Below are 57671 nucleotides of genomic sequence, written 5' to 3' on the forward strand. Positions count from 1 at the left end.
AGCAACTTTAATCATTGTTTTTTCCTCCTTATTGAGATAATTTTTAAATTTTTTGTAATAAAAAATCGCCCCAAATATATTTGGGACGATATTAATTCGCGGTTCCACCCAAGTTGGTGTATACAAATATATACAACCCTCTTGATGACTATAAGGTAGTCACCCGAGCACTTTCACAAATCGTGTAAAACAAATATTGCTAATAAGCTCAGCTCCAAGGTAGTTTTCAAATAGACCTATTACATGGGTTTTCAGCCATAGACCCAGATTCTCTGTGAATGGTTTCCACTCTACTCTTCCTCTTCAACACTATAATTTTTGATATATTTTCATTATAACAGATAGTCATACATCAATCAACATTAATGTAATATATTAATTACCCATTATTTTTCATCTCAATCAATTTTAAACTAATATTCTTATATTTTATATTAATTTAATCTTTTGATTTATAGTAATATTATAATATTTTCACTAATTTTAAATTTTTAAAGCATATCTACATGCATGATAGATATAACTAGATAAATATAGTCACTAATCCTTGAACTATACCTATTAAGAAACCTAATACAAGACCTAAGATTTCTATATGTTTTAATTCATTTTTAGCTATTCTTATGATTATTTCTTCTAGTTCATATAAATCTAGTTCATTAATCTTATCTTCGACCATTTTTTGTATATCTATACGCTCATTTGCTTTATTTATTATATTTTTGCTCAATTCATCTATGCTCTGTTTCACTTCAGATTCAATTATATCTCCTAAATAGTCCTGAATCATGTTCTTTATACTGCTTGGTATAAATGAAACTTTCTCATGTATGATAATTTTCACCCTTGCTTTTATGTATCTTACAACTTCTTCCTTATCTTCGTCAGTAATGATATTTGCAAGTATTTCGTCCATTGAAAGAAATTCGTTTTGAATTATTTCACCTACATTTGCTGCTATTTCTGCTCTTCTCTTTGGTATAAGACCTACTATCTCTATATTTAAAATAGGTATCTTAATAGGTACTATTGGTCTAAATATCAGTCTTATAGCAACTACATTTGTGACATAACCTATAAATCCACCAATAACAGCTAATATTAGTATCCTAATTAAATTATCCATTATAAAACTTCTCCTTATCAATTGTATATTTGTTAGCTATATTTTATCTTTAATAACTCTAGTTATATTATAGCTTTATATACAATTATAAGTCTTTCGTGTCGATTTAAAAAGAATTTTTTGATTTCTAATTTTTATTTTTATTATTTTAGTTGTATTTTACTATCTTTTAACTCTGATTCATCTGTAATTTGAGTATATTTTTATTTTTAACTATCTTTTCAAATCTTAAATTATATCTTTCAATTCTAATTTTCCATAATTATACTAACTTTATTTTCAAAAATTGCTTCTACTGTATCTATGATTTCCTTTGAGCAATTGTTATTTAATAAATCTAATATTTCTATCTTCTTAGGGCATAAAGTTAATAAGGTACTTATTAAAAAGTCCTCATAATTTAAATTTTCTCTTATGACCATATTTATAATTTCTTCATCATCTATACTGTCTATTTTATTTCCATTTTTATCGTATAAAATAAATGTATTATCTTCCATTATATGAACTTTAAGTAAATCTATCTTTTCTTCTTGAGTATCTATAAAATATTTTAAAACTCTTATAAACTCATCTTGGTCTCTTTTTATTAAATACTCTTCAACTGCAATATCACCTATAGCAGAAATATATTTCATAAATTCTCTCATTCTAAATCTAATAAAACCTTCGACATTTATAAAATCATTTTCCTCTATATAGTTCCTAACCCTTGTAAATACTGTTTCTCTCATAAAAATCTCTTTTTTAGCAAATATGTTTAGTGAATATATGTATATATTATTTTTATCTTCAGGATATGTACGCCCATAGCATTTTAGAATGTATTCTTTTAAAAGTTTCTCTTTCATTATACTTATTATCATACTAGTTATTTCTGTAGATATTTCATCAATATTTAGAGCTCTTTGTTCAGTTTTAGTACCATTAAGTATCTTCTTATTTAATACTTCTTGCTTTGCAGAATCAATTACGACTTCTACAATGTCATTTGTATATATTAATCTATCGTTTACATTATTATTCCTCAAAAATTTCATAGAAGAAATATTATCCTTCTCAACCAAAGTTATCGCTCCTTTCTCGTCATGAGAGGAACTATAGAACCTATATCGAGTAAATTTTCACTACTAAGTGTAACTATCTCCTTGTTTTTACTTTCTATAAAACTTTTTATACGTTCATAGTCAGGATGTTTTTTAACATCTCCACAAAAAGCTAGTTTATCCTTAGAAATTAACCCTGTACATCCACCTATAAATCCATAATTCATCTCAAATAAATTTATATGACCTTTTTCTATTAATAAACACTCTATTTCTGTATTCTTCATGCTTTTCCAAATACCTTTATCTGATGTTATTATAGATGTTCTATCTACTATACAGATTGAGCATTTAGAATAGCCCTGCTCTATATTTATCTTTTTAAGTTTATTATTTTCAATATAATCTAGTATCGCTCTGTCAGTGTACTTAAAATTGTGTATGGCATAATCACCAACTATAGCAATATTGTAAGGTATATCATAAGGATATTTATTTGATAAATTAGCTTCTCCCTTAATTATATTAAATTTATGTTTACTTAATAACTCTTTGTATTGATTATATACATTCGGCGCAACAATTATATCTCCTTTTCCTAAATTACAAATACATATATCTGGGTGATATTTTATACTTTCATATAATTCTTTACATTCTATTGTTTTTATTATTTCTATATTTCTTAATTTTAATTCATTTTCCATTAGATAACTAATTCTTTTGTCCACCAAAGCTAGACACAAATCGTCATCTAGTATAAATGGCTCTCTTGTAAATTCCATTTTTTACTCCTTTTTATTTTTTTTGATAAATTTTTTATTTGAATATAAATAAAGTGTGCAGTAGATTTTTTCTACTTACACACTTATTATTGGACTTTTATGTAATTAATCTAAATTAATTAATGTATTTTTTGATAAATTTTTATAAAAACTCTACTCTATCATCTAATTGATTTTAATTTAGCTATATCGTTCCAATTGCTTGCTGTTACTATTTCAATTTTATTTAAGTCTCTTTTTATCTCTTGTGTGTCTCCTTTAACAGCTACAACATGTTTTTCTGTATATTCTAATTCTACCTTTGTGTCTTTTAAATCTTTTTTAATTTCTACTAGATTATTTTCTATCTTATCTAATCTAGAGTCTATTCCATTAAATCTAACATCTACTTTATCTAGTCTTATGTCTACTTCATCAAATCTAGTACCCATCTTCTCTAGTCTTATGTCTACCTCATCAAATCTAGCATCCATTTTATCTAGTCTTATGTCTACTTCATCAAATGTAGCACCCATCTTCTCTAGTCTTATGTCTACCTCATCAAATCTAGCATCCATTTTATCTAGTCTTGTATCCACCTTATCTAATCTGTTTTCTAATTTATTAAATCTGTCGTTAATACTGTTTTGCATTTTGTCTAGAAATTGCAAAATTTTGTCTTCCATATGTATCAACTCCTCTATAGATAATTATAACATTCCACACAAATACTATACATATCTTCAGCAATAATTAGTATGTACTTTTCACCTTATTGTACTCTTTTTTTACATATTCCAAAACATCTGGTGGTATGTTTCTATTGCTATTTGGAGTAAGTCCAATTTCTCCATCTTTTATCTTAAACTCCATGACTTTACTTCCCTTAAAACCATCCTTTACAACATTCTGTATCAATTTATAAACAGGCTGTTCTACATCCTTTACAATCGAACTTATTACATTATCTGGAGCCATATCATATTGGTCTTTATTAATAGCTATAACTTTACCACCATTTTCTCTAGCTACCTGAATAGCTCTTTTTCCATCATCCTCTGTGGCTGAAAATACAACATCTCTATCAGAATCTCTCATTTCTTTTGCAATAGTTCTAGCTGACTCAGGATTTTCAAATACATTTGCATACTTTACCAATAAATCAGCATTTTTATTTGAAGTTTTAAGACCTTTTCTAAATCCAGATTCATATTTGTCTCTACTAGAGCCTTCAACCCCTCCTATAAATCCTACTTTACCAGTGTCAGTCATTTTTCCTGCAATAAGACCTGCCAAATATCCAGTGGAATTATCTTGAAATGATACAGAAATTACATTAGCTGGTTGAACCTTATAATTATAATCAACTATTGCAAATTGCTGTTTTGGATATTTTGTAGCAGCTTGTTTAATCGGTTCTGCAAATCTAGCTCCAACTGCTATTATCAAGTCTGGTTCATATTTATATAATTTTTCTATGCTATTTGCAAAGTCATTAAAAGTCTTTGGTCTTTCAATCTTCTCTCTAATATCAAAATCCTCATCAGCTCTTTTTAAAGCTGACAGTACATTATTATTATACGATTCATTACCTAAATTTTCAGTATCTAACAATACTCCAACAGTTTTTCTTACATAAGAATCATCTTCCAATTCATCCTCATCATTGCTACTTTCACTATTTGACTTATCTTTATCAGACAAAGTTGACACATTCTTAGATTCACTTTGTTTAGACTTATTATTATTTATATTAGAATTATTATTTACTCTATTAAATCCAAAATCAAAATTACAGATAAATAGTATAAAAACTGTAAAGAGCATGACAAAACAAAACATCAATATCCTTTTTATTTTCACAAAACTCACTCCCTGACATAGAACATGAAGTCTCTATAAATTATTTATTGTTCTTATTTACATATTCTAACACATCAGGAGGAATATTTTGAGAACTATTTTGAGCAAGTCCAGTACTTCCAGACTTCATTGTATTTTCTATAACTTTACCACCCTTATAATCTCCTTTTACAAAGCTTTGTATTAAGTCATAAGTAGGCTTTTCAAAGTCCTTTACAATAGAACTTATAACATTTTCTGGAGCCAACTCATGCTGATCTTTATTAATTGCTATCACTTTTTTATTCTTTGCTCTAACCATATTTATTACACTCTTTGAATCATCTTCAGTATTAGAAAAAATAATATCTACTCCACTATCCATCATTTTTTTAGCAACAGATTCAGCAGATTTACTATCTTTAAAAATATCTACATACTCAACTGAAATATCTTTTATATTGCTATTAGAAAATTTAACACCTTCTTTAAAGCCAGATTCAAATTTATTTCTACTAGAACCCTCTACTCCACCTATAAAACCAACCTTATCTGTTTCTGTCATCTTTCCAGCAACTAATCCAGCCAAATATCCAGTCTTATTATCCTCAAAAGAAATTGAAGTTATATTAGATGGTTGTTTGTCATACTCATAATCTACAATGGCAAACTGTTGCTTTGGGTATTTCTTGGCTATCTTTTCTAGAGGCTTTGCAAATCTAGAACCAACAGCTATAATCAAGTCAGTATTATCATTACATAAAATATCTATGCTATTAGAAAAAGTTGATGAATCCTCTGATTCCACTTTATTTGTATCTATGTTAAGATTTTTTTGTGCAGTATCTAACGCTAACAAAGCTGAATTATTCATGACTCCATTATTTGACCCTTCAATATCTAATATCATAGATACAGATTTTTTTGAATTTTCTTTGTTACTTAGCTTATTTTTATTATCTTGATTAGAACTAGAATTATTACTTGAATTACTGCTACATCCAACTAACATTCCAGCAGTCATTGCTACAGTTAACATTAATACCAACAATTTTTTTAAACGCATCAAAATCCACTCCTTATATTTTTGTGACATTTTTACATACTATTTACTTTTACATACTATTTACTTTTACATACTATTTACTTTTACATACTATTTACTTTTACATACTATTTACTGATTTGTTATACCTCATTTGCAAGTATTTATTTAATTTTTTCAATAAACTTACCATAAAAAAGTGTGTAATAGATTTCTATCTATTTACACACTTCCCTAAAAACTCAACTTAATATATCAACACTTAATTCTATCTAAAACAAATTATATCTAGTGTATCAATGTTTAACATATCTTATCATAAATTAATAAAAAAATAAATAATCCCAATATAAAAAATTGTTATTTATTTTTTAGACATATAATTCCAGTTACACCAGGACCAGCATGTGCACCTATACACACACCAATTTGGAAAAATTTAATTTCCTTAGGTCTCAATTCATCCTCTATAACTTTAGACAATTGTTCTTTTTCCTTAATGTCATCACTATATCCTATATATATAACTTGGTCTGATAAATCATCCCCACAATTCGATTTTATCAAGTCCATCATCTTAGAAATTACATTCTTCTTACCTCTTACTTGAGATAATTGTGAGACTAACCCTCCTTTTATTTCAAGAATAGGTTTTATATTTAATATACTTCCGATTGCCGCCTTAGTAGATGATATTCTTCCTCCCTTTTGTAAGTACTCCAATGTATCCACTGAAAATATAACAAAAGCTTTTTCTTTTAATTCATCTAAAACAGGTAATATTTCATTAATAGATTTTCCTTCACTTGCAAGCTCTCCTGCTTTTATTACAAGCAGACCAGTTCCCATACAAAGTAAGTTAGAATCATATGTATATATTTCACCTTCTACATCATTCTTCGCCATTACAGCACTTTGATATGTTCCTGTAGCTGTAGCAGAACCAGCTATATAAAGTATTGCTCTACCTTCACTCGTGTATTTTTCAAAAACTTCCTTAAATTGGGCATAAGTAGCTTGAGAAGTTTTTGGATATGCATTTTCTTCTCTAAGTTTTTTATAAAATTCATCTCCAGATATATCAATCCTATCCTTGTATTCTTTTTCTTCTAATATAACTGTTAATGAAACAATATCTATATCATATTTATCTAACAAATCTTTTGGCACGTCCGATAAACTGTCACAGATTATCTTTAGATTTTTCATTAAGTATGCTCCTTTCTAATTTAGGATTATTTAAACTACCTCATATTAGGGTATCCTATTTGTCTTAAAGCCTCATATACTACTATAGCTACTGAATTTGATAAATTTAATGACCTAGCTTTTTCAACATCTAACATAGGTACTCTAATACAAGTATCCATATTTGCTTTCAACAAAGACTCTGGTAATCCCTTTGTTTCTTTTCCAAATACTATAAAACAATTTTCTTCATATTTTACATCTGAATGCGATTGTTTAGCCTTTGTTGTAGAAAAAAAGTATCTACTGTTTGGATATTTTTCTTGTAATTCTTCAAAGCTATCGTAATATTGTATATCAGCTATATCCCAATAGTCAAGACCACATCTTTTTAAGTGCTTATCATCCAATGAAAAACCTAATGGTTTTACTAAATGCAAAGTTGAACCTGTTGCTGCACAAGTTCTTATTATATTTCCTGTATTTTGAGGTATTTCTGGTTCTACTAATACTATATTTAATGACATTTTTATCCTCCTAAATATCGTTCTTGTTTACTAAACTTTATTTTATAAACAGAATAACAATAATATTATACTATCATATATAATAATGTTAATAATAATTTTTATTTTATTATATATAATAGTTTTCTATCTAACATTTTCATAAGTATTATTATATCAGAAAATCACTCTTGTACAACTTACTTTAGAAAAGTTATTTCATTTCTTTAAGTTCTTGATAATAATTACAATCATCTTTTATTGGACAGTTTTCACACTCTGGATTTCTAGCTTTACACATTCTTCTTCCATGAAAAATTAATACATGATGTGAGTGTGACCATCTTTCTTTTGGTATGGCTTCCATAAGTGCAAATTCTGTTTTTTGAGGGTTTGGCTCATCTACTATTCCAATTCTATTACTGACTCTAAATACATGTGTATCTACTGCTATTGCTGGATGATTAAAGGCATTACTAAGAACAACGCCTGCTGTCTTTCTCCCAACACCAGGAAGTTTTACAAGCTTTTCTAAAGTATCTGGTACCTCACCATTATATAATTCACACAACTGTTCAGATGTAGCTTTTATTTTTTGAGCCTTACTTTTATAAAGACCACAACTTTTTATCTCTTTACTAATTTCTTCAATACTTAAATCTGCAAAATCTCTTGCTGTATTGTACTTCTTAAACAATTCCGCTGTAACTTTATTTACTCTTACGTCAGTACATTGAGCGGATAATATAGTTGCTATTAAAAGTTCAAAGGCTGTCCCATAATTTAGTTCACATGTAGCATCTGGATACAATTTTTCTAATTCATCTAAAATTTTATTTACATCTTTTTCGTTTGCAGATTCTTTCTTATCCACAGATTTACTTTTAGCTTTCTTATTACTCACTTTTTGTATATTTTTACTAGATTTATTATCTTTTAATTTACTATCTTTTTCACTTTTTTGAGCATCTTTTTTGCTAACTTTGACACTTTTTTTATTATCCTTAATATCTACAAAATTTTCTATATCTTTTTCATCAATTATTTCATCTACTTCTTTTTGAGTTTCAATTTTATTTACATCATTCTTACTTATATCTTTCTTATTTACACTTTTCATAGTTATCCCCCTTAAAATACCAATTTATAAAACATTATTTATATATAGTTTAATCATATCAACAAAAAATAAACATCAACATACAAAACAAAACTTACTCTACAGATATTTCACAAAAAAAGCAAAAACTTATTAAAGTTCCTGCTTTTTATTATACATATAAATACCCATTAAATTCTATTATAAACTTATTCTTTTGCCTCAATTTGTATCTTACTAAAAGATAGTAGTTTTTCTTTGACCAATTTTTTTATTTCTTCAAATTTGACATCTGTCAATATCTCTATAGCTTCTTCTACTCTTTCAACTGTATATATTTTAAATTTTCCATCTTTTATAGCATCATTAACTTCATCTGATAAAACAAGATTTCTCTGATTTTTTTTAGGAATTATTACACCCTGTTCATTGTTTAAGCCTTTAGTTTTACATATAGAATAAAATCCTTCTACTTTTTCACTTATTCCACCAACTACTTGTATATCTCCCTTTTGATTTATAGAGCCTGTAACTGCAATATTTTGCTTAATTGCTACACCACTAAGAGATGATAACAATACATATAACTCCGCAGAAGATGCACTATCCCCATCTATACCTCCATAATTTTGCTCAAAACAAATATATGCATTTAATGACATCAATAAATCCTGTGCAAAGTTTTCAGAAAGATATCCCCCTAATATAAGCACTCCTTTATTATGTATTGAGCCACTCATATTTACTTCTCTTTCTATATTTACTATACCATTGCTTCCTGGACTAGTAGTTGCTGTAATCCTTGAAGCCCTACCAAAAGAATATTCTCCTGTACTTAAAACTGATAGCCCATTTATTACTCCAACTTTTTTCCCTTCTGTTTCTATTAGAGTAAAACCATTTTCAATTGATTCATCCATGTGTGTCTCTACTCTATTAATACGCTTTTTCTTTTCACTTATTGCTTTTTTAATATCATCTCGCTCTGTATAATCGGAACTTCTAAATTCTGCATATGCACTTCCTTCTATTATAACTTCCATTATTTTATTAAACTTAGTTGATAGCTTCTCTAAATCACCAGACAATTTAGTGCTAAACTTAACAACTTCGTCAACTGCATCTTTTGTAAAATGTTTTAAGCCATTTTTATTGCATTGATATGCTATAAATCTAGCTATTCCATCTTCATTATTTTTATTCTTATCCATTTCGCTATCAAAATCTACAAATATTTTAAAATATTTTCCAAAATCTTCTTCATATCTATATAAAATATCATATATATAATGACTTCCTATCAATATCACTTTGACATCTAATGGCATATTTTCTGGTTTAATTGCTGTCTGTGTTTCCAAAATTACTTTTTTTGTTTGCAATGTCTTTTTAAGAATTTCCCAAGACATAGTATACTTTAATAACTGGTCTGCATAAAGCACCAAATATCCGCCATTAGCTCTATGAAATGCTCCTGATAATAATTTTGTAAAATCAGTCTTTATATTTCCGTTTGCATAATCATATTCTGCCTTTCCAAATAGGTTTGATGGGCTTGGATTTATCTCTACTATGACAGGTGCTGATTCCTTCTTTTTCGAACCTCCATTATCTACAAATAAATTAATTTTATACTTTATAAAGTGTTCTTTATCATACTTATCTTTCAATTCTTCTTCATCTAAGTAAAATAAATACATGTATTCTATGATATCTTTTTTTATATTTTCTAAGTAAAGTTGAATTTTTTCATAACATTCATATTTTTCGCACAACGTTTTAATATGAGGTTCTACTACAAGCTTAGCTATCTCTTCTTCAAGCTCTAACACAGCCTTTTCAGCTTTTTCTTCCAAGTTTCTAATTTTATATACAACTTGTATTGCCATGTTTTCGAGTTCTCTTTTAGCCTTATAAAACTCTTCATCTGATATATCACTTTCTTCTTCATCTTCCTTCAAAGGTATGAAAACTATTCCCATTTTACTTTGTTTTAGTTTAAATCCTTTTTCTTCTCCATATTTTTTAATCTGCTTTAGTAACATATCTTTTTCTATTTCATATTCATCCAAAAGTTTATTTTTCTCTATTTCAAAATCTTCACTTTCAAATGCATTTTTAAAATCTTCTAAAAGACTTTCCACTAACTTTTCCATATCTTTCTTAAGTTCTCTTCCAAACCCTTTTTCTAATTCAACTATCATAGGTTCTCTAGGGTTTTCAAAATTATATATATAGCACCAATCTTTATGTGTACTTTTTTTAGATGCATATTCATTTAAAACCTTTAAGGCATAAGTACTTTTACCTGTTCCAGATTCCCCAGCTAGGTATATGTTGTAGGCTGGATTATTTATCTTTAAACCTAACTCCATAGCTTCTACTGCTCTTTCTTGACCCAATATACTATCTAGTGGACTTATTTCAGATGTATTATTATATTTCAATATTCCCCCACCTCCTCATATTTAACTTTAATGATATAATATGACTTTTACACCATAAGTGTTAAAGTAAATACACATTAAAGTATATGAAATAGACTCTTATTATTAGTCATCATACTTATCTAAAATTATTTCCATATTTCTCTTTATTATATTTTTACCCCTCCAGCTAAAAGCTCTATCTCCATATCTCCTCTTAAATTCTTTATTTGATATATTTTGTATCTCATCATAATCCAAATAGTCTATTATATCTTCCTTAAATTCCAAGATGTGAGTTGTTGGTATTTCAATATTATGAGGACATACTTCTTGACAAATATCGCACCCAAATATCTTTTTACTTTTCTTTAAAACATACTTTTCTTCCTCTGACAAATCTCCCTTTTTTTGAGTTATATATGATAAGCATTTTTTAGGATTCATATCATAATTTCCCAATATAGCATTTCCCGGACAATATTTTACACACTTTCCACATTTAAAACAGCTTTTTTCTAGTGGTTTATCTTCTTCAAACTTATAATTATTTACTATATATCCAATAAATATATAAGAACCATATTCATCAGTTATAATATTATTATTTATTCCAAAATATCCAATACCTGATAAATAAGCTAAATATCTGTCAACTAATGGTCCATTATCAGCAAATATCTTATATTTAAAACCTTCTACATTTTTGGAAATATAATCACAAATTTGTTGTAAAAAATCTTTTACTACAATATGATAGTCCTTTCCATGACAATATTTTGATAAATTTGAATTTTTATTCTTTTCTTGTCTATTTATATGGTATGGAAAAGCACACACTATTATAGAATTAGCATCTTCCATTATATTTCTAGGATTAATTCTATTTTCAATTATGGGTTCTTCCATACCTGTTAAATAGTCTTTTTTCTGTCTATTTTCAAGTATCTCTCTCAGATTTTCATACTTGTCTACTCCAGCTATTCCTACACACTTTAATCCTATGAGGTTACAAAATTCTTTTAATCTGTTATTATCCATAAAATTATTCCTTTTCAACTTAAATTCTAAAATCACAATTATGCTACATATGTTTCTTTGTTTAGACATAACAACATTTATACAGCCTAAATATATATAGTCTAAATAGTCTAATTTTTAAAATTTACATGTTTATATAATTTATTTACTATATAATTTGACTTTTATATGCTGTTATCTTAGTATAATTTAACATCTATCTATTTTTAATTTTTAACTATTTTACTCTTATAACACTTACTTATTCTTAACTATCTATATTTTGTTATTCTACAATATTTGTATAGCTTAGCTTTCATCCATATTATATCTTTAGCTATTTTACTCTTATAACACTACTTATTTTTCACTATCTATATTTTTGTTGTTCTACAACATTATTATAATTTAACTTTCATATCTCTTCCCTCTATTGCTACCTTGTATTTCTTCTATAATATATCTTTCATATCTACAACAATCTAATATATATTACACTATTAAAATCATATCTTATCCAATTAGACTTTGTTATTCAGAAAGGTACAACAAATAAGAATTTGCTTTTAAATCATCCACAGATTATAATAAATACTGTATAAGGATGGTGAATAAATTGATTAAAATAACAATACCAGGTAGACCCATTAGTAAATCTAATTTTAAACTTCATAATATAAATGGTCAAGCATGGATGCCTTCAAAGGGAAAATATTCTAAGTATTTAGCATATGAGAACATGATTGCAGGTTTTATAAATCAACAGTATCAAGGAGAAACTGTTGAAGAAAATTTAATAACAGTGTTAAAATTATTCTTCCCTAACAAGAGAATGGGCGATTTACATAACTATCCAAAGAGCATTTGTGATGGTATTGAAAAAAGTGGAATAATAAAAAATGATAAGCAGCTTAAGCCAGTACTTTTATTTGATTTTATAGATAAGGACAATCCTAGAGTTGAAATTGAACTTTATCCAATATCTAAATATGATATATCTTATAATATTTTTGAAAAATAAAAATCTGTATATGCTATATAAATCTATATTGATGCAAAAACAATATTTATATAATAATTAATTGCATTGACATAACACTTAATACTTTCATAAACACAATCTTATCATAATAATTATACTTACATAAAAAAAGAAATCGGCGTAAATTTATTACACCGATTTCAATAAGTAAAATCTATCCTAGCTTTTCAACAACAGTCTTCAACATTTCTCTTATAGGAAGTTCATATGGACATCGACTTTCACAAAGACCACAGTCAATACATTCAGTAGGTTTAACATCCATAACCTCATATTTTTCCTTAGCCCACTCCTCTAATCCATATCTAGTGTAATATCCTTCGCATAAGAAGCTTAAAGGTATATTTATTCCAACAGCACAAGGCATACAATATTCACATCTTCTACAGAATTTTTTACCTAGAGAATTTCTTATTTCTTCAATTTTTTTCTCATCATCCTCATCTAATACAAGATTTTCAAGCACAGCGACATTTTGTCTAACTTGTTCAACACTATCCATTCCTGGTATAACCACATCTATATAATCCTTAGACAATATATACTTAATAGCCAATGTAGCATTATCTAAAGCTCCACCAGCTAAAGGTTTCATTACTATTATACCAATTCCTTTTTCATGAGCTTTTTTAAATACATCATCTGCTTGTCCTTCAACTATATTGTAAGGAAATTGTATAGTATCAAATTTGCCACTTTCTAAAGCTCTTTCTATAGTATTTAAGTTATGGCTAGTTATACCAATATGTTTTATCTTCCCTTGTTCTTTTGCTTCTAAAAGGGCACTATAAGCCATTTTATCTTTAAAAATATTGTCATACTCTTCTTCTTTAACATTGTGGAATTGATATAAATCTATAAAATCAGTTTTAAAGTTATTTAAACTTATTTCCACATCTCTCTTCATTGAATCATAATCCCTAGACATACTTTTAGTAGCTAGGAAAAATTTATCTCTTTTTCCTTCTATAGCAATTCCAATAGCTTCTTCACTTATTGTGTATCCCCTTGCGCTATCAATAAAGTTTATTCCTTGTTTCTCTAGCTCATTTATAACTAAATTAGTATCCTCTTGTGTAATTCTTTGTATTGGAATTCCCCCAAAACCGACTCTTTTTATCTTCATACTAGTTTTGCCTAAATTTCTCATAGCTTTCCCCACCTAACTTTTAATTAATTTTAAACATTATTAACATGTTACTTTTAATTATACAACAAATTATGAGAATTTTTGCAATCTATTTATATACTATTCAAAATATATACACATTTTATCAAGTTTATTTATATAGTTTATAATATACTCTTTTATATTACATCAAAATTTTATTTAATATGCTTCATAATATACCAATCTATATTTCACTAGCATATAATCTAAATTTAATCCAAATATAATCAAAATGCTACTTAAATAGCATCAAAATATTATTTACATCATATCAAAATACTATTTACTAGATAAAATTTCTTTAATCATCTTAATCTCTCTCTTATGACCTTCTTCATCAAAAGGTGTTTCTAAGAAGAATGGCAAATCTTTAATGCTTGGATGTTCCATAAAATCAGTTAAAGCTTTTAGCCCTATCTTACCTTCACCTATAGGAGCATGTCTATCTTTTTTATCCCCAAATGGCATCATACTATCATTTAAATGTATAGTTTTTAATCTATCTATACCTATAATCTTGTCAAATTCCCCTAAAACTCCATCCAAGTCATTAACTATATCATAACCAGCTGAAAAAATATGACATGTATCAAGACACACACCTATTCTTTCTTTATGTTCGACATTGTCTATTATGCTCTTTAACTGCTCAAAACTAAATCCTATTTCAGTCCCTTTTCCTGACATTGTTTCAAGGAGTATAGTTATATTTTCATCTCCTTTAATAGCATTGTTTAGCCCTTTTACTATCCTATCTATACCAAAGTCTACTCCACCACCTACATGACTTCCAGGGTGAAAACACATGTATTCTATACCTAGTGAATCCATTCTTCTTATATCTTCATCTATTACTCTTGTTGCGAATTCATAAACATCATCCTTCACTCCACCTAGATTCATAGTATATGGAGCATGTGCAAGTAATGGTGCAAAATTGTTTGCTTTTCTAATTTCTTGAAATTTAGCTATATCTTTCTCATCAAATTCTTTAGCATTTCCTCCTCTTGGGTTTCTACTAAAAAATTGAAATGTATTTGCATCAATATATACAGCTGTTTCGGCTGCCTTTGCAAATCCTTTTGCTATTGAAATATGTGTTCCTAATTTAATCATATTAATCTCCTTTTGGTTGTACATAATTTTAATTTATAAATTTTTGATACTTAAGTCTTAATTTTAGTATAACTATAATTAATTTCGTATATATTAATTCTAAATTTTAATATTTATAGTTTAATTATACCCATTTTGATAAATTTCAAAGAGTATATTTAGTCATTCAAATAACAAAAAAATAGAGATTAAAAATCATTATTTTACTCATGCTCAAAAGTATTTTTTGATTATTAAGTAAATTCTGATGTTCAATCTCTAATCTTATGTTTTATAACTAATACATAATTAATGATTCTAATTAGGACATTCTTCTTCAACTGTAGGAACTACAACCATAGCTATATCATACTTAGAACCTTCAACGCTGTCTTGTCTTTTATTTAAAATTTCATCTATCTTTGATTTCATAGTATCATTAAGTTCAACTAATTCATCATGAGTAAGAGAAATATCATGATAATCAACTATATTTTCATTTTCTAAAACATCTTCCTCTGCTGCTTTATAAAAAACTTCACTCATATTTTCAAATCTTGATATGTACAATTCTTCTTTTTCTTCCCCATTGTCTAAAGAAAAATTAAGTATCCTATTCCCTATAACCACATTTTTTGCACTTGGATAATAATATTTTTCCACAATCCCCGACTTTATTTTTTCCTCAACTAATTCTAAAATACCAACTTTGTATAACATTTTTATGTGGTAGTTTATTTTTGCATGAGGTTCTTCCAATAATTGAGATAATTGTTTTGCTGACAATGGCGATTTGTCAAATGCTTTTAGAATATCTATTCTACGTGGATGTGCAATAGCCTTTATGCACTCCAAATCTCGTAATACCAATACCTCTTTCATTGACCCCTCCTAAAAAATTTATTTAATTCATATTTCTTTACAATTTAATTATATATTAAATTATATGTTGTTGTCAAAAAAATCCTTTCTTAAAATTTTAAAAAATATTTAATCTGAGTTTATTTGACAACTCCTCTAAAACTTTAACTCCTGCGACGCTGTTACCTTTTTTGTCAAGTGCAGGTCCATAAACACCAATACCCATACGTCCTGGCACAGAAGCCATTATACCACCCCCAACTCCAGATTTTGCAGGAATTCCAACTTTAATAGCAAATTCCCCAGAAGCATCATACATTCCACAAGTCATCATAAATGTCTTGACAATTCTAGATACCATTTCACTCATTAAATGCTCTCCATTTTCTATGTCTACTCCATAATTAGCAAGATTTATACCAATTCTCGCTAAATCTATAGAATCCACCTCAATTGAGCATTGTTTAAAATAAAGGTCTAAAACATCTTCTACATTACCTCTGATAAATCCATCACTTTTTAACAGATAAGCCATAGCTCTATTTCTATCTCCAGTCATTTTTTCAGACTTATAGACATCATAATTTATTCCTATGTTATCATTTCTTGCCAATTTTCTAAAAAAGCTAAGCATTCTTTCTTCTTTTTCTTCCAAACAGCTCCCATTTATAAGAGAAGTGGTAACTATTGCTCCTGCATTTATCATTGGATTACAAGGCTTTTTAGTATCATTAATCTCAAGTTTCATTATAGAATTAAATGGGTCTCCACTTGGCTCCATTCCAACATTTGAAAAAACGTCTTCCCAGTCATTGTCCATAAGTGCCATGGCAAGCACAATTGGTTTTGAAATACTTTGTATTGTAAATTTTGTGCTACAATTTCCAGCACTATAAATGTTATTTTCACTATCTATAATACAAATTCCTAAATCATTTCTACGAGCATTTTTTAATTCTGGTATGTAACTAGCAACTTGTCCATAATTTGTATATTTTTTATTAGAACTTATAATTTCTTTTAATAATGTCTCATCTAACGTATTCATATGCACCTCATCATCTTATGTTATATACTCTATTTTAGCACAAGTTTATACTATAATAAAACAGTGTTAAAAGAAATTATACTTTAAAACTATTTTTTGCAGACTTAACTTTATTTTTCAAACATATTATAAAAAATATCATAATATTATAAAAGGAGTATTAAAGTTAAATAGTATTTATTATCTATACTAATTCTCACAAAACAAAGAATTTTTGATAACTAAATAGAATTTTCACTTTAATACTCCAGCAATATTACTTAAAATATAAACCATAGATTATTCAGTATCTCTAAAAAAATATTTAGTTCAATATGAGTACAATAAAATAATCAATAATACATGCTAATCAACTATTTTACTTCCTCCAATAAATTCCCTAAGGATTGAAGTTCCTGGTATATCAGAAATATCATCTAGTTCAACAAAATACTGTAAAAACTTTAATAATCTAGTAGCTTCAATATAAGCAGGATTATCTTCATCTATTTCCTCCAATAGAGGCTTAGCAAATCGCTTTAAAACCGCTAATTCATACACACAAGCGGAATTAAATATAGCATCTGCTTCATCTTGATAAGGGAATATATTTTTCTTTTCTCCTCTTCTAACTGATGCCCATTGCAAAATAGTATTATCAGCGCTATATCCTCTAAAATTATAATCTCTAACAATTCTTCTTATCATTCTCAAATCGGCAGTAGGAATTCTATTATGGTCATCTAAATTTATTTGAGTAAGGGCACTTATGTATATCTTAAATTTATCTTCATCTGGTATAGATGCTGTTAAAATAGGGTTTAGCCCATGTATACCTTCTAATATAATTGGTTGATTTGAGTCTATCTTTATCTTTTTACCAGTATATTCTCTTTCCCCAGCTTTAAAGTTAAACCTTATATCCTCAATTTCTTCACCTGCTAAAAGTTTATTTAAATCTAAGTTGAATCTCTCTAAATCTATAGCATAAATTGACTCAAAATCATAGTTTCCATATTCATCTAAAGGAGTATGTTTTCTATCTATAAAATAATCATCTAAAGATATTGAAATCGGATTTAAGTTATTTACTCTAAGATGTATTGATAGTCTATGAGCAAAGCTTGTTTTTCCAGATGATGATGGTGCTGCTATTAAAACTACTCTCTTATTGTTATCTTTTATCATATCTGCTATTTGAGATAGTTTCTTTTCATGTAATGCTTCAAATGTTCTTATTATATCTCCATATTCATTATTTTCTATTATTCTGTTAAGTGATACTACCTTATCAATTCCCATTAGTCTTGACCATTCTTCTGCTTCATAATATACGTTTGATAGCTTAGGTTGAGGTATAAATTTCATAGGTAGAGTCTTATCTTCTTCACTAGGCCCTAAAATTATAATACCTCCATTGTAAAGTATGATATCAAACGATTTTATATAACCAGTTGATGGCAACATATATCCATAAAAATGGTCTATATAGTTTCTACATTTATATACTTTAGCACTATCATATTCCTTGTATTTCAAAAGTTCTGCTTTTTCATACATCTCATTATTTTCAAATATAGAAATAGCTTCATCCCTCGTAACTTCTATTTTTTCTATAGTGTAGTCATTATTTATTATCTCTTTCATTTTATTTTTTATATTTTCAACATCAACTTCTTTAAGTTTTCTCTCTATATGAACTTCACAATATAGTCCACCAGATAGTGAATGTTCTATTGTAACTCTGCTGTCCCAAAATATCTCTCTACAAGCCATCACAAACACAAATGACATGACTCTAAAGTAAACTCTTTCTCCATCTTCATTTGTCGTATCCAAAAACTCTATCTCACAATCCTTTTTCACTCTATAATTTAACTCTTTCAATTTATTATCTACAACCGCAAGTGTTATATATCCTTTATGTTCATCACAAAACTCTTTTGCTATATCTCCTAGTCTAATTCCCAAAGAATTTTCGTCTAATGAATACTCCTTACTTCTTCCGTCTATTTTTAAATTTATTTTCTTCACTTCAACATCTCCTTCCTTTTGATGAATATACATTTTAATCAACGAGGCATATCAACAAGATAAAGAGAGGTATTTAACCCTCTCCTACAATATGATTCAATTTACTTATAGTATCTTCAATGTCTTCGTAATTTATTTCTAATACTAAATATTCTGCATCTAATTTTAAAACCTCTTTAACACTCTCTTCAGATAAAATACCTCTTCCTATACCAACATGTATATCATTGATACCATCATTATCACTTAAATGTATCAATTTTATCTTATCTTTCAAGTTATTTAAATAATCATCCTCATCAATTAAACAGTGTCCAGTATCGTAACAAAAACAAATCTTAGAATTTTTAATCCTCTTAAATATATATTCAAAATCATAGGATATATTTCCAATATTTGAAAAATCCCCACCTTTTGAATAAGTATTCTCTATACAAATATGTGAATCTGTATTTATTTTATTAAAAAAATCTACACTATTATCTAAATACTTGTCCCTATTATTTTTAAGTCTATTTGTCATAACATAACCCAAATGAAGATTAAAGTACCTTATATCAAATCCTTTTAGCTCTAATTCTATCTTCTCAATAAAACTTATCCATGAAGCTCGTATATATTCTATATTTTCACAAGTGTTTAATTCCATAGGTAAATGTATCCCTATAGACAACCCTAGTTTAGAAATTCTCTGCTTATATTTACATAACTCACTACATTCATATATATTATCAATACCAATTTCCAAATGAGTTATTTCCTTTGTACTTTCACAAAGTTTTAAAGCACCCTCAATATTAAACAACAAAGATGCCACACCAACTGCCATACAAATCACCTACTCAAAAATACCTATTTGTGTAAAAGGAAACACTCTTAAAATAACTTTTCCTTTAATATTTTGTTCATCCACTAATCCTACTTCTTTATACCTACTATCTAAACTTACTTCTCTATTATCTCCCATAGCAAATACTTTACCTTGAGGAATCACCATATCAATCTCGCCTTCAGTATAATTATCATGTATATATGAAACTTCATTTAATAACTTACCATTTATATAAACCTTAGAATCTTTAATTTTTAAATGGTCTCCTGGTACACCTATAACCCTTTTTACTAACTCTTTTTTTCTCCCATTATCTTGCAACAAGTCAGTCTTAAATATCATTATATCTCCACATTTTGGTTCTGATAATTTATATGTTATTCTATTTGCCACTAAGTAATCGTGTGGTTTAAGTGTTGGGTACATTGATTCTCCATTTACTAATGTTGGTTTTATAAAGCGAGTTATAATAAATGCCAAAAAAAGTGCAGTAATAATTATTTTTATCCACTCTACAATCTCTTCTTTAATAGTTTCATTCATTCACAAATTCTCCTTTATAGTTATATTATCTTTATTGATAATGCTACTTTTAAGCACTATCTTTTAGATAAGTCTACTAAATAAGGTGTTGTCTTTTTTATATAGACAACTATTGTGTATGGTCTGGTGATTTCAGTTAATCAGCGATTGCTCCAAATTTTATATTTATAATGTTTAGTCAATAGTTCCTATCTTAGAAAATGGATACAATCTGACTAGAACTTTTCCTAGAACGGTGTGCTCGTCGACCAATCCAACCTCATCGTATCTACTATCTAAACTTCTTTCTCTATTGTCTCCCATTGCAAATAATTTTCCTTCTGGAACTACTATATCAATATCTCCATCAGTACGATTATTATGTATATAGGAAACTTCATCTAACAATTTATCATTTACATATACCTTGGAGTCTTTTATCTTTACATGGTCACCAGGAACCCCGATAACTCTTTTTACTAAATCTTTTTTCTTTCCATTTTCTTCTGTTAAGTCGGTTTTGAATACTATTATATCTTTGTATTTTGGCTCTCCTACTTTGTACGCAATTCTATTGACTATCAAATAATCACGTTCTACAAGCGTAGGATACATTGATTCTCCTTTAACTATTGTTGGCACTATAAAACGCGTTATTGCAAATGCCAAAACAAGAGCTATGACAATCACTTTTATCCACTCTACAACTTCTTTTTTAACTGCTTCACCCACTAAAATCGTCTCCTCTGTGTTCAATATTAAGTCAATCTACAGCAAAACTAATCTACCATAAACTTACAATATAAATATTATACTTCTTTTTTCTAATAGTTTAAAATACTTTTCTAAGACCTTTAGGGTAATGATTCTTAATTGTACCAGCAGATTCTTTTCCCCAACCTAAAGGTATATCTTCAACTGATACCAAAACCCATCCTCTACTTTCATTAGAATTTATAACATCCCCTTTTAAATATTTAAGAATCGATTCGCTTTGTACACTAAAGTTTTCAACGTTTTTTACATCTTCAACTTTTAAGTAATGAGATAATGCATGAGAAGGCTCAAATCTATTCTTCTTTAAAACCCCTAAATGCAAACCGTATCTCAATACTTTTAGTTTTTTTGTATCTGGATATATTTCAGGAAGTAGGTACAAATTTTCTCCTCTTAAATAAAATTTATTTTTTTTATTACTATAAAAATCAGTCTTTAAAAATTTCTTTTCAAACTCCCTATAATCCTTTATTTCTTTATCTAAATTTTTTATTTTTAATTCTTTTACATTACTTTCTTCTTCTTCTAATTTTTTTATCTTAGCTACAAAATGACCTTCTCCCTTTATTTTATGAGGCCATAGCCTTTCCATCTCAACAAGTTCTGCATGTGGATATTCACTGATAAACTCATTTATAACATGTTCATTCTCCTCTTTTGAAAAAGTACATGTTGAGTAAATTAAAATACCATCTTTCTTTAACATTTTATATCCATCTCTTATAATCTCCTTTTGAATAGATTGGCATTCAATTACTTTTGCCTGACTCCAATCTAAGATGGCCACTTCATCTTTTCTAAACATCCCTTGCCCAGAACAAGGAGCATCTATAATCACCTTATCAAAATACCCATTAAATGTCTTTCTTAAGCTATTAGAATCAGTATTTGTTATTATACAATTTCTCGCTCCAAATCGTTCTAAGTTTTCTCCTAGAGCTTTAATTCTACTTGTATTAATCTCATTAGAAACCAATAAACCTGTGTTGTTTAATCTAGATAATATATATGTAGATTTGCCACCAGGTGCAGCACACATATCAAGTACTTTATCTCCTTCTTTAATATCTGCTTTTGGTATTACACTCATTGCAGAAGGCTCTTGTAAATAATATGCTCCAGCCTCATGTAATGGATTTCTACCAGGCCTATTAATTTTATCATCATAATAAAAACCTTCATCTGCCCACGGTATCTGATATAAATCAAATAAATTTAAATTCAATAGTTTTTCTTTATCAATTTTTAGTGTATTTATTCTAAGACCAGTAGTCTTTTCTTCATTATAACTTTTTATAAAATCATCATATTCATCTTCTAGTATTTCTCTAATATCTTCTAAAAATTCTTTTGGTAAATTTGCCAAATTTATAATCCCCCTTTTTATCTGCGTTACTTGTTCGTCATTTATTTTCTTTTCTTTTTCTTTAAGTTTCCAAAAAACACTTTTTTAGAGTTATTCATATATTTTTCAAGTTTATCAAGATTTATTTTCCACAAAATTATGACATAAACTATAAATAATATAATAGCCCATCTATATTCTATCATCAATATAAAATCAAAAACTCCATGTAATAAAATCGGAATTAATACAGCCATAAATAAGTATTCACGTTTTTTAATTTCATTCCCCTCAAACTTATACTTAGAAATATAATATCCCATAGTAATAGCAAACATTACATGAGCTGGAATGGAGATAACTGCTCTATTAATACCAACCTGTAGTGCTAAATTTCTACTTTCAGAGAAAATATAAACTATATTTTCAATTGTTGCAAATCCTAAAGATAAAAATACAGAATAAATAATACCATCTAATTTTTCAGTAAAGTGCTTTTCTTTAATCAATGAAGGAATTAGTATTAAAGCTTTTACACCTTCTTCCACAAGACCTGCAACTATAAATGATACATATAATAATTCTGAATATCCTTCAAATACATTAAACTTCATTAATAGATTTTCTAAAAGAATAATTATAACACTTAAAAAAGCACCTATCATAAAAAATTTAATTAAATGGATTAGTGGCTCTCTACAATATTTATCTTTAGATCTTATCCAAAACATACCTATTAATATAGGTACTACTGCTAATAAAAATAAATCCAGCTTCATAGGTAATTTTCCTTTCAAAGTTTTTAATTCATTCATGTTTTATAATTACTACTTATTTTTAGTTTATTTGTGTTTTAAATATACACTTACTTTTAATTTATTTTCTTTCAGCTTTTATTTTAAATTTTTCTACACTCAAATTTATATACTAAACTCTTTATCATTTGATAGGTTAAAAATACTTAAAAAAATTTAAATTTATATCTATATTATTTAACAAATCTCAAGCCATATTCATATCTTGAAATATAAGGGAACTAAATTCATTTAAAGAAAGGGTGATTTGATGCAAGATGGTTTCTTAACAGTAAGTATAATTGATGCTACTAACAATAGACCCATTCAAAATGCAACAGTAAACATATATTCAATGTCTAATGGTAGCCAAAGCTCATCAACTTTATACCAGAACCTAATAAGTAATGAATCTGGCCAAGTGACTGGATTAGTATTACCAGCACCAGATGTAGATTACTCTCTACAACCATCTGATGTTAGACCTTACAGCCAGTATATAGTAGAAGCTATAGCGGATGGATATGAGACAGTTGTCATAGAAGGGACACAGTTACTAGCTACAATTGAGGCGAGACAAGGAGTTCCTATGTTTCCTAGAACAAGAAGTAAGCGTTCCTTCTCAAGACAAAGTGAATTGATTTTTGATATAGGAGAACATACTTTATACGGTACTTATCCTCCTAAAATTCCAGAAAGTAACCTAAAACCATTACCACCACCTACTGGTTTTGTTGTATTAGATAACCCTGTAGTGCCTGAATTTATAGTAGTTCATGATGGTTTACCAGAAAATACATCAGCGGCAAATTATTGGATTCCATTTAAAGAGTACATTAAAAACATAGCCTCATCTGAAATATATTCAACTTGGCCTGAGCAGACAATCTACGCAAATGTAATAGCTATAATATCATTTACTTTAAATAGAGTCTTTACTGAATGGTACAGAAACAAAGGATATAACTTTACAATCACCTCATCAACAGCATATGACCATAAATTTATAAACAATAGAAACTTATTTGAACCAATTAACGTAGTTGTAGATGCTATATTTAATACATTTATAAAAAGACCTCCTACATCAAGACAGCCACTACTAGCTCAATATTGTGATGGTCAAAAATCTCAATGTCCTAATCAAATGACTCAATGGGGTAGTAAGGACCTAGGTGACCAAGGATACGATTATGAAAGAATACTAAGATATTTCTATGGAGACGAAATAGTGTTTGAAAAAGCTCCAGTAGTTAGTGGTGTACCAGTATCATTTCCTGGAACTACACTACAAGTTGGTTCTTCTGGACAATACGTTAGAACTATACAAAACCAGTTAAATGCTATATCTAATTCTTATCCAGCTATACCAAAAGTGAGGGAAGATGGAATCTATGGTACAGATACAGAAAATTCTGTAAAAATATTCCAAGGAATTTTTGGTTTACCTCAAACTGGAGTAGTTGACTTTAAGACATGGTATGAAATATCCAGGGTTTACGTAGCTACAACTAGAATAGCTTCTTTAAATCCTCTAATTTAGATTTTAACTAACTTATTCGCTTAACATAAAAAATGGCTGTTATAAACTACTATCTGTTATAAGTTTTTTAACCTATAATCATAATAGTCTTAGCAGCCATTTTTTGTAGTTATAACTTATTATTTTAGAACCTTAAAACTCTTAAATGGTGGATTTTAAGCTTCTTAAAAACAGCAATCAATAATTCTAACTTAATAACTCTAACTTTATTAATAATATTAATTTGTAGCTTTAGATTTATTGGCTAATGCTAAAATTAATCCTAGAGCTATAGATGCAAAAGCAGAGGCAATTACTCTATATTCAGCAGGGAACAAGAATACAATTGTATGACATGGTATCCAGAAAAATGGTATAGTTTTCAAAACACTAAAACCAAGATATGCATTCCAGTCTACAACATTTACTACATCTTTAAGAACTACCTTAACACCCTTTCCAACTTCGTATTTTTTATCTATAAAACAATCCATAACCTTATGGAATAAAAATACAGTTGGTGACATTAATATATTCATAGTTGCACTCTTAAATAGAGCATTTGCAAAAGCTATTCCTTCAAATGGAAGCATACCATCTACTTGTGCCTGCCCTACACCTGCTGAGTAAATTGACATAGCATATGTTGTAACTACACCTATAATTCCCCAAACTACAGCTCTGTAAAAGATTCCCACTGGTATTTTCCAGTTTTTATGCAAAATTCTAGCACCAAGTAAGTCTCCCATTGTTGCTAACACAGCAAACTTGAAAAAACCTCCAATATATGGATGTGCACCTGTTGCTTCCATAAATACCGCTCTACTACTTGGCATCACTAAAATAGCAATAAGACAAATAAGAACTCCACTCCATATAAAATCGCCTTTTTTCATATTATAAATACTATTTAATAATCTAAATAGTTCTCCTTCCTTTCAAGTATTTATTTTATTGTTATCTCTATATAAATATATTTATTAAATATTGCTTACTTAGGTATTCATTTTCCATGTTTAAATTGATAAAATTTCATTTTTAAATAACTATCTTAGTAAATAGCTATTGCATTAAATAACTATTACATATAGCTTTCTTTTGAAATTATTTTTTAACCCTTTATATATTATATTTTTAATTAATCTTTCCTAACCCTTTTTGTATTATATCTATAATTAATCTTTCCTAACCCTTTGTATATTATATATAATTATTTTTTCTGATTCTTTATATAGTTTTTTATCTGTAATTTTTATTTTCTAAATATTCATTCCTTCTCTTAAAGCTTTTATATTAATTTCTATAAACTTAGGTTTAACCTGTTGTGATACTATCTTTTCCCAATCTATATCATTTTCTAACTGTAAAGCCTTAATCAATGCTCCCAAAAGTACTACATTCATAACCTTCTCATTTCCAAAACCTCTGGCAATATCAACTGCCTTTATCACTGTTACATCCACTTTTTCTTTAATATCGTCTATTATATTTTCAGGATAATCCACTCTACCTGTTAAAATTGGTGCAGAAGGCATTTCATAATCATTTACTACTAATTTACCCTCAGGCTTAAGAAAATCAAGATATCTTAAAGCCTCCATAGTCTCAAATGAAACTAATACGTCAACATCTCCTTTTCCAAGTATAGGAGAGTGTACTTTTTCTCCATATCTAACTTGTGTTGTTACACTTCCACCCCTTTGAGCCATACCATGAACCTCTGACATCTTAACATCATATCCAGTATCTATAAGACCAGCAGAAAGTATTTTACTTGCTAAAACAGTACCCTGACCTCCTACTCCTGATAACAATACATTTTTAACCTTTTTCATTACTTTTCACCAACCTTTTTTATAGCATTTACTGGACATACTTGTGCACATACTGTACATCCTACACATTGAGCCTGATTTATACTTGATTTCTTTTTAGATTTATCAAATCTCAAAGCAGGGCATCCTGTTGTAAGGCATTTCTTACATCCAATACATTTCTCATCATCTACGCTACAAATTGATGGTGTAAGGTCGAATCTTTTTTTATCATCTTCTGTAAATTTTTTTAATGCACATGGCCATCTAGTGATTATTACTGAAGGTTCATCAATTGATAAAGCCCAATTTAATGCTTCTTTAACTTCATTCAACATGTTAGGATTAACTACCTTTACATTTTTACAACCCAAAGCTTTTACTATAGTCTCAATGTCCATCATTTCAGTAACATCACCTTGCAATGAAAATCCAGTTCCAGGATTTTCTTGATGACCAGTCATTCCAGTAATTCTATTATCAAGAATACATGTTACAGTATTACTTTTGTTGTAGATTATATCTATGAGACCATTTATTCCTGTATGAAAGAATGTTGAATCTCCTATTGTAGATATAGTCCTCATGTTAATATTATTTTTAGTAAATATCTTTTGTGCTCCATGAGCTACACCTGGCCCTCCTCCCATACATATACAAGTATCTTTAGCATTTAAAGGCTCTGCTCCTCCTAGACCATAACATCCTATATCTCCACTTATAAGTACATTTTTAACCTTTCCTAGCTCATAGAAAAATCCTCTGTGTGGACATCCTGCACATAAAGTTGGAGGTCTGCCAACTATTTTTTCTTGGCTATACTCTATTAGTTTTCTTTTTTCTCCCAAAATTGATTGAGCTATAATATCTGGATTTAACTCACCTATATTAGGTATCTTTTCTTTTCCAATACATGGTATGTTATTTTCTTTAAGATGTTCTTCTATATAAGGTTCTAATTCTTCGATTACATAAACAGTTTCTACTTGTTCTGCAAAACCTCTTATCTTCTTTGTTGGAAGAGGATATGTAAATCCTAATTTTAAATATGATACAGTATCTCCAAACACATCTTTAGCATACTCATAAGAAGCTCCTGAAGTTATCACGCCTATTTTCTTATCATTCCATTCTATAAAGTTTAAGTCAGTTTCATTAGAAAACTCTTCAAGCTTTTTTAATCTATCTTCAAGTTTAATTCTTAATCCTCTTGAAGTTGCTGGAATAGCATCAAACTTAGAAAGATTTCTTTCATATTTTTTTACAATTGTTTCTTCTTTTTCTCCTAACTCAACAAGTCCTTTACTATGACATATTCTAGTCACCATTCTAAATAAAACTGTTGTATCGTATTTTTCACTTATCTCAACCGCAGCCTTTAGCATATCCTTACATTCTTGGCTGTTGCTTGGTTCTATCATAGCTATCTTTGCAAATTTAGCATAATGTCTATTATCTTGTTCATTTTGTGATGAGTGCATCCCAGGGTCATCTCCAGATACAATAATCATCGCACCATTTACTCCCATATATGCATATGTAAATATTGGGTCTGCAGCAACATTTACTCCAACATGCTTCATAGCTGCAAGGGCTCTACCTCCTGCAATAGAAGCTCCTATTGCTGACTCTACTGCTACTTTCTCATTTGGTGCCCACTCTGCAATTATGTCATCTTTATATAGTGCTATATTTTCCAATATTTCAGTACTTGGTGTTCCTGGATAAGCAGCTGCATAAGATATGCCTGCTTCGTAAGCACCACGTGCTACTGCCTCATTTCCTGTAAGCAATTGTTTCATGCTTTCCCCCTCCTTAGAAATAATACCTCTTTGATAACTTAGTGTATTTGTTAGCGATACATTTTAGAAGCTATCAACTATATATTTATTATCAATACAATTTAAATATTGATAGCAAATAATAATATGAATCCATAAATTTATAATATTGTTCTTATTTTATTTACTAAGCAATTGCCATGCCAATAGCCTTAATTTTTTTAAAACTCACTTTTAAAATACCAAATTGCCATTTTTCTTTAAATTTTAATGACTCTAATAATTAAGAATTAATTTTCGTTAGAATTTTCATAATATTTTTAATATTATTTTAAATAAAAAAAAAGTAATGTTAACATTTCTTAACATACATTAAAAAATGTTAACATTACAAACTGAATTAGTACTCTTACTTTGGCTAGATTTACTTTTGTATCATTTAATTATTTAACGACCATAGAAACCTATCAATCCATTTCCATTGTCTATTCTAATAGGTTTCATAATCTTTAAACCTTCATTTTTTATCTTTTCTAAATCTTTTTCCATACTCTTAATTGTATTTTCAAGGTCTTGTGAACTTAAGTCTTTAACTTGTGTAGTGTCTTTAGCATACTCTTTTAATTCTTCAATACGCTTAGCATATTCTTCATAAGTGTAATACTCAACTCCATATTTTTCTAAGTCAGCAGGCTCAGTTATTCCTGATTTTATTAGAGAATCAAATTTATCTAACGTAATATTAGATACATCACTACTTCCATCTGCAAATACTGCTCCTGTTCCTCCTAATACTATAGCAGATGCCATCATTGTACTTATAAGGGATTTTTTTATTTTCATAACTCATATTCCTTTCTTAGAGATTTATTTGGGTAGTGTAGTTCACAATGACTATTGCAATAGTTATTAACTACACCTTTAGACTATCATAATAGTCATATTTATGTCAAGTATTTCTACAACGTTTTTTAGTAAAAATCCATATTTTGAATAAAAAAAGTAATGTTAACATTTCTTAATACATATAAAAAATGTTAACATTACAAACTGGGTTTAATACTTTTACTTTGACTAGATTTATTTTTATACTATTTAATTTGTTTATTTTTTACTTCTCTATCTTCATATAGACTTTAAGCCTTTTGTTATCGTTTATTTGTTACTTGTTTTATTCTTGTTTACTATGTTTAATTACGCTTATTTAGTTTTTTAAATACTTTTTCCACCTATATCTAAAAAATTTAATATTAATTATTCAGCTCTAGATAAAGAAACTGCCAATTGAGTTCCATCTTCATTATCTATTACGATAGGTTTCATTATCTTTAAGCCTTCAGTTTTTATCTTTTCTAAATCTTTTTCCATAATCTTAATTGTATCTTCAAGGTCTTTTGAACTTACATCTTTAACTGCTGAAGAGTCTTTAGCATATGCTTTTAACTCTTCAATCTGCTTAGCGTACTCTTCATAAGTATAATACTCAACTCCATGTTTTTCTAAGTCAGCAGCATCAGTTACACCTGATTCTACTAGAGATTTAAACTTAGATAACTCAATATTAGATACATCGTCATTTCCACTTGCAAATACTGCTCCTGTTCCTCCTAGTACCATAGCAGATACCATCATTGCACTTATAAGGGATTTTTTTATTTTCATAATTTATATTCCTTTCTTAGAGATTTATTTGGGTAGTGTAGTTCATTATGACTATTGCAATAGTTATTTACTACATCTTTAGACTATCATAATAGTCATAATTGTGTCAAGTATTTCTATAAAATTTTTTAATAAAAAATACTATCTCAAAATAAATTTAATTATTTTAAGATAGTATTCCTAATTCTCAACCCATCCTTATTTGTCATATATCTAGTTGCTTTCAGAATCTTTATACTGCAATTTATTATTTGTTAAAATCTTCATACTTTTTGTTACAGATATCTTCTTAGAAATATTATCAGTTGGTACAACTGAATACTTTGACATATTAGAATACACTTCTTCTACATCAACCTTTGAAGTAATTTTCTGCATTTTATATGTTTCTGATGTACTTAAATCAATGCTTTCATCACTTTTAGCTGATAATCCCACAGAAATATTTGTATTATTTATCTTAGATTCTATTTTTAATGGCTGACCTCCTATTGAAAAGTCGTTTTTATTACTTTGCTCAATTTCCATTAGATTAAAAGATTCAACTTCATCAATTTCTTTATTTCCAGTTGCAAAAACAACACTAGTCCCACAAATTAACACAGCTGAAACTAAAAAAGTAATATAGGTTGATTTTTTAAACTTCATAACATTAACTATTCTTTCTTCTATCTTTGTCTTTCCAAATCCGTTATAAAGTGTCATTGGAAATGTATTATGTTCCTCTGCTAAACTTATAAGCGTAGTTGCATAATCAGCTCTATATTCTTCACCAACTATACTCATTACCTTTTCATCACAACTAAATTCTATATCTTTATTCAATAAAAAAAGCATTACCCAAACTAAAGGATTGAACCAATGGACAGCAAGAGCTACAATCATAAACAACTTCAATATATTGTCAAACCTATTGATATGAACCAATTCATGAGTTAAGACAAAGTTTAGAGTTTGGTTATTGCTATAGTCCATTTGTTTTGGCAAAATAATATTCGGTTTTAAAATACCAGTTGTAAGAGGTGTTTTAGTAAATTCAGAAATACAAACAAAGAATTTTCTAAAACCTCTATTATCATATGCCCACTTTTTAATAAATTCATGATTTTTTATATGTATCGAAGTTTTAAAAAGATTAATCGTCCTGGTATACTTAAAGCATAAAAACATAATAAAAGTAATAGAAATTCCAAACGTTAAAATACTTGATATTTCCAATGCTGTAAAATTCTCAAGATTGAATAAAGCCTTAGAATCTCCAAAATTATTCTTACTGATAGAATTATTATTCTTCTTAATTGAATAATCCACAGCGGATGCATTTCCCAATTGAGCATCAAAATTTGACTCAATAATGCTATAAATACTAAAAGTAGAATTTAAACTTACTGGTACTAAAAGTTTAAACAAAACAACTAACCATAATAATACAAATACTTTTTTAGGCAATTTTTTAAACAAACATGCTCTTATAAAAATAACAATTAAAATTAAAACCCCAGAAGTAACACTCATTTCTAACAATTTAGTGAACATTAATCTTACCTCACTTTAATTTCTCAACAATTTGTTTAAGTTTTGTAATCTCATCACTTGAGAGATTTTCTTTATTAATAAAAGCTGAAAGAAATTTCTCTGAAGACCCTCCAAACATTTTATTAATTAAGCTTTCTGTTTCATGCTTCTGAACTTCTTCTTTGCTTATTAAAGGTCTACAAACAAAGTTTGGTTCAATTCTTTCTATTGCACCTTTTGATACTAATTTTTTTATAACTGTATACGTAGTGTTTCTATTCCACCCTGTTTCTTCCTTTAAAACTTTTACTAATTCCCCTGCTTTACTTTCTCCTATCTCCCATAGAACTTCCATCACCTTAAGTTCTGAATCAAATAATTTTATTTCCATATAAAATCGCTCCTCAAATATGGTTATCACAATAGTCAATATTATAATTTAAAACTATCACAGTAGTCTATGTGATGTCAACCATTTATTTTTTTAATAACAAAAACTGTCCTTTAAAGAAATAGTTCTTGTAAAAGACAGTCTTGTCATTTTTATACTTTAATATCTAAATAAAGCTTTATTTTATTTAACTATAAAACCATCTTAATACATAGAATAAGATTTTTCCTTATCTAATAATATATCTTCTACATCTGGATTATCTTTTAATAATTCTCTATAGAAATTACAATTAGTAACTCCTATATATGGAATTAACCATAACAAACCTATTCCTAAAGTAAATATAGTCAATATATACCATCCTATAAAGCTAAGATTTAATATAAATAGTTTAAGTACATTACCCTTCATCATATCTAAACTAGCACCCATTGCTTTAAATACACCAAGATTATCTTTATCTTCACATATTAAAAAAGCAGCTTGAGAAATGTATAATAACAATATATAAACTGGCAACATCAACACAATTACTATAATAACTAGAGTTATGGCAGTAGAAATTACAGTTCCTACTCCAACATTATTACTTGATAGATATTCAATTGCTCCACTAGTAATTAAAACTCCAAATGACAAAAATGCTCCGATAATTGTGATTATAAAAGAATAAATATAAACAGCAATTGATTCTAATATATAAAGTCCAAAACTTCTTAAATAAATTCTTCCATTTACGAAGATATCTCCCATCTTGACTTTTTTATCTTTAGTAATCTTTAAAAACATACATGTAAATCCTGCTGCAACTAAAAAACCTATTATCGCTACTATGATAGTAGTTAAGGGTTCAAAAGGCAATCCTATAAATGATATAGCTACTATCAACGCAATATATATTGCCATATTAATTGCACATGTTCCCCAGTTTCCAGATAACTGAGCTTTTGATACTCTTTTTAATTCTTGCCTTGATAACATAAAAAACACCCCTTTCATTTTATATAAAAAATCTCCCTAAAAGCATATAAATAAACTTTTATCATATAATATAATATTAATATATCATATTTTCGACTATATAACACACAATTATTCACCATGTTTTATCAAGATATAGCATAATTGTATTGAAAGTTTTATATAGTCAAAACTGCCAAGTATATCAAATAAATTTGAAAGGTAGTGTTCAATAAATAATAAAATAAACTATCTTTCAAACAGTTTATTATATGTTTAAAAGATAGTTTTAGTGTCTTTAAAATAAATTAAATTGTATATATTCCTTCACATAATTTTTGTATATTGCTAGGTGGTTGCCATTTACCATCTTTTTTTGTATATGTAATTGAAGTTGTAACATCTTTCGTTGGCTTTTTGTTATAAAGGTCTATAATCATTTTTGCCATATCATCTTGAACTTCTTTTTCTGCTTTATTGTAATTATTTTTATCAGTTACATATGATTTTACTAAATCGTTTGCCTCAGACATTACTTTACTAGTATCCAATGCTTTACTTACAACTTTTAAAGTTATCTTATCCTTACTAGAAGAATCTACTGTTACTGTCTTTTCAACACCTTGTATTAATTTAACAATTGTGTCATATATCTTTTCAGCATTCTCTTTTCCATAAAGAGGTGTTAATTGAGCAAGCATTGAAACTTTATCTGTGTTATTATAAGTTTGAATTTGTTTATATTCAGCTTCTGTTAAAGCATCAGAAATGCCTTTTTCATCGTATTTATACATTTCTAGTGCTGCTAAATTAGCTTCAAAATTCGACTTTACTTTTTCTTCTGCATTAGAACAGCCTATAGTTAGAACTAAAACTAAAGCCATAATAGAAGACAAGATTAATTTTTTTACCATTTTCATACAAATATCCTCCCTCAGTTAATTGAATAAAAAAATTTATTTATTAATATTATAGCATAATTTTGTCTAATTATAAGTTTATTTTGAAAATTTTACCATTCCCAATCTATTCCAATCCCTCTATCTTTTGCTTTATCATATATTCTTTTCGCTGTTACGACATCTTGTACACCTATTCCGACACTTTTAAACACAATTATTTCGTCATCATTTTCTCTTCCGGAAATAGTTCCATTTATAACATTTCCCAAATCACCACTAAAATCAGCTTTGCTTATTTTACCTTCTTCTAGAGGAATTAATATATCTCCTGATTCTGATAAAACTGCATCTGTTGATTCAAAAAATATCTTAGATGCTCTAGTTAAACAAGTTGGACACATCTCTTGCATATCTGGTAAGTATGAACCTACAGCACTCACTAATGCTCCCTTTTTAACCAAATTTCCATCAAATACTGGTTTTTTTGATGTTGTTGCTAAAACTATTACATCAGCATTATCTATGGCTTCATCAGATGACTCAGCTGCAACTATTTTAGTATTATATTTACTTAGCTTTAAGTTCATCTCTTTTGCAAATTTTTCTCTACTTTCTTTATTTCTACTGAAAACTCTTACTTCATCTAAATTTCTAGCTTCTAACATAGCTTCAAGTTGTGACTCACCTTGTCCTCCCAAGCCTATTAAAGCCCCTATCTTAGAATCCTTTTTAGCTAAAACATCTATAGCTGCACCAGATGCTGCACCAGTACGAACTTGAGTTATATAAGTACCATCTAAAGCAGCACATACTTCTCCAGTCTCCCCATCTAATAATAATACTGTTGCTGGAATTACTGGTTTGCCTTTTTGAGCATTTTTAGGGAATACAGATACAATTTTTATTCCTGCACACCCTAAGTCCTCTACATATCCTGGCATAAATAACATACTAGCATCCTGACTTGGAACTGGTATATTAGTTCTCAAAGGAGTTACACTTTTTCCTTCACAATAAATTCTAAAAGCCTCTTTATCAGCCTCAATTGCATCTCTCATAGTAAATACTTTTTTTATGTCGTCTTTTTTTAAAAGTAGCATTTTATATACCCCCAATTTTAATAAGTTTCTATGCTAGATATTATAACATAACATTTTAATACAAATTCTATTTCATATTAAATAAATATATTTCAAATTAAATAATCCTATTTCAAATTAAACAAATCTACATACTCCGATTTTAACATATAGCTTATTAGTTTTTTGTTTATTGAAAATTCTGGTATTCCTGCTGCATATGGAGTTATATCGTATAAATCAAAATATATAACTAAGTTATCATCTTGCAAATAAAAATTTTGATTTTCTTTTATCCCTTTAAAATTATATATTCCTACATTTTCTTTATCTTTCTTTTCTAAATCAGTTATTTGTTGTTTAATTTCCTCATCTATAACTTCTTTATATTTAGTATTATCTTTAAATAAGTCCATTAATTCTAAAAACTTCCCTGTTCTCATATCTACATTATAAGCTATATCTTGATAATAACCATGTGCTCCACCACTGTAAGTATAATATCTTACCTTTATACTAAGAGCAGAATCAGTATTCTTTTTAAGTTCAAAGTCTACATTTGCAACAAATTTATTTTCTTCATCAGGATTATCTTTAAGGTATTGTTTTGCCTCTTTATACGATTTGTTATAAAATTCAAATATATCATTTTTTATTCTATCATTTGTAGACCTTTCAACAATCTTATTTGAATTTGTTATTATAGGCATATTTATAGTACTTTCTATATATTCATCATTTTTCACTATTGTCTTACTTCCTATTGTACTTACTGATAAAGTTTGTTTACTATTTGTAGTATCTTTTGGCAATGATTGATTACTCATAACGCTTACAGCTTCTTTGTCTTTATTTAGATTAAGTAAAGCATCTTTCCCCAAATTATTATATCTATAGTCATGTTTAATTGCTAAAATAGCTATTATAGTCAAGGATAAAACAAACACATATCTTAAAACTCTAGCTTTCGTATTTACTTTAAAAAATTTCATCTTATTATTTTCCTCCTAAATATAAATCTCTCTTATTATATTTGGAGTTTCTAGGGTTTTTTATCCATATAATTTAATAAAAGATTAATTTTTATTTATAAAAATTAATCTTTTTCTTTTCAAATATTAAGATGACTTATCAGACAACTTGAAATTTTATCAAGTGGTAATTGGATTACAACAGAACCTCTATCAAATGCTACCATTGGCATTCCATATACAATGCAAGAATTTTTATCTTGCCCAATTGTAAATGAACCTTTCTCTCTCATTTTCAAAAGTCCAGTTGCTCCATCTGAACCCATTCCTGTAAGTATTATTCCTACTGAGTTTTTACCTGCTACTTGTGCTACTGAATCAAACAAAACATCTACAGATGGACAATGTCCACTTATTCTTTCACCTTCTTCACAAGTTACATAATACCCATCTTTATCTAAATGTAATTTCATTTGATATCCACCAGGTGCAATAAGTACATTTCCTTGCTCTACTCTATCATTATTTTTAGCTTCTCTTACATTCATAATACACTGCTTATCAAGTCGTTGTGCATACATCTCAGTAAATATAGCTGGCATATGTTGAGCTACAACAACCCCTGGTGTAGATTTTGGTAAGTCTTTTATAATCTCAAGTATTGCTTCTGTTCCACCTATAGATGCGCCTATAGCAATGACCCTGTTATTAATATTTTCCACATTACCGCCCCCACAAAATCATATATCTAAAATATTCTTCTATTTTTTATAAACAGCAGGTTTTACATAGTCGTATTCTGTATTTCTTCTATTTACTATCTCTGCATGACCTACAAATAAAAATCCATCTTTTTTAGTTACATCATAAAATTTATTTATAAGCTCTTCTTTTGTTTTTAAATCGAAATAAATCATAACATTTCTACAAAAAATCAAATCAAAAAGTTGATGTGAGAAATCTTCAATTAAATTGAATGGTTTAAAAAATACACTTTTTCTAATCTTATCACAAACTTTAAATGTACCATCTTTATTATCTATGAAATATTTTTTCTTCCATAATTTTGGAACATTATCAACATTTGCTTCTGTGTATACAGCTCTTTTAGCTTTTTCAAGTGAATTCATTGAAATATCTGTGGCTATAATTTTAATATTCCACAGGTCTTTCCTACTCCCAAAATAATCATCTAAAGTCATAGCTATTGAATATGCTTCTTCTCCACTAGAGCAACCTGCACTCCATATATTTAAGTTTCTGAGTTTATTATTTTCTTCCCAAAAAGGAAGTATATTATTATACATATACTCAAAATGCTGATGTTCTCTCATAAAAAATGTATGATTTGTGCTCAACCTATTTATTAAATTTATAGCTTCATTTCCTGTCTTATCTCTAAATAATAGGTTCATATATTGACTAAAAGAACTAAACTTTCTCTCTCGCATTGTATTATATAGTCGTCCTTCAATTAATACTCTTTTTTTGCTTAAATCAATTCCGTACTCTTTTTTTATATAGTTTACAAGAATTTTAAATTCTTCATCAGTGAGTTTTATCATACAAAAAACTTCCTCCTGCCAATTTATCAAAGCTAATTACATGCTGTCAATTAGAAACTTTCGAATATCTAAAATTAGTATAGACTTATCTCCAACTTTTACAATCTCTTTTATAACTTTATTTATATTTATGTTGTTAGAAATAGTTGTCTCTAGTAAGTTTAAGTCATCTATAAGAACGACATCAACAACTTTGTCTACAATAATTCCAACTTGATACTCATCAATTTTTATAATTATTATGCATGTTCTCTCATTATAATCAACTTCAGGAAGATTGTATCTAATATGCATATCAATAACTGGTATAATTCTTCCTCTCAAATTAATAACTCCATTTATATAATTTGGAAGACGTGGTACATATGTTATTGGTTGAAACCTTATAGTCTCAATTACATTTTCTAATTCTATTCCATAAATAACATCATTAACATAAAATGTTAATACTTGTTTTATAATATCATTTGTAGACATACTTTAAATCCCCTAATATATTTCCATAATGTTATCTGCATCTATAATCAGACTTATACTTCCATCACCAAGTATTGTGCATCCTGAAAAACCATTGTTTTTCATATTAAATCTGTTAAAATAAACTGGAAATGGCTTTACTACAACCTGTTGAGTTCCTATTATTTCATCCACAAAAATACATACTGCTTTATGCTCATTTTCTATGATTATCATATTTCCATTTACTAATTCAGTTATATCTGTATGAATATCATATATTTTATGTAATCTTATAATAGGAATACATGCTCCATATATTGTAATTAATTCTGTTCCACTACCATCTTTAATTACTTGGCTTAAATCTGCAAGTTTAAATGTACTTCTTATTGATGATATTGGCAAAGTAAACATAGATTTTCCAACTTTGAACTCCATACCTTCTACTATAGAAAGTGTCAGTGGTATTTTTATAGTAAATGTTGTTCCTTCATCTTTTGTACCTTTTACACCAATTGAACCACCAACTTTTTCAATACTTTTACGAACAATATCCATCCCTACTCCTCTACCAGAAAATTCAGTTATAGATTCCTTTGTAGAAAATCCTGGAGTCATAATTAAAGAGTTAATTTCATCATCAGTATATTCATTAATTTGATGTTTAAGAAGACCTTGTTCTTTAGCTTTTTCCAAAATCTTATCTTTCATGAGACCTCTGCCATCATCTGAAATACTTATGACAGCTTCTCCGCCTAAATTTTCAGCAGATAAAATTATAGTTCCTATTTCTTTTTTACCCTTAGATATGCGTTCATCAGCAGGCTCTATTGCATGGTCCATAGCATTTCTTATAAGATGCATAAATGGTTCTGCTAAATTATCCATTACATTTTTATCTACTTCTGTTTCATTTCCTATAGTTACTAGTTCAACATTTTTATCTAATTTTTTATTCATATCTCGTACAATTCTATGCATTTTTTGAAATACACCTGCAATTTTAACCATACGCATTGACATTACTATATCCTGCAATTCATCTGTAAGCTTATGTAATTGTCTGGTTGCTTTATTGAAATTATCTATATCAACACCTTTAGAATCTACACTATTTACAACCATTGATTCCATAATTACAATTTCTCCAACTATATTTTGAAGTAAATCTAGTTTTTCTAAATTTACAGTCATAATATTTTGTTTACTTATAGGAAGATGCTCATTTCCTTCAATTAAAACATCTTGCTCTAAGTCAATTTTCTCATTTAAGACACTTTCTTGTAATGCACTTTTTTCTTTTACAAAATTATTTTCATCTTTAGAATTTGTCTCCAAATTAGTTTTTGGGTTTTTCACCAACATATCATCCTGTTTTTCACTTGTATATATATCATCTTTATCAACATTTGAATACTCTTTTACATATAGATTATCTTTTATTGTTTTATAAATTATGTTTTTATCATCTTTAGCAATAAATTGTATATAAAATCCATATTTTTTAATATATTCTGCTGTACCTGTATTCTTTTCTACGTCTTCAGGATAAAATGCTAGAAATTCACAGTAATCTTGCAATTCAAATGTAAGCATAAAAGCTCTTACATTTTCCATCATACAATCTTGTTCAAAAACTATTTTGACTATGTCTGAACCTTCTCTATATGAAAAATTTAAATTAGTTATTTCTTTTTCGTATGTGTCTTCTAAGTTCAACTTATCTTGTAATTTTGTAGAACTTGATAGTTCTAGAGTACTTACATAATCTTCAATATCTTTTATAAAGCTAGAGCAATCAGAAGTTGTACAATCTCCTGATTGTAATTTACCAACATCATATTTTATAAAATCTAATGCTTGAAAAACTAAATCAAACAATAAATCATTATCTATAATCTCTATTTTTCTTTCACGTATAATATAAAATAGGTCTTCTACACTGTGTGCTAAAGCAGACATATTATCTAGACCCATCATAGAAGCTGAGCCTTTTATTGTATGCATAATTCTAAAAGTTTCATTAATATTACTGTCGCTAAATATTCTTTCTTTTTCTGTCTGAATCATAATTTCATCTAATTGCTCAAGTAATAGACTTGTCTCAAATATAAACATATCTAACATTGGTCTCATACTTGGTTCAATGTAATTCATATTTATCACCTACAGTCGACAAATAAATTTCTATTTTTTCTTATATATAATATTCTATAATCTAAATCCACGATGATTTTCTTATCTCACTTTCTTTTAGATGAAATTTTTCTACTAATTCTTTTAAAATTTGTGCTTGAGCAGACATTTCTTCTGAAGCTGCAGCACTTTCCTCTGCTGTTGCAGAGTTCATTTGAACTACTATTGAAATTTGCTCTATTCCAGATAAAATCTGTGTAATTGCTATCTCTTGACTATGCACAGATGAAGAAATTCCATTAATATAATCAGTAGTTTTTTCTACACCATTTACAACTAAGTCTAATGCTTTTGCAGTTTCTTTTGCAATTTTGACACCATTTTCCACTGTTTTAATAGCTTCTTCTATAAGAATTGCTGTGTTTTGAGCTGCTTTAGCACTTTTTCCAGCCAAAGACCTAACTTCATCTGCAACAACTGCAAATCCTCTACCATATTGGCCTGCTCTTGCTGCTTCAACGGCTGCGTTTAATGCAAGAATATTAGTTTGAAAAGCTATCTCATCTATGGTTTTGATTATCTTTGATATTTCATTTGATTTTTCACTTATTGCCTCCATTGATGTCATCATATCATCCATACATCTACTTCCAAAACCAACTTGTAGTGCTGATTGGTCAGATACTTCACATGCAAGACTAGCACTATCTGCACATTGCTTAATTCCATCAGATATTTCATTAATTGTAGAGGCTAATTCTTCTACTGAACTAGCTTGTTCAGTAGCACCCTGCGAAAGAGCTTGTGCTCCTGCTGCTACTTGTTCTGATGCACTTGCAACTTGCTCAGCTGACAGATTTATTTCATAGAAATCATCATTAAAAGAATTTATTATACTTTCTAATGATGTTTTGATTGATTTAAAATCTCCTATAAATTCTTGTTCTATGTCTATTCTTAAATCCCCTTTTGCAATGCTAGTTAATGTACTGTCTATAAGGTCTATATAATTTAATAACATATCTTGCATCTTTTTGACAGAACTTACTAACATTCCTATTTCAGATTTACTTTCTTCAACATCTATACTTGTTCTTAAATCACCCGATGCAATTCTTGAAAAATGTTTTTCTACTTTATTAATAGGAATTACTATCTTTAGTTTTATTACTGCATATTCTATTATTGTTAATATGATTAATAGTGAGAGTATAAATATCGTTCTTAGTATCAAACTTTGTAATTCTTTTTTAACTTCTACAATTTCAGAATTTGAACGAGTAACCACATCCTCTTGAAATTCATCTATTAAAGAATCCATTTTTTCTTGAGATTCTACATATTCGCTACTAAAAATTATACTTTGAGCTAAGCTCTTGTCATTACTTTCAACTGCATTTATAGCACTTTGTTCTTTTGGTACCAAAGAATCAGATATCTCCTTAGCTTCCAAAATTTTATTTGACTCAGTCTTTGTAAGACCAATTTTTTCAAGTTTATTTAAAGCAGATTCTCTTGTTTTTCCATATAGCTCTTTTTCATAGACATCTTTATCCTTTTTTTCACCTGTAAAAACGTACCTTCTTAACATGTCACAAACTTCTCTTGTTGTGTCTTTTATATACTGACTTTCATTTCTCAAATTGTTCATGTCATTGATACTTTTTTCCACTTTTTCAAATGCTTTATAAGATGAAATTGAAGAAAAAATGCCTGCCATAACAGCTAGTACTATAATAATTAGCAATACTATTGCCAATTTGGAAAGCTTTACTTCTCTTTTCATATCTATACTCCTTTATAAAGTAAGTTTATCAAGATATCAATCTATATCTTCTTTAGTCCATTCATTGTACTTACTACACTGCAATCTTTTCCTAGATTTTTTCCCTCGTACATTGCCTTATCTGCTAGGGATATATTTTCTTCTAATGATATGTTTGAGTTTACCTCTACTACTCCTAATGTAATAGTACACTTTATTTCATTTCCTTTATAGTTAAATTCAAATTCCTTTATTTCTTTGCGAATTCTCTCTGAAAGTATTTTTGCCCCTTCTATTGAAGTATTAGTGAGCATTATCAAAAATTCTTCTCCACCCCATCTTGATACAGTATCAATTTGTCTACAATTCTTTTTAATTATACTTGAGATTACTGTTAGCACAAAATCTCCTGCTTCATGACCATAAGTATCATTAATAACTTTAAAATCGTCAATATCTCCAAGAATAAGAGATACTGTTTCATGACTATATCTATTAATTTTTCTTTGTTCCATAAGCTGATTAATTATATGACGTCTATTGTAAAGACCTGTTAGATAATCCCTTACAACTAATCTATTTAATTTTTCAAGAGAAGATTCCAGTTCATTATTTATTTTTCTTAATTTATCTTGAGATTTTTTGACTTCAATATGAGCCATAACACGAGCTTTTAATTCTGTCATACTAAAAGGTTTTACCATATAGTCTATTGCTCCTACTCCAAAACCCTTTACTACATCTGTATCTGTATTTTTTGAAGTTATAAAAATTATAGGTATATCTTCTGTACGAATATTAGATTTGAGTTCTCTACACAATTCAAATCCAGAATTGTCTGGCAAAATTATATCAAGCAGAATAATGTCTGGTGTACACTCTTTAATACACTCTTTTGCCTCTATTGCATTAAATGCTTTTATGACTTTAAAATTATCTTTTGTAAGTGTTTTATCTATTAAATCGCACATTAGAACACTATCATCAACAACTAAAATTGTTCCTTGTTGCTTATTTTCCATATCCAAACCTCTCTTAAACATAATATATTCAAATTTTAATAATTTAAAATTCTTACACTTAATAATTATACCACTATAGTTCCAAATGTTCTCATTATAATATAATTACAATGTCACTAAATTATATATCTGTGTTACATGATAGTTTAATTGTATTTAAAAAGCAATTCATCTATCAAAAGTTCTTCTCCATCAGTCAAAAGCTTCTTCAAATCTAACAAGGTAATTATTTGATTGTCTATCTCTCCAATACCACTTACAAAATAATCTGAATATTCAAGAGTAACCCTTGGTGGAGGTGATATCTGATTTTCTTCTAAATCTATTATCTCCTCAACTTTATCAACCATAAATCCCACTACTAAATTTTCCAATCCGGCTATTACTATATATACATAATCAGTAGTATTTAAATTATTTTTCCTCAGTCTCAAATGCATATCTATTATCGGGATAATTTTTCCCCTCAAATTTATTATTCCTTTTGAATAGGTTGGAAGTTCTGGAATAAATATGATTTCCTGATTCCCAACAATTTCTATGACTTTTTCAAGTTCAATACCAAAGTTCTGTTCATCCATTTTAAATTTTAGGTACTTAATCCCCTCATCTACTAACTCATAACCTAAATATGGGTCATCTGGAAATCTCATTTAATACCTCCCCCTTAAATATCTTCTAAATAAAAATAATCTATATTTTCTTCTTTCCTTTATTTATTGAGTCTACAATTAAATCGCCTGTCTCAGTATAAAAGCGTATTGTTCTTCCATAATTCATTCCTGTATCTTCTGCTATTATTGGAATTTTTAAGCTTAAAAGAGTTTTTTTTACTGCTTCAACATTCCTATACCCTATGCTTGCAATTGATGAATTACTATTTCCTAAAAACATCTGGGCTCCTCCAGCTATTTTTGCTTTTATATATGTCCTATTTGCACCTATATGCTCCATAGACTTAATAAGTTCCTTTATTCCTGTGTCAGCAAATTTATATTTATTTTCAATGTGAATAGCATCTTTACTATATGGCAACATAACATGTAACATTCCACCAATTCCTGCTGTTTTATCTATTAAACATACTCCTACACAAGAACCAAGTGCATAAGTAACCAAAACATTTGGTTTATACACTATTTTCATGTCTGCAATATTTACTACTATCTCTCTACTCATACTGATAATCCCAATCTTACTAATATGTCTTTAAGCGAGTCCATTTCTGGAATCATCAATATGTGGCTAATAAAATAATTATCGCTATTTTTAAATTTATTTTCTATAAATAAAATTTTGTCCCCAACATCAGAAAATCTTATCATAGGAACATTCAACACAGCTCCGACCATATCAATACACATATCTGGAACCGAAATACTTATGTTCATGTTTAGCATAGATGCAATAGCATTTACATAAGAACTTGCCATAATATTTCCTATTTCTTTGATTGCAGAAATTTCAATACCTGTAATTTCGTCTAAGAAAGCTTCATCTTTATTAAAAAGAGAATTAAGCATAAGTTTAGTGATTGATTCATCCAACAAAAACATAAACATCCCATTAATATCGCCTTTCATATCAAGTAGAATACATACAACCTTGTTTTCTGGACCTCCAAGTAAATTTGTAGCTTCATTATATTCAAGTATCTTGACCATGGGTATTAATACTTCTATCTTACTATTTATCATGGATGCAAGTGCAGTAATTGCATTCCCAGAGCCTATATTACCAATTTCTCTAAGAGCATCTATATGAATATTATCAAGTTGTGAATAATTTATAATATAAACCCCTCCCTCTATTGTTACATTTATGTATTTTTACTATATAAAGGTGTATTTACAGCCTTTATTTTAAGGCATTATTTACAACTTTAAACAATGTTTCTGTTTTAAATGGTTTTACTATAAAATCTAGTGCTCCAAGCTTTATAGCTTCCACAATCATATTTTCTTGCCCTATTGCAGAACACATCACCACTTTAGCATTTGAATCCAACATTTTTATTTCCTTTAATACCTCTAGACCATCTTTTTTAGGCATTGTAATATCAAGTAATGTCAAATCAGGCATTTCATCTTTAAACATATTATAAGCTTCTTCTCCATCACTTGCTTCTACTAAATTCTCGTAGCCACTTTTACTCAGAGCTTCTTTAATCATCATTCTCATAAAAATAGCATCATCTACTATTAAAATTTTATTTTCCATAAAACTAACTCCTCCATACTTGTAACAATAAATGCTATTATTTTTCAGTCATTGTTTATACTTACTGACTATTTTCCCTACATAATAAATACATTTCATCTATAAATAAAAGTACATATTCATGCTATACTATATTCAACTTTATTAATACAGTTTATAAATTAAAAAACTTATATATCTATTGTAATATATGTTTTGCATTTTGACGAGTTATTAAAAACATAATCACATAAAAACGTAAAAAACACAAAAACGTAAAAAGTTGTCAAAAACCAATTATATAGATATATAATAAATTGAAAATATTTATATAATATACATCTATTATCGGCTGAACTATAATTAAATTTATATCCTATTATTAATTAATAAATTCTTACATATTGCTAAAGGAAGATTTAAATTATGAACAAAATATTGATTATAAACGATTATAGATAATTTTGTGAACTATTCAAAAATTGTATACTTAAAGAAATCACAATATTATCACTTTTAAAGATAAAATAAAAATTGGGAGTGTATAGTACACTCCCTCATGATTATCAACTTGTTTATTCCTATAATACTCCTGTTATAGTGAATTTTGCATATTTACCACCTGGTATAACTTTGCTTATAACAAACTCTCCACAAATATCTTTTTCATTAAATTCACTTAAGTTGTTGTCCTTATCATCTTCACTATTTACTTCACAACATGCTACAAAGTTATATGGATTTGTAAAATCACCTTGATAGTCTGTATATAAACCTATTGTTTTATCATTTTTTTTACCTTTTATAGCATTATAGATACCCTTCCCCATAAAGCTTTTCCATAATTCACCTATGTCTTTTACTGCTTGTCCGTTGTTATTTGTAGTTTCTTTTGATACACCCACAACTATTTTTTCACTTATATGTACTATTTCATAATCCATACTTTATACCTCACTTTAGCTTTATTGATTGCTTTTGATTATCTGTTTCTTTAATTTAATTATAATTTATAAAATACGACATCTATATGTCATATATTTTAATATAATTAAATTTAGTAATAGTAACTTATAAGGAATACATCTTAAGCATCTCTTTCAATCTATTTATAACATTATCTCTAATGAATTTAGGTTCAAGTACTTCAACACTATCTCCAAAAGATAAGATATATCCATAAATCCACTCTCCAATTGGGAATTCTGCAATTACATCATATGTATTATCTTCATTTTTAGTTATTAAATCATTGTTAAAATCATCAAAAACTCTATAGAGAATCTTTTCCTTAAATCTTAGCCTCAGAGTTACTGTATCTTCTTTAATTATTTTAGAGTCATCTAAGTATGCCTCTTCAATTATCTTTCTTGAAAATATGTCTTCTTTTACTACTAAGTTTTTCATTCTACTGATTCTAAATATTCTAAAATCGTCCTTTAATTTGCAAAACCCATACAAGTACCAAGTCTTACTTTTATACATTAGCTTCATCGGTTCAACAGTCCTATTTGTCTGACTTGAAAAACTATTTACATAATCAAAATTTATAGTATTGCGTCTTAAAATAGCATTTTTTATTTTTGTAAATTTATCATCCTCATTAAAATTACTTCCCCATTCAGTAAAATCTATTTCAATCCAGTTTGCAAAATTACTTTCTCCAAATATTGAGCCAATTTTATCTACTACTGAATTTATTTCTGGATACTTTGTTGCTTGTAATGTTTGAAGTGCTATTATTAAACTCTCCTTATCTTCCTTTGACAATATAGTTTTGTCTATAGAATATTCTTCTATTAAAGATATTCCTCCTCCTTTGCCTTTAGTCATATATACTGGTACTCCTGACATAGACAGAGTTTCTATATCTCTATATATAGTTCTTGTAGAAACTTCAAACCTCTCAGCCAATGCTTTAGCAGTAACTAATTTTTTATTTAATAGTATTACTATTATTTCTGTTAATCTATTTATTTTCATCTATTATCACCTACTAAGATTATTATATTTATCTTTATTTTCTATAATTATATTATTTATTTTAAAGCTTTTTATATTTTATTCATACAATATTTAAGTAAATTTTTAATAAATAAATTTATATGTTAATATTTTGAAGTTATGTAATATTTTACATATTTTTTCGTTGACAATGTTAAATTTTTGATTTATCCTTAATTAAGGACATATTATTGACAGTTCTTAAACTTATTTGAAAAACAATTTTACTATATAATTTTATGTAATTTAGGAAAACGTATTATATTCAAGAAAACGTATTTTCTATTTCAAATTCAAATAAGTACAATATTTATTTTTTTAGGGAGGCAATCATGGAAATTAATAAAAAACACTTTATTCAAGTCTTTTTAACTTGCTTAATCTTAGTAGTAGTATGTGAATTTATAGGACAAAGAACATTAGCTATTGGCTCAGCTTCTATAATACTATTTCCAATGCTTTATGCAGTTATAATCGGACTTATAATAACACCTGACTTATTAGGAAAAAAAATTAAAGCACTTAAAAAAGTTATTGGAGAAAAAGAAATCAATATTGCTGGTGAAGTTGTTGGAATTGCGCTAGTAATGCTTGGTATAAAATATGGGACTACAGTTGGCCCAAACATCGATAAGATAATTCAAGCTGGACCTGCATTTCTTGCTCAAGAATTTGGTCACATACTTGCACCAATAGTTGCATTACCTCTTGCATTAATATTTGGTATGAAAAGAGAAGCTGTTGGAGCTACTGCAAGTATAAGCCGTGAACCCTCTTTAGGAGTTATATCTGAAAAATATGGGATAAATTCTCCAGAAGGTAGTGGCGTGCTTGGTACATATTTAATGGGTACAGTTCTTGGTACTATATATTTTAGCGTATTAGGCTCAGTCTCAATTTATAGTGGCCTTCATCCATATGCTTTAGGAATGGCTTGTGGTGTTGGTAGTGGAAGTATGATGACTGCTGCCGCTGGCTCACTTTCTACCATGGTACCTCCAGAAATGGCAGATACAATACTTGCCTATGCAGCAACAAGTAATATGATGTCTAGTATAACAGGAATTATATTCTTGGTCTTTGTATCTTTACCATTTACTAATTTTATGTACAAAATTTTAGAACCTAAATTTTCAAGAAGTAAAAAAACTGACGAAACAAAAACTACAAAAGGAGAGTGCTAATAAATGTTTGCTAATTTAGATTTAAAGAAAAGTTCATATCAATTATTGGTTATGTCTATTATTGGAGTTATAATTCTTATAGGACAAAGAATTAGTGTTGGTACATCTATAGTAACAGCTTTTCCTGGAATGGTAATGTTAATATTAGCTGCTATGGCTGCTATGATTATAAAGGATTTATTTCCTAAATCAATATTTCCTGCTTTTGGATTTGCAACTATAATAGGTCTTTTACTTAGTATGCCATATAGCCCAACATCTGAAGTATTCTTAACTAACACTAATAATATTAATTTTATGGCTATAACAACTCCTCTATTAGCTTTTGCAGGAATTTCTGTTGGAAACAAAATAGAAGCTTTAAAGGAAATGTCATGGAAAATAGTTATAATATCACTTGTTGTCTTTACAACTATATTCTTTGCATGTGCAAGTATAGCTCATATAGTTTTAAGTATTCAAGGTAAAATATAGGAGGAACTTATTATGAATAAAGAACAATTAAAATCTCTAGTAATAAAGACTATCGATGAAAATAAAGAAAAAATATTAGAAATAGGTCATGGAATCTACAAAAACCCAGAATATGGATATAAAGAGTATAAAACTACAGAAGCTGTTTCAAACTTTTTTGAACAAGAACTAAACTTATCTGTCGAAAAAAATATAGCTGTTACAGGATGTAAGGCAGATGCAAATTCTAGTAAAGAAGGTCCTCATATATCTATACTTGGAGAATTAGATGGTATATCATGCAAAGAACACAAAGATTCTAATGAAATAGGTGCATCTCATACTTGTGGACATAACATACAAATAGCTGGAATGTTAGGTGCAGCTATTGGTTTAGTAAAAAGTGGGGTTTTAGAACATTTAGATGGTAAAATATCATTTATGGCTACTCCTGCTGAAGAATTTATTGAATTGGAATACAGGGAACAATTGAAAAAAGAAGGAAAAATAACTTACTTTGGTGGAAAACAAGAACTAATAAAAAGAGGTTACTTTGATGATATAGACATATCTATGATGTTTCACTCTTCAGATTTAGGAGAAGATAAGGCTCTAGTTGGTCCTGAAAGTAATGGCTTTGTCGGCAAAAAAGTTAAATTTATAGGAAAAGAATCTCATGCTGGTTCTGCTCCACATGATGGAATAAATGCTTTAAATGCAGCAATGCTTGCTATAAATAATGTAAATGCACTTAGAGAGACTTTTAAAGAATCTGAAAGAGTTAGATTCCATCCTATCATCACAAAAGGTGGAGATATAGTAAATGTTGTTCCTGCTGATGTTCATATGGAATCATATGTAAGAGCTAGAACTATAAACGGCATGATAGATGCTAATAAAAGAATAAATAAAGCATTGATGGCTGGTGGAATGGCGGTTGGAGCTGATGTTGAAATAACTGAAATTCCTGGGTATCTACCAATATTAAGATACAAAAACCTTGATAACTTATTTAAAAATAACCTTGAAGATTTAGGTTTAAAAGGAAAAATTATTGATGGTGGAGATTTCACTGGTTCATTTGATTTTGGAGATGTATCTCATATAATGCCTACCCTTCACCCTATGATTGGTGGTGTAAAAGGTGCTCTTCATACAAGAGATTTTGAAATAATTGATGAAGACTTAGCTTACATAGTACCTGCTAAGGCTATGGCACTTACAGTTATAGACCTTCTTTTTGATAATGCTAAAGAGACTAAAGGTATATTAGATGCCTTTACACCAGTTATGACTAAAGAAGAATACTTAACATTCTTAGAAAAACACGACAAAACTTTATAGGTCTATTAAGTATTCTTTTTATAATACAAAGGTGGTATATGCTTTAAAAGCTATACCATCTTTTCTTTTCCTTCGTAAAGTCCTCAATATTTATTTAGAAAAAATATAACAAATATATTCATCCTCATGTATAGTAATAGCATACATTAGTAGTTAGAGATAGCATTTACAAATACTGTATATTTCTTATAAAAAAATATTAGCTAACTCTCAATTATTAGGGTACGAAAGAAGGTGAGTTGAAATGATGACATTAAAACAAGTTTCTTCATTAACTGGTGTCAGTATACGTACTCTACAGTTTTATGACGAAGTTGGTTTATTTAAACCTACAAAAATAACTACTGATGGATTACGATTATACGATGATAACGCATTAGAAGTTCTACAAAAAGTTACATTTTTTAAAGAACTTGATTTCACATTAAAAGAAATTGAAGCAATCATGGAAAATCCTCAATTTGATTGTCTAACTGCATTTAAAAATCAAAGAGAACTAATCCAAATAAAGCGAGATAGATTAAATGCTCTATTAGAATTACTTAATAAACTTATAAAAGTAGATAAATGTGTGGATTTTAAAGATTTTAATATGAGTGAGTATTTTCATATTTTAACTGAGTTCAAAGAATCTCACACTGATGAGATTGTCGCACAAACTGAAAGCATTGAAGATTTTGATAAAATAACTTCAGAAATCAAATCATATGAAAATGAAATAGCAAATATGGCAATTAAGCAGTTTGGAAGTCTTGAAAAATACACAAAGGCTATGGAAAATAACTTTCAAAATTTTTTATCTAACAGTACTACTATTTCTCAATCAGAAGTACTTAACCTTATTAAAAAAGGTGATGATATTACAAGAAAACTTACAAAAAATCTAAGTAAAGATGTTGCATCTTTAGATGTCCAAGAATTAGTTAAAGAACTGATTTCTTTTACTAATAAAATTAATAATGGAATAGATATGGGAGATAATTATTGGCCTATTATGTCTGAAAATTATATATCAAACCCTGTATTTATTGAGGTTAACGATAATAAATATGGAGATGGAGCATCAAAATTTATTGGTCTTGCTTTAAAAGCATACCTTGAAAAATAAAAACTTGATATTACAGTTAGCACTTTATACTATAAATTTGCAAAAAATAGCATTGGTAAACATAATAGATATTTACTGATGCTACTTATTGTAATATTTACAAGGTTACCATTTTTGTAGAAAGCATACAATATTTAGAACGTTGAATTTGAACAGAGTGGCTTCCTGACTCTAGTTATAAATATGTAGAAAATATTTCAGATATAGAAGTTTACTTAAATTCATACCTACAAAATGCAGAACATGAAGTCTGGCTTCCAGTTACAAAAAAATCAGAAAAGAAAAATGGCAGTTTCAAAATTCCAGCTGAAACTACCGTTTTTCTTTTTAAAAATTATATATTACATATACATAAAAATCATGATAAAATATTAAATCAGTTTATTCGATAACACCCTTTTCCTGCTTCCTTTGCTGCATAAAGAGCTTCATCTGCCTTACTATATAAATCTTCAAAATTAGCAATGTTTTTATCACAAATTGAACATCCTAAACTAATATGAAATACATAATCATTTTGTGATAAATCTTCCATATTATCTAATGCATCAAATAATTTCTCAAAGCGTATTTTACAATTCTCCTCATTCTTTAAATCCTTAGCATAGATGGCAAATTCATCACCACCTAATCTTAAAACTACACTATCATAGAAAATATTCTTTATATTATCAGCTACAGCTTGTAAATAACGGTCACCTACAATATGACCATAGGAATCATTGATATATTTAAAATCATCTATATCGATAAGAATAAAAGCTCCATACTTTTTTTCGTCCATAAGATGTTCAATCATTTCAACGCCAGCACCTCGATTATATATACCTGTCAATAAATCAATTTCTGATTTAGTTCTATATTTAATGTAGTTTTCTACACTTTCGATACGGTCATTCAGAATAAAAAAGTTAACACCCACAGATAAAAAATAAAAAGTAACTAAATCAACTAAATCCGCCATAAACATATTTATATCCTTTGCTATAAAGCAACAAATACCATAGATTATAGCAGTTCCTGTTATGTAGAGAGTAATTCTCCACGGTTTATCCAATATGAATAGAGGAAGTACACATATAAAGACCATAATTGTGATTGATGGTTCTGTTTTATCTAGAAAAGTTCCCATCAAAATACCCATTATCATAACTGGAGTTAATGCCAAATAAAAGATAAGCGTTATATGCTGAAAGTGTTTTTTTAAGTAAAATTTAGAAATAATATAAAGAATAAAAAAGTATCCAAGTATAATAAAAAACTCTATATTAAAAGTAACAACTTCTGATAAAATCAATCCAAATACAAACACCATAGCTGAAATAGTGAGTCCTAATAATGACAAACCGCAGAAACATCTATAATTTCTCAATCTAATTTCAGATTTATACAAATTCATCTTCTTTGCTTTAAAATTCTTTAATATTATTTCTAACATCCTACCTCCCTTGTACATTCCACACTCTTGTTCATGAATTATTTTAATACTTCTATAGTTCAACTACTGTTGATACACTTATAAATGAACTCTCACATTATTTATTAATTTAAAGAGTGATTTAACTATCATATAGAGCTATTATTCATATTTTTTCATTTTTCTATTAAAATTAACCCAATGATTTCCAATTATATAAATTGATTATATTTCCAATATATTTTTTATAAAAATATAATAATATTACTATCTAGTTTACAAAAACATATAAATAACTTAATATTTTTAATTTTATTTTAATATTTCTTTACTTATTATTAGAATATATTATATCATTCTCATATACAAAAGTCATTAAAAAGAGCTCCTACATAGGTTATATCCATCATAATATAAACTTGTGTATTTTACTATTTCTCTACGATTCTTTCATCTTTTTATATTTTTCATATGACCTTATGACAATTTATCCTCTTACATATTATTTTTTAATTCTAACCTAAATACTCCACTTGAGTTGTTATTTAGTTGTTATAAAGTTTTGTATTTTATTAATTTATTCTTTTACTAACTTAATATTCCACTAGATTTTTATAAAGTTTTGTTTTAAAATTAATTTTAAAGTATATATATAATACAAATAACTTAGATATAATTCGTCATTAATCTACTTAAAGCATATTTAATTAACATCACTCATCCAGAAAATTCAGAAAATTACATTGACATAGGAAAAAGTTTATTTTATACTTTTTTTAGGACACATTGTGGACACGTCTTAAATTGACAGTCATAATTTATATTATAAATTTGACCACAATACTTATTTTCAATATTATATTTTAAAAACATAGGGAGGATATTATGAATGATAACGTAGTTAAAAAGAAGAACTTTTTTGACAGAACATTAAACAGAATAGAAATTGTTGGTAATAAGCTACCAGACCCAGTTACAATATTTCTAGGATTATGTGTACTTTTACTTATACTATCTAGCATAATCGGTTCTATGGGTATATCAGTAGTTCATCCTGGTACTGGTGAAACTATAACTGCTGTAAATTTATTAACTGTAGAACAACTTCAGATTTTATTAGGAAATATTGTTAGTAATTTTCAAGGCTTTGCACCTTTAGGACTAGTTTTAGTTACTATGATAGGCGCTGGTGTTTGTGATAAGACTGGACTTATGACAGCAACAATAAAGGCATCAGTAAGCAAAATTCCTGAAACAAAAGTAACTCTTGTTGTAATGACTATAGGTATGCTTGCAAATATTGCATCAGATGCAGGTACAATACTATTCCCACCATTGGCTGCACTTGTATATCTTGGTGTTGGAAGACATCCACTTATAGGTTTATTTTCTGGATATGCCGCAGTCTGTCTAGGATTTGCAGCAAACATCATGATAAGTGTTAACGATATACTTGCTGCAAGCTTTACAGTACCAGCAGCTCAGATGATTGATTCTGGATTTGAGGCTAATGCAACAATGAACTTATTTTTTATGATAGCATCAACTTTTGTATTAATATTGTTAGCAACTTGGGTAACAGAAAAAATTGTAGCTCCTAGATTTGGTAAATACGAAGGAAATGCAGAGTTAGATGTTGATGGTAGCCTTAGTGATGTAGAAAAAAAAGGGCTTAAAAAAGCTGGTATAAGTATATTAATATATGCAGCAATTATGATAGCACTTAGCGTAATTGGTCAAAAACCATTCTTAGCAGACCCAGAAACAGGAGATTTATTATCAAATAATGCTCCTCTTATGAAAGGTATGGTACCTATAATAGCTTTAGCCTTTTTTATACCTGGTGTTGTATATGGAAAAACTATAGGTAAAATAAAAAAGGATAAAGATGTTGTCTCTATAATGGCTGGTGCAATGAGTGATATGGGTGGATATATAATACTAGCATTTGCTGCTTCACAGTTTTTGCAATTATTTACAAATAGTAATTTAGGTTTGATACTCGCTGTAAAAGGTGGAGAGTTTTTGAAATCAGCAGGAATAAATGGTCCTTTATTATTGATAGGATTTATTATATTATCATGCTTTATAAATTTATTTATAGGAAGTGCATCTGCAAAGTGGGCTATACTTGCACCAATATTCGTACCAATGTTTATGATGGTCGGATACAATCCAGCACTTACACAAATGGCTTATCGTATAGGTGACTGTATAACAAATCCACTTAGCCCCTTATTCCCATACTTCCCTATTATACTAGCATTTACAAGAAAGTATGATAAGGATGCGGGTATGGGTACTGTAATAGCTAATATGCTACCATACTCTATATCATTCTTGATAGTATGGACCATACTATTGATACTATTTATGGTGTTTAATATTCCATTAGGGCCTGGAATATTCCCTTCTTATAGTATGTAATTTATTTAAATTTTTCTAAAAGGAGAAATGATTTATGTTAAGTAAAAATAGACTTATAGATAACTTTATGGATATGGTTAGGATTGACAGTCCATCTAATCAAGAATTAGAAATGTCCAAGTGGATAGTAAACTATCTAAAAGAAAGAAATATAGACGCTATTATAGATGATGCTGGTGAAAAATATGGTGGTAATACGGGAAATGTTATCGCATATATAAAAGGAGAAGAAGGAAGTAGACCTCTTTGTTTATGTGCTCATATGGACCAAGTTCAACCTTGTTTAGGTGTAAATCCAATACTAGATGGTAATGTAGTTAGAAGTGATGGAACTACTACACTTGGTGCAGATGACAAAGCTGGTATAGCTGCTATCCTAGAAGCTCTAGAACATGTTATTACAGAAAAAATACCACATAGAGATATATATCTATGTTTTACAATTTGTGAAGAAGCTGGTATGCATGGTGTTAAAAACTTTAACCCTGATAACTTACCTTGCAAGGATATGGTGATTTTAGATTCTGGTGGAGCTATTGGTTCTATAGCATATAAGGCTCCTGCACAAGAATCTATAAAAATATCTTTTGATGGTAAAAAAGCACATGCTGGTATAGAACCTGAAAAAGGTATAAATGCTATATTTGTTGCCTCTCATGCTATAAGTAATATGCATATAGGTAGAATAGATTCTCTGACAACTTCAAATATAGGTAAAATAGAAGGTGGTGGAGCTACAAATATAGTAACTGATAAGGTTACATTGACTGCTGAAATCAGGTCTCATGTCCCTGAAACTTTAGAATATGAACTTAATCATATGAAAAAATGTTGTTCAGATGCTGCATCTAAATTTAATACTACTTACACTTTTGAACATAATATGTCTTATCCAAGTTTTGAACTTAGTAGAGACAGTCATGTTTTTAAATTAAGTGAGGAAGCAATAAGACAAGTTGGTGTTGTTCCAAATCCAATGATAATTGGTGGTGGTAGTGATGCAAATATACTAGCTAATCTTGGATATAATTGTGCTATATTAAGTTTAGGGATGTATGACGTACACACAGTTAATGAATATGTAAATATAGATGAATTATATGATACTGCTAAAATAGTTTATCATATGATTAAGTTAAATGATGAATTGTAAAAAATTAATGATAAATTAGAGTACTATCACTAATATAAATACTTTTATACAATACTACTCTTTAACTCTCATAATTAAAAACCTATGTATTTTCAACTCTATAAGTACTATTTTAAAAAGTTGATTTACATAGGTTTTAGTATTTTATATGACACTTCATACAATCTTATATAATATTTTAAAACAATATCTCAGTAATATTCTTTGGTCTACCTCCACCAATACTAGTTTCTTTAGCACATATTCTCCCTAGATTTGCACTTACTATTTTATTCAGTATACGCCTTGCACTTCTTTCACTTACATTTAGATATTCTGCCAATTCTTTTGAATCGTAAATCTTGCTTTTTCTATTTTCACTTATAGCTATAATTTTTGCTACTGATTCGCAACTCATTCCAGTTTTTTTAGATATTTCTATTACTTTTTCATCAGACAATACTAAGGAGTAATTTAATTCATTTTCTGAGGCTAAAGGACCTCTTATATTTTCATCTTCATCTACTAAATATATACCAATTTCTTTTGAATCTATTGAATGTCTCAATGCTTTATGTGCATTATTTTCAGCTTGATATGCAGTTACTCCAGTCCCAATACCTATACTAAGAGAAAATCCCATGTCTTTTATATCTCTTTTTAACTTAAATAATTTATCATAATTGTACTCATTATCAGCTACACCTTTATGAACAAATACCACATAATCATTTCTTCCAAACGAAAATAAAGAACCTTGAATACTTCTTGCATAGTTTACTACAAGCTTATCCATATCTGATTTTTTTATCATATCAGAATAATAGTTTTCTATCTTCTCTTTATAATCTATTAGACTCAATATTTCTACTGCAATTTGAGAAAATCTAGCCTTACTTAGAGCATATTCACTCTTCACTTTCTCATAACTTTCTTTGATTAATTGTATAGTTGCTTGTAGCCGAAATACAGGATAACCTCTTTCCTTTAACTCATTGTACACTGCTCCAAAACCAGTTATCATTATCTCGGTCTTATTTTCTTCAAACAATTGTATATGCCACTTTGCAAGTTCAGATTCTCCTACTTCTAAAGAAAATGGCCTACAAAATATACTTGTAGCTTCAATATCAAACTCTTTAAGTGCATCTTCTACAACATATCTATCAACTACATCTATACTAAATTTATCTAGCTTTATATTTTCGCTCTTTATTGCCCAAAATGCTTTCATTATACTTGTCCCACTTCTTGGAACAAATGAATGTGGTTTACTTATTTCATGTTTAGATTT

Annotated in this window: 55 protein-coding genes, 1 pseudogene and 1 other annotated feature (2 of these 57 cut by a window edge); of the genes and pseudogenes, 8 read left to right on the forward strand and 48 right to left on the reverse strand. The window is 28.2% G+C overall.

The features are described 5' to 3' along the window. The 12 genes from thrS to queG form a co-directional block, all read right to left on the reverse strand. Positions 1–15, reverse strand: the beginning of a protein-coding gene (thrS, locus tag IC213_RS15885; RefSeq protein ID WP_227433596.1) for a threonine--tRNA ligase. It extends 1905 nt beyond the left edge of the window; the window shows 15 of its 1920 coding nt (coding positions 1–15); its start codon is at positions 13–15; its stop codon lies beyond the left edge, outside the window. Between the two features lie 63 nt (positions 16–78). Next, positions 79–316: a binding site (T-box leader), on the reverse strand. Positions 317–523: 207 nt separating this feature from the next. Beyond that, a complete protein-coding gene (locus IC213_RS15890) occupies positions 524–1126 on the reverse strand; it encodes a DUF445 domain-containing protein (RefSeq protein WP_227433597.1) in 603 nt (200 codons plus the stop codon). Between the two features lie 248 nt (positions 1127–1374). Beyond that, positions 1375–2166 carry a putative sporulation protein YtxC gene (locus IC213_RS15895; protein WP_227845491.1) on the reverse strand — a complete coding sequence of 264 codons (792 nt, stop codon included), beginning with the start codon at positions 2164–2166 and terminating at the stop codon, positions 1375–1377. Between the two features lie 29 nt (positions 2167–2195). After that, the gene (locus IC213_RS15900) at positions 2196–2957 is read right to left on the reverse strand and encodes a DUF6873 family GME fold protein (RefSeq protein ID WP_227433599.1); all 762 of its coding nucleotides are present in this window, start codon (positions 2955–2957) and stop codon (positions 2196–2198) included. A gap of 161 nt (positions 2958–3118) precedes the next feature. Continuing rightward, entirely contained in the window at positions 3119–3622 is a 504-nt protein-coding gene (locus IC213_RS15905) for a hypothetical protein (protein WP_227863267.1), read from the reverse strand. A gap of 67 nt (positions 3623–3689) precedes the next feature. Beyond that, positions 3690–4799, reverse strand: coding sequence for a BMP family ABC transporter substrate-binding protein (locus tag IC213_RS15910; protein ID WP_227863268.1), 1110 nt, complete (start codon positions 4797–4799; stop codon positions 3690–3692). A gap of 40 nt (positions 4800–4839) precedes the next feature. Then, positions 4840–5844, reverse strand: coding sequence for a BMP family ABC transporter substrate-binding protein (locus IC213_RS15915; RefSeq protein WP_227433602.1), 1005 nt, complete (start codon positions 5842–5844; stop codon positions 4840–4842). Between the two features lie 339 nt (positions 5845–6183). Beyond that, the gene (locus IC213_RS15920; protein ID WP_227433603.1) at positions 6184–7032 is read right to left on the reverse strand and encodes a DegV family protein; all 849 of its coding nucleotides are present in this window, start codon (positions 7030–7032) and stop codon (positions 6184–6186) included. 35 nt (positions 7033–7067) lie between these two features. Next, positions 7068–7538, reverse strand: coding sequence for a tRNA (uridine(34)/cytosine(34)/5-carboxymethylaminomethyluridine(34)-2'-O)-methyltransferase TrmL (gene trmL / locus IC213_RS15925; RefSeq protein WP_227433604.1), 471 nt, complete (start codon positions 7536–7538; stop codon positions 7068–7070). A gap of 193 nt (positions 7539–7731) precedes the next feature. Then, positions 7732–8637: an endonuclease III gene (gene nth, locus IC213_RS15930; RefSeq protein ID WP_227863269.1), complete on the reverse strand. Its 906-nt coding sequence runs from the start codon at positions 8635–8637 to the stop codon at positions 7732–7734. A gap of 188 nt (positions 8638–8825) precedes the next feature. Then, entirely contained in the window at positions 8826–11063 is a 2238-nt protein-coding gene (locus tag IC213_RS15935) for an ATP-binding protein (RefSeq protein WP_227483642.1), read from the reverse strand. A 105-nt stretch (positions 11064–11168) separates the two neighbouring features. Next, positions 11169–12083, reverse strand: coding sequence for a tRNA epoxyqueuosine(34) reductase QueG (queG, locus tag IC213_RS15940; protein WP_227483643.1), 915 nt, complete (start codon positions 12081–12083; stop codon positions 11169–11171). A 595-nt stretch (positions 12084–12678) separates the two neighbouring features. On the opposite strand from queG, the gene IC213_RS15945 reads away from it, so the two are divergent. Further along, positions 12679–13083 carry a RusA family crossover junction endodeoxyribonuclease gene (locus IC213_RS15945; RefSeq protein WP_227433607.1) on the forward strand — a complete coding sequence of 135 codons (405 nt, stop codon included), beginning with the start codon at positions 12679–12681 and terminating at the stop codon, positions 13081–13083. A gap of 175 nt (positions 13084–13258) precedes the next feature. Here the strand turns inward: IC213_RS15945 and IC213_RS15950 are convergent, their stop codons facing one another. From IC213_RS15950 to IC213_RS15995, 10 genes are all read right to left on the reverse strand, one after another. Then, entirely contained in the window at positions 13259–14254 is a 996-nt protein-coding gene (locus tag IC213_RS15950) for an aldo/keto reductase (protein WP_227863270.1), read from the reverse strand. Between the two features lie 300 nt (positions 14255–14554). Next, a complete protein-coding gene (locus tag IC213_RS15955; protein ID WP_227433609.1) occupies positions 14555–15391 on the reverse strand; it encodes a deoxyribonuclease IV in 837 nt (278 codons plus the stop codon). Between the two features lie 297 nt (positions 15392–15688). Then, positions 15689–16252 (reverse strand): ArsR/SmtB family transcription factor, encoded by a 564-nt coding sequence (locus tag IC213_RS15960; protein ID WP_227433610.1) that lies wholly within the window; start codon positions 16250–16252, stop codon positions 15689–15691. A 97-nt stretch (positions 16253–16349) separates the two neighbouring features. Further along, positions 16350–17279, reverse strand: coding sequence for a glutaminase A (gene glsA / locus IC213_RS15965; RefSeq protein WP_227483645.1), 930 nt, complete (start codon positions 17277–17279; stop codon positions 16350–16352). Between the two features lie 345 nt (positions 17280–17624). Continuing rightward, the gene (locus tag IC213_RS15970; RefSeq protein ID WP_227433612.1) at positions 17625–19292 is read right to left on the reverse strand and encodes a nucleoside kinase; all 1668 of its coding nucleotides are present in this window, start codon (positions 19290–19292) and stop codon (positions 17625–17627) included. A 73-nt stretch (positions 19293–19365) separates the two neighbouring features. Further along, the gene (locus tag IC213_RS15975; RefSeq protein WP_227433613.1) at positions 19366–20121 is read right to left on the reverse strand and encodes a sugar phosphate isomerase/epimerase family protein; all 756 of its coding nucleotides are present in this window, start codon (positions 20119–20121) and stop codon (positions 19366–19368) included. Between the two features lie 9 nt (positions 20122–20130). After that, positions 20131–20667, reverse strand: coding sequence for a signal peptidase I (gene lepB, locus IC213_RS15980; protein WP_227433614.1), 537 nt, complete (start codon positions 20665–20667; stop codon positions 20131–20133). Between the two features lie 174 nt (positions 20668–20841). After that, a complete protein-coding gene (lepB, locus tag IC213_RS15985) occupies positions 20842–21378 on the reverse strand; it encodes a signal peptidase I (protein WP_227433615.1) in 537 nt (178 codons plus the stop codon). 100 nt (positions 21379–21478) lie between these two features. Next, a complete protein-coding gene (locus IC213_RS15990; RefSeq protein ID WP_227433616.1) occupies positions 21479–22789 on the reverse strand; it encodes an RsmB/NOP family class I SAM-dependent RNA methyltransferase in 1311 nt (436 codons plus the stop codon). Positions 22790–22830: 41 nt separating this feature from the next. After that, a complete protein-coding gene (locus IC213_RS15995; protein WP_227483648.1) occupies positions 22831–23583 on the reverse strand; it encodes a PrsW family intramembrane metalloprotease in 753 nt (250 codons plus the stop codon). A gap of 250 nt (positions 23584–23833) precedes the next feature. Between IC213_RS15995 and sleC the strand changes: the two genes are divergently transcribed. Further along, positions 23834–25105, forward strand: a complete 1272-nt coding sequence (sleC, locus tag IC213_RS16000; RefSeq protein WP_227433618.1) for a spore cortex-lytic germination protein SleC — start codon at positions 23834–23836, stop codon at positions 25103–25105. 218 nt (positions 25106–25323) lie between these two features. Here the strand turns inward: sleC and IC213_RS16005 are convergent, their stop codons facing one another. The 24 genes and pseudogenes from IC213_RS16005 to IC213_RS16115 all read right to left on the reverse strand — a co-directional run bounded on the left by IC213_RS16005 (position 25324) and on the right by IC213_RS16115 (position 47291). Then, the gene (locus IC213_RS16005; protein ID WP_227863271.1) at positions 25324–25980 is read right to left on the reverse strand and encodes a hypothetical protein; all 657 of its coding nucleotides are present in this window, start codon (positions 25978–25980) and stop codon (positions 25324–25326) included. A 363-nt stretch (positions 25981–26343) separates the two neighbouring features. Next, the gene (locus tag IC213_RS16010; RefSeq protein WP_227863272.1) at positions 26344–26919 is read right to left on the reverse strand and encodes an indolepyruvate oxidoreductase subunit beta; all 576 of its coding nucleotides are present in this window, start codon (positions 26917–26919) and stop codon (positions 26344–26346) included. Further along, positions 26919–28700, reverse strand: a complete 1782-nt coding sequence (iorA, locus tag IC213_RS16015; RefSeq protein ID WP_227433621.1) for an indolepyruvate ferredoxin oxidoreductase subunit alpha — start codon at positions 28698–28700, stop codon at positions 26919–26921. Before iorA ends, IC213_RS16010 begins: the two co-directional genes overlap by 1 nt. Before the next feature lie 426 nt (positions 28701–29126). Then, complete coding sequence (locus IC213_RS16020; protein WP_227433622.1) at positions 29127–29522, reverse strand: hypothetical protein; 396 nt, start codon at positions 29520–29522, stop codon at positions 29127–29129. Positions 29523–29933: 411 nt separating this feature from the next. Then, positions 29934–30341: a hypothetical protein gene (locus tag IC213_RS16025; RefSeq protein WP_227433623.1), complete on the reverse strand. Its 408-nt coding sequence runs from the start codon at positions 30339–30341 to the stop codon at positions 29934–29936. 213 nt (positions 30342–30554) lie between these two features. Beyond that, positions 30555–31877 (reverse strand): M56 family metallopeptidase, encoded by a 1323-nt coding sequence (locus IC213_RS16030; protein ID WP_227863273.1) that lies wholly within the window; start codon positions 31875–31877, stop codon positions 30555–30557. 10 nt (positions 31878–31887) lie between these two features. After that, entirely contained in the window at positions 31888–32247 is a 360-nt protein-coding gene (locus IC213_RS16035) for a BlaI/MecI/CopY family transcriptional regulator (RefSeq protein WP_227433625.1), read from the reverse strand. Positions 32248–32451: 204 nt separating this feature from the next. Next, positions 32452–33231 carry a DUF975 family protein gene (locus IC213_RS16040; protein ID WP_227855832.1) on the reverse strand — a complete coding sequence of 260 codons (780 nt, stop codon included), beginning with the start codon at positions 33229–33231 and terminating at the stop codon, positions 32452–32454. 287 nt (positions 33232–33518) lie between these two features. Next, positions 33519–34130 carry a hypothetical protein gene (locus tag IC213_RS16045; RefSeq protein ID WP_227433627.1) on the reverse strand — a complete coding sequence of 204 codons (612 nt, stop codon included), beginning with the start codon at positions 34128–34130 and terminating at the stop codon, positions 33519–33521. A 92-nt stretch (positions 34131–34222) separates the two neighbouring features. Beyond that, complete coding sequence (locus tag IC213_RS16050; protein WP_227433628.1) at positions 34223–35212, reverse strand: ornithine cyclodeaminase family protein; 990 nt, start codon at positions 35210–35212, stop codon at positions 34223–34225. Positions 35213–35319: 107 nt separating this feature from the next. Next, on the reverse strand, positions 35320–36183 hold the full coding sequence (locus tag IC213_RS16055) for a DUF3298 and DUF4163 domain-containing protein (protein ID WP_227433629.1): 864 nt from the start codon (positions 36181–36183) through the stop codon (positions 35320–35322). A 119-nt stretch (positions 36184–36302) separates the two neighbouring features. After that, complete coding sequence (locus IC213_RS16060) at positions 36303–36884, reverse strand: CheB methylesterase domain-containing protein (protein ID WP_227483650.1); 582 nt, start codon at positions 36882–36884, stop codon at positions 36303–36305. Between the two features lie 39 nt (positions 36885–36923). Further along, positions 36924–37727, reverse strand: a complete 804-nt coding sequence (locus tag IC213_RS16065; RefSeq protein WP_227831371.1) for a CheR family methyltransferase — start codon at positions 37725–37727, stop codon at positions 36924–36926. A gap of 36 nt (positions 37728–37763) precedes the next feature. Then, positions 37764–38204, reverse strand: a complete 441-nt coding sequence (locus IC213_RS16070; protein WP_227433632.1) for a chemotaxis protein CheW — start codon at positions 38202–38204, stop codon at positions 37764–37766. Positions 38205–38216: 12 nt separating this feature from the next. Then, on the reverse strand, positions 38217–40343 hold the full coding sequence (locus IC213_RS16075; protein ID WP_227863274.1) for a chemotaxis protein CheA: 2127 nt from the start codon (positions 40341–40343) through the stop codon (positions 38217–38219). Between the two features lie 61 nt (positions 40344–40404). Then, positions 40405–42108 carry a methyl-accepting chemotaxis protein gene (locus tag IC213_RS16080; protein ID WP_227433634.1) on the reverse strand — a complete coding sequence of 568 codons (1704 nt, stop codon included), beginning with the start codon at positions 42106–42108 and terminating at the stop codon, positions 40405–40407. A 41-nt stretch (positions 42109–42149) separates the two neighbouring features. Beyond that, positions 42150–43109, reverse strand: a complete 960-nt coding sequence (locus IC213_RS16085) for a diguanylate cyclase (protein ID WP_227433635.1) — start codon at positions 43107–43109, stop codon at positions 42150–42152. Positions 43110–43255: 146 nt separating this feature from the next. Further along, positions 43256–43762, reverse strand: a complete 507-nt coding sequence (locus IC213_RS16090; RefSeq protein ID WP_227483652.1) for a chemotaxis protein CheW — start codon at positions 43760–43762, stop codon at positions 43256–43258. 40 nt (positions 43763–43802) lie between these two features. Next, a complete protein-coding gene (locus IC213_RS16095) occupies positions 43803–44288 on the reverse strand; it encodes a chemotaxis protein CheD (protein WP_227433637.1) in 486 nt (161 codons plus the stop codon). Next, positions 44285–44773: a chemotaxis protein CheC gene (locus IC213_RS16100; protein ID WP_255619091.1), complete on the reverse strand. Its 489-nt coding sequence runs from the start codon at positions 44771–44773 to the stop codon at positions 44285–44287. The genes IC213_RS16095 and IC213_RS16100 overlap by 4 nt, the downstream gene beginning before the upstream one ends. A gap of 51 nt (positions 44774–44824) precedes the next feature. Then, a pseudogene (locus IC213_RS21395) lies at positions 44825–44932 on the reverse strand (chemotaxis protein CheC); the annotation flags it as partial. Between the two features lie 34 nt (positions 44933–44966). Continuing rightward, the gene (locus tag IC213_RS16105) at positions 44967–45329 is read right to left on the reverse strand and encodes a response regulator (RefSeq protein WP_227863275.1); all 363 of its coding nucleotides are present in this window, start codon (positions 45327–45329) and stop codon (positions 44967–44969) included. 560 nt (positions 45330–45889) lie between these two features. Next, positions 45890–46252: a GyrI-like domain-containing protein gene (locus tag IC213_RS16110; protein WP_227863276.1), complete on the reverse strand. Its 363-nt coding sequence runs from the start codon at positions 46250–46252 to the stop codon at positions 45890–45892. Positions 46253–46379: 127 nt separating this feature from the next. Further along, the gene (locus tag IC213_RS16115; RefSeq protein WP_227834805.1) at positions 46380–47291 is read right to left on the reverse strand and encodes a helix-turn-helix transcriptional regulator; all 912 of its coding nucleotides are present in this window, start codon (positions 47289–47291) and stop codon (positions 46380–46382) included. 353 nt (positions 47292–47644) lie between these two features. On the opposite strand from IC213_RS16115, the gene IC213_RS16120 reads away from it, so the two are divergent. From IC213_RS16120 to IC213_RS16135, 4 genes are all read left to right on the forward strand, one after another. Then, the gene (locus IC213_RS16120) at positions 47645–48496 is read left to right on the forward strand and encodes a DUF3100 domain-containing protein (RefSeq protein WP_227863277.1); all 852 of its coding nucleotides are present in this window, start codon (positions 47645–47647) and stop codon (positions 48494–48496) included. Between the two features lie 3 nt (positions 48497–48499). After that, complete coding sequence (locus IC213_RS16125) at positions 48500–48970, forward strand: hypothetical protein (RefSeq protein WP_227433642.1); 471 nt, start codon at positions 48500–48502, stop codon at positions 48968–48970. 12 nt (positions 48971–48982) lie between these two features. Further along, on the forward strand, positions 48983–50293 hold the full coding sequence (locus tag IC213_RS16130) for a M20 family metallopeptidase (RefSeq protein WP_227433643.1): 1311 nt from the start codon (positions 48983–48985) through the stop codon (positions 50291–50293). Between the two features lie 244 nt (positions 50294–50537). After that, positions 50538–51401, forward strand: coding sequence for a MerR family transcriptional regulator (locus tag IC213_RS16135; RefSeq protein ID WP_227834806.1), 864 nt, complete (start codon positions 50538–50540; stop codon positions 51399–51401). Between the two features lie 376 nt (positions 51402–51777). Here IC213_RS16135 and IC213_RS16140 read toward each other — a convergent pair whose 3' ends face one another. Next, the gene (locus IC213_RS16140) at positions 51778–52839 is read right to left on the reverse strand and encodes a GGDEF domain-containing protein (RefSeq protein ID WP_227824619.1); all 1062 of its coding nucleotides are present in this window, start codon (positions 52837–52839) and stop codon (positions 51778–51780) included. An 864-nt stretch (positions 52840–53703) separates the two neighbouring features. Between IC213_RS16140 and IC213_RS16145 the strand changes: the two genes are divergently transcribed. Continuing rightward, on the forward strand, positions 53704–55245 hold the full coding sequence (locus IC213_RS16145) for an AbgT family transporter (protein WP_227433646.1): 1542 nt from the start codon (positions 53704–53706) through the stop codon (positions 55243–55245). A 34-nt stretch (positions 55246–55279) separates the two neighbouring features. Continuing rightward, positions 55280–56398: a M20/M25/M40 family metallo-hydrolase gene (locus tag IC213_RS16150; protein WP_227824617.1), complete on the forward strand. Its 1119-nt coding sequence runs from the start codon at positions 55280–55282 to the stop codon at positions 56396–56398. A gap of 178 nt (positions 56399–56576) precedes the next feature. Here IC213_RS16150 and IC213_RS16155 read toward each other — a convergent pair whose 3' ends face one another. Beyond that, positions 56577–57671: the 3' portion of a transcriptional regulator gene (locus IC213_RS16155; RefSeq protein WP_227860738.1), read on the reverse strand. It continues 216 nt past the right edge of the window; only the last 1095 of its 1311 coding nucleotides appear in the window; its start codon lies off the right edge, out of view — the gene reads right to left on this strand; its stop codon occupies positions 56577–56579.

Source organism: Clostridioides sp. ES-S-0049-02, assembly GCF_020658465.1.
GTDB lineage: Bacteria > Bacillota > Clostridia > Peptostreptococcales > Peptostreptococcaceae > Clostridioides.

Coding starts and splice junctions, on each gene's coding strand:
- IC213_RS15995 (WP_227483648.1), bottom strand. CDS start 23,583: ATGAATGAATTAAAAACTTTGAAAGGAAAATTACCTATGAAGCTGGAT.
- IC213_RS16035 (WP_227433625.1), bottom strand. CDS start 32,247: ATGGAAATAAAATTATTTGATTCAGAACTTAAGGTGATGGAAGTTCTA.
- queG (WP_227483643.1), bottom strand. CDS start 12,083: ATGGATAATAACAGATTAAAAGAATTTTGTAACCTCATAGGATTAAAG.
- IC213_RS16070 (WP_227433632.1), bottom strand. CDS start 38,204: ATGTCTACAAATGATATTATAAAACAAGTATTAACATTTTATGTTAAT.
- IC213_RS15900 (WP_227433599.1), bottom strand. CDS start 2,957: ATGGAATTTACAAGAGAGCCATTTATACTAGATGACGATTTGTGTCTA.
- IC213_RS15915 (WP_227433602.1), bottom strand. CDS start 5,844: ATGCGTTTAAAAAAATTGTTGGTATTAATGTTAACTGTAGCAATGACT.
- sleC (WP_227433618.1), top strand. CDS start 23,834: ATGCAAGATGGTTTCTTAACAGTAAGTATAATTGATGCTACTAACAAT.
- IC213_RS16110 (WP_227863276.1), bottom strand. CDS start 46,252: ATGGATTATGAAATAGTACATATAAGTGAAAAAATAGTTGTGGGTGTA.
- IC213_RS16100 (WP_255619091.1), bottom strand. CDS start 44,773: ATGGTCAAGATACTTGAATATAATGAAGCTACAAATTTACTTGGAGGT.
- IC213_RS16025 (WP_227433623.1), bottom strand. CDS start 30,341: ATGAAAATAAAAAAATCCCTTATAAGTGCAATGATGGTATCTGCTATG.
- IC213_RS16050 (WP_227433628.1), bottom strand. CDS start 35,212: ATGCTACTTTTAAAAAAAGACGACATAAAAAAAGTATTTACTATGAGA.
- IC213_RS16090 (WP_227483652.1), bottom strand. CDS start 43,762: ATGAGATTTCCAGATGACCCATATTTAGGTTATGAGTTAGTAGATGAG.
- IC213_RS15955 (WP_227433609.1), bottom strand. CDS start 15,391: ATGATTAAATTAGGAACACATATTTCAATAGCAAAAGGATTTGCAAAG.
- IC213_RS16085 (WP_227433635.1), bottom strand. CDS start 43,109: ATGGAAAATAAGCAACAAGGAACAATTTTAGTTGTTGATGATAGTGTT.
- IC213_RS15960 (WP_227433610.1), bottom strand. CDS start 16,252: ATGAAAGAGGTATTGGTATTACGAGATTTGGAGTGCATAAAGGCTATT.
- IC213_RS15890 (WP_227433597.1), bottom strand. CDS start 1,126: ATGGATAATTTAATTAGGATACTAATATTAGCTGTTATTGGTGGATTT.
- IC213_RS16045 (WP_227433627.1), bottom strand. CDS start 34,130: ATGAAAATGGTAAAAAAATTAATCTTGTCTTCTATTATGGCTTTAGTT.
- IC213_RS16115 (WP_227834805.1), bottom strand. CDS start 47,291: ATGAAAATAAATAGATTAACAGAAATAATAGTAATACTATTAAATAAA.
- IC213_RS16095 (WP_227433637.1), bottom strand. CDS start 44,288: ATGAGTAGAGAGATAGTAGTAAATATTGCAGACATGAAAATAGTGTAT.
- IC213_RS16125 (WP_227433642.1), top strand. CDS start 48,500: ATGTTTGCTAATTTAGATTTAAAGAAAAGTTCATATCAATTATTGGTT.
- nth (WP_227863269.1), bottom strand. CDS start 8,637: ATGAAAAGTGTAAATAAGAAAGATATAAGTAAGAATGATGTAAATAAA.
- IC213_RS16065 (WP_227831371.1), bottom strand. CDS start 37,727: ATGATAAAACTCACTGATGAAGAATTTAAAATTCTTGTAAACTATATA.
- lepB (WP_227433614.1), bottom strand. CDS start 20,667: ATGAATGAAACTATTAAAGAAGAGATTGTAGAGTGGATAAAAATAATT.
- IC213_RS16130 (WP_227433643.1), top strand. CDS start 48,983: ATGAATAAAGAACAATTAAAATCTCTAGTAATAAAGACTATCGATGAA.
- IC213_RS16135 (WP_227834806.1), top strand. CDS start 50,538: ATGATGACATTAAAACAAGTTTCTTCATTAACTGGTGTCAGTATACGT.
- trmL (WP_227433604.1), bottom strand. CDS start 7,538: ATGTCATTAAATATAGTATTAGTAGAACCAGAAATACCTCAAAATACA.
- IC213_RS16030 (WP_227863273.1), bottom strand. CDS start 31,877: ATGTTCACTAAATTGTTAGAAATGAGTGTTACTTCTGGGGTTTTAATT.
- IC213_RS15975 (WP_227433613.1), bottom strand. CDS start 20,121: ATGGCAGTTGGTGTGGCATCTTTGTTGTTTAATATTGAGGGTGCTTTA.
- IC213_RS15950 (WP_227863270.1), bottom strand. CDS start 14,254: ATGAGAAATTTAGGCAAAACTAGTATGAAGATAAAAAGAGTCGGTTTT.
- IC213_RS16020 (WP_227433622.1), bottom strand. CDS start 29,522: ATGAAAATAAAAAAATCCCTTATAAGTACAATGATGGCATCTGCTATA.
- IC213_RS16145 (WP_227433646.1), top strand. CDS start 53,704: ATGAATGATAACGTAGTTAAAAAGAAGAACTTTTTTGACAGAACATTA.
- iorA (WP_227433621.1), bottom strand. CDS start 28,700: ATGAAACAATTGCTTACAGGAAATGAGGCAGTAGCACGTGGTGCTTAC.
- IC213_RS16055 (WP_227433629.1), bottom strand. CDS start 36,183: ATGAAATTTTTTAAAGTAAATACGAAAGCTAGAGTTTTAAGATATGTG.
- IC213_RS16105 (WP_227863275.1), bottom strand. CDS start 45,329: ATGGAAAATAAAATTTTAATAGTAGATGATGCTATTTTTATGAGAATG.
- IC213_RS16120 (WP_227863277.1), top strand. CDS start 47,645: ATGGAAATTAATAAAAAACACTTTATTCAAGTCTTTTTAACTTGCTTA.
- glsA (WP_227483645.1), bottom strand. CDS start 17,279: ATGAATACGTTAGATGAGACATTATTAAAAGAAATTATAAGTTCTAAT.
- IC213_RS16080 (WP_227433634.1), bottom strand. CDS start 42,108: ATGAAAAGAGAAGTAAAGCTTTCCAAATTGGCAATAGTATTGCTAATT.
- IC213_RS15905 (WP_227863267.1), bottom strand. CDS start 3,622: ATGGAAGACAAAATTTTGCAATTTCTAGACAAAATGCAAAACAGTATT.
- IC213_RS16150 (WP_227824617.1), top strand. CDS start 55,280: ATGTTAAGTAAAAATAGACTTATAGATAACTTTATGGATATGGTTAGG.
- IC213_RS15920 (WP_227433603.1), bottom strand. CDS start 7,032: ATGAAAAATCTAAAGATAATCTGTGACAGTTTATCGGACGTGCCAAAA.
- IC213_RS16140 (WP_227824619.1), bottom strand. CDS start 52,839: ATGTTAGAAATAATATTAAAGAATTTTAAAGCAAAGAAGATGAATTTG.
- IC213_RS16005 (WP_227863271.1), bottom strand. CDS start 25,980: ATGAAAAAAGGCGATTTTATATGGAGTGGAGTTCTTATTTGTCTTATT.
- IC213_RS16010 (WP_227863272.1), bottom strand. CDS start 26,919: ATGAAAAAGGTTAAAAATGTATTGTTATCAGGAGTAGGAGGTCAGGGT.
- IC213_RS16040 (WP_227855832.1), bottom strand. CDS start 33,231: ATGTTATCAAGGCAAGAATTAAAAAGAGTATCAAAAGCTCAGTTATCT.
- IC213_RS15895 (WP_227845491.1), bottom strand. CDS start 2,166: ATGAAATTTTTGAGGAATAATAATGTAAACGATAGATTAATATATACA.
- IC213_RS16075 (WP_227863274.1), bottom strand. CDS start 40,343: ATGAATTACATTGAACCAAGTATGAGACCAATGTTAGATATGTTTATA.